The organism is Aquabacterium parvum (assembly GCF_001447195.1).
GTDB classification, from domain to species: Bacteria; Pseudomonadota; Gammaproteobacteria; order Burkholderiales; family Burkholderiaceae_C; genus Aquabacterium; species Aquabacterium parvum.
This window is the reverse complement of record NZ_LFRI01000324.1, coordinates 1-57421: the sequence shown is the minus strand read 5'-3', so window position 1 is coordinate 57421 and position 57421 is coordinate 1. Positions and strand designations below refer to the sequence as shown.

General features: G+C 67.3%; 49 protein-coding genes (1 of these 49 cut by a window edge). 25 read left to right on the top strand and 24 right to left on the bottom strand.

Features of this window, described 5'->3' with window-relative positions; translation table 11 throughout:
• The 10 genes from ABG80_RS11115 to ABG80_RS11070 all read left to right on the top strand — a co-directional run.
• A protein-coding gene (locus ABG80_RS11115) for a (2Fe-2S)-binding protein (RefSeq protein WP_058087727.1) crosses the window boundary here: on the top strand, window positions 1-258 show its 3' portion. Its footprint begins 201 nt before the window's first position; 258 of the gene's 459 nt are visible here — the last part of the coding sequence; its start codon lies beyond the left edge, outside the window; it ends in the stop codon at window positions 256-258.
• 11 nt (window positions 259-269) lie between these two features.
• Window positions 270-2531 (top strand): xanthine dehydrogenase family protein molybdopterin-binding subunit, encoded by a 2262-nt coding sequence (locus tag ABG80_RS11110; RefSeq protein WP_058087726.1) that lies wholly within the window; start codon window positions 270-272, stop codon window positions 2529-2531.
• 9 nt (window positions 2532-2540) lie between these two features.
• Window positions 2541-3515: an XdhC family protein gene (locus ABG80_RS11105; RefSeq protein WP_058087725.1), complete on the top strand. Its 975-nt coding sequence runs from the start codon at window positions 2541-2543 to the stop codon at window positions 3513-3515.
• 59 nt (window positions 3516-3574) lie between these two features.
• Window positions 3575-3784, top strand: coding sequence for an oxidoreductase-like domain-containing protein (locus ABG80_RS11100; protein WP_058087724.1), 210 nt, complete (start codon window positions 3575-3577; stop codon window positions 3782-3784).
• A gap of 398 nt (window positions 3785-4182) precedes the next feature.
• Window positions 4183-4365, top strand: a complete 183-nt coding sequence (locus ABG80_RS11095; RefSeq protein WP_058087723.1) for a hypothetical protein — start codon at window positions 4183-4185, stop codon at window positions 4363-4365.
• Window positions 4366-4479: 114 nt separating this feature from the next.
• Window positions 4480-4794, top strand: a complete 315-nt coding sequence (locus ABG80_RS11090) for an RNA recognition motif domain-containing protein (RefSeq protein ID WP_058087722.1) — start codon at window positions 4480-4482, stop codon at window positions 4792-4794.
• A gap of 23 nt (window positions 4795-4817) precedes the next feature.
• Window positions 4818-5531, top strand: a complete 714-nt coding sequence (locus ABG80_RS11085; RefSeq protein ID WP_058087721.1) for a class I SAM-dependent methyltransferase — start codon at window positions 4818-4820, stop codon at window positions 5529-5531.
• Window positions 5532-5585: 54 nt separating this feature from the next.
• Window positions 5586-6200 (top strand): TetR/AcrR family transcriptional regulator, encoded by a 615-nt coding sequence (locus ABG80_RS11080; RefSeq protein WP_058087720.1) that lies wholly within the window; start codon window positions 5586-5588, stop codon window positions 6198-6200.
• Window positions 6201-6264: 64 nt separating this feature from the next.
• The gene (locus ABG80_RS11075) at window positions 6265-7404 is read left to right on the top strand and encodes a thiolase family protein (protein WP_058087719.1); all 1140 of its coding nucleotides are present in this window, start codon (window positions 6265-6267) and stop codon (window positions 7402-7404) included.
• Window positions 7405-7465: 61 nt separating this feature from the next.
• The gene (locus ABG80_RS11070; protein WP_058087718.1) at window positions 7466-8899 is read left to right on the top strand and encodes an MFS transporter; all 1434 of its coding nucleotides are present in this window, start codon (window positions 7466-7468) and stop codon (window positions 8897-8899) included.
• A 51-nt stretch (window positions 8900-8950) separates the two neighbouring features.
• Here the strand turns inward: ABG80_RS11070 and ABG80_RS11065 are convergent, their stop codons facing one another.
• From ABG80_RS11065 to ABG80_RS11040, 6 genes are all read right to left on the bottom strand, one after another.
• Window positions 8951-10531, bottom strand: coding sequence for a sialidase family protein (locus tag ABG80_RS11065; protein WP_152987591.1), 1581 nt, complete (start codon window positions 10529-10531; stop codon window positions 8951-8953).
• Between the two features lie 121 nt (window positions 10532-10652).
• Window positions 10653-12086: a DEAD/DEAH box helicase gene (locus ABG80_RS11060; RefSeq protein WP_083506019.1), complete on the bottom strand. Its 1434-nt coding sequence runs from the start codon at window positions 12084-12086 to the stop codon at window positions 10653-10655.
• Window positions 12087-12118: 32 nt separating this feature from the next.
• The gene (gene dbpA, locus ABG80_RS11055; protein ID WP_083506018.1) at window positions 12119-13570 is read right to left on the bottom strand and encodes an ATP-dependent RNA helicase DbpA; all 1452 of its coding nucleotides are present in this window, start codon (window positions 13568-13570) and stop codon (window positions 12119-12121) included.
• 46 nt (window positions 13571-13616) lie between these two features.
• A complete protein-coding gene (locus tag ABG80_RS11050; RefSeq protein WP_058087740.1) occupies window positions 13617-14495 on the bottom strand; it encodes a transglutaminase-like domain-containing protein in 879 nt (292 codons plus the stop codon).
• Between the two features lie 93 nt (window positions 14496-14588).
• Window positions 14589-14870: a DUF427 domain-containing protein gene (locus ABG80_RS11045; RefSeq protein ID WP_058087716.1), complete on the bottom strand. Its 282-nt coding sequence runs from the start codon at window positions 14868-14870 to the stop codon at window positions 14589-14591.
• Window positions 14871-14933: 63 nt separating this feature from the next.
• A complete protein-coding gene (locus ABG80_RS11040) occupies window positions 14934-15596 on the bottom strand; it encodes a DsbA family oxidoreductase (protein ID WP_058087715.1) in 663 nt (220 codons plus the stop codon).
• A gap of 88 nt (window positions 15597-15684) precedes the next feature.
• On the opposite strand from ABG80_RS11040, the gene ABG80_RS11035 reads away from it, so the two are divergent.
• The gene (locus tag ABG80_RS11035; protein ID WP_058087714.1) at window positions 15685-16170 is read left to right on the top strand and encodes an LEA type 2 family protein; all 486 of its coding nucleotides are present in this window, start codon (window positions 15685-15687) and stop codon (window positions 16168-16170) included.
• A gap of 30 nt (window positions 16171-16200) precedes the next feature.
• On the opposite strand, the gene ABG80_RS11030 is transcribed toward ABG80_RS11035, so the two are convergent.
• From ABG80_RS11030 to ABG80_RS11010, 5 genes are all read right to left on the bottom strand, one after another.
• Window positions 16201-17991, bottom strand: a complete 1791-nt coding sequence (locus ABG80_RS11030; protein ID WP_152987590.1) for a diguanylate cyclase — start codon at window positions 17989-17991, stop codon at window positions 16201-16203.
• Window positions 17992-18054: 63 nt separating this feature from the next.
• The gene (locus ABG80_RS11025) at window positions 18055-19044 is read right to left on the bottom strand and encodes an AraC family transcriptional regulator (RefSeq protein WP_058087712.1); all 990 of its coding nucleotides are present in this window, start codon (window positions 19042-19044) and stop codon (window positions 18055-18057) included.
• Between the two features lie 115 nt (window positions 19045-19159).
• Complete coding sequence (locus ABG80_RS11020; RefSeq protein WP_058087739.1) at window positions 19160-19345, bottom strand: hypothetical protein; 186 nt, start codon at window positions 19343-19345, stop codon at window positions 19160-19162.
• Between the two features lie 149 nt (window positions 19346-19494).
• Window positions 19495-20700, bottom strand: coding sequence for a methyltransferase (locus ABG80_RS11015; protein ID WP_058087711.1), 1206 nt, complete (start codon window positions 20698-20700; stop codon window positions 19495-19497).
• 42 nt (window positions 20701-20742) lie between these two features.
• Window positions 20743-22914, bottom strand: coding sequence for an Ig-like domain-containing protein (locus ABG80_RS11010; RefSeq protein WP_152987589.1), 2172 nt, complete (start codon window positions 22912-22914; stop codon window positions 20743-20745).
• A 131-nt stretch (window positions 22915-23045) separates the two neighbouring features.
• Here ABG80_RS11010 and ABG80_RS11005 point away from each other — a divergent pair, with 131 nt between their 5' ends.
• The 9 genes from ABG80_RS11005 (at window position 23046) to ABG80_RS10965 (ending at window position 36791) form a co-directional block, all read left to right on the top strand.
• Window positions 23046-24401, top strand: a complete 1356-nt coding sequence (locus ABG80_RS11005; RefSeq protein WP_083506017.1) for a coiled-coil domain-containing protein — start codon at window positions 23046-23048, stop codon at window positions 24399-24401.
• Complete coding sequence (locus ABG80_RS11000; RefSeq protein WP_058087709.1) at window positions 24398-25126, top strand: hypothetical protein; 729 nt, start codon at window positions 24398-24400, stop codon at window positions 25124-25126. The genes ABG80_RS11005 and ABG80_RS11000 overlap by 4 nt, the downstream gene beginning before the upstream one ends.
• Window positions 25127-25131: 5 nt before the next feature.
• Entirely contained in the window at window positions 25132-27948 is a 2817-nt protein-coding gene (locus ABG80_RS10995; protein ID WP_058087708.1) for an ATP-binding protein, read from the top strand.
• Between the two features lie 59 nt (window positions 27949-28007).
• On the top strand, window positions 28008-29444 hold the full coding sequence (locus ABG80_RS10990; protein ID WP_058087738.1) for a sensor histidine kinase: 1437 nt from the start codon (window positions 28008-28010) through the stop codon (window positions 29442-29444).
• Complete coding sequence (locus tag ABG80_RS10985) at window positions 29431-30057, top strand: hypothetical protein (RefSeq protein WP_058087707.1); 627 nt, start codon at window positions 29431-29433, stop codon at window positions 30055-30057. The genes ABG80_RS10990 and ABG80_RS10985 overlap by 14 nt, the downstream gene beginning before the upstream one ends.
• Window positions 30054-31439: a sigma 54-interacting transcriptional regulator gene (locus tag ABG80_RS10980; protein WP_058087706.1), complete on the top strand. Its 1386-nt coding sequence runs from the start codon at window positions 30054-30056 to the stop codon at window positions 31437-31439. Before ABG80_RS10985 ends, ABG80_RS10980 begins: the two co-directional genes overlap by 4 nt.
• A gap of 315 nt (window positions 31440-31754) precedes the next feature.
• Entirely contained in the window at window positions 31755-33374 is a 1620-nt protein-coding gene (locus ABG80_RS10975) for a glucan biosynthesis protein G (RefSeq protein WP_083506016.1), read from the top strand.
• Window positions 33344-35347, top strand: a complete 2004-nt coding sequence (mdoH, locus tag ABG80_RS10970; RefSeq protein WP_200964304.1) for a glucans biosynthesis glucosyltransferase MdoH — start codon at window positions 33344-33346, stop codon at window positions 35345-35347. The genes ABG80_RS10975 and mdoH overlap by 31 nt, the downstream gene beginning before the upstream one ends.
• Window positions 35348-35528: 181 nt before the next feature.
• On the top strand, window positions 35529-36791 hold the full coding sequence (locus ABG80_RS10965) for a pectin acetylesterase-family hydrolase (protein ID WP_058087705.1): 1263 nt from the start codon (window positions 35529-35531) through the stop codon (window positions 36789-36791).
• A gap of 164 nt (window positions 36792-36955) precedes the next feature.
• On the opposite strand, the gene ABG80_RS10960 is transcribed toward ABG80_RS10965, so the two are convergent.
• Both ABG80_RS10960 and ABG80_RS10955 read right to left on the bottom strand, forming a co-directional pair.
• Window positions 36956-37483 carry an FxDxF family PEP-CTERM protein gene (locus ABG80_RS10960; protein WP_058087704.1) on the bottom strand — a complete coding sequence of 176 codons (528 nt, stop codon included), beginning with the start codon at window positions 37481-37483 and terminating at the stop codon, window positions 36956-36958.
• A 229-nt stretch (window positions 37484-37712) separates the two neighbouring features.
• Window positions 37713-39572, bottom strand: coding sequence for a phosphoenolpyruvate carboxykinase (GTP) (locus ABG80_RS10955; RefSeq protein ID WP_058087703.1), 1860 nt, complete (start codon window positions 39570-39572; stop codon window positions 37713-37715).
• Between the two features lie 289 nt (window positions 39573-39861).
• Here ABG80_RS10955 and ABG80_RS10950 point away from each other — a divergent pair, with 289 nt between their 5' ends.
• From ABG80_RS10950 to ABG80_RS10935, 4 genes are read left to right on the top strand one after another with little or no spacing between them, the layout of a single operon-like run.
• On the top strand, window positions 39862-40761 hold the full coding sequence (locus ABG80_RS10950; RefSeq protein ID WP_160322527.1) for a hypothetical protein: 900 nt from the start codon (window positions 39862-39864) through the stop codon (window positions 40759-40761).
• A gap of 3 nt (window positions 40762-40764) precedes the next feature.
• Window positions 40765-41499: a molybdate ABC transporter permease subunit gene (locus ABG80_RS10945; protein WP_058087701.1), complete on the top strand. Its 735-nt coding sequence runs from the start codon at window positions 40765-40767 to the stop codon at window positions 41497-41499.
• Window positions 41496-42683 (top strand): ATP-binding cassette domain-containing protein, encoded by a 1188-nt coding sequence (locus ABG80_RS10940; protein ID WP_058087700.1) that lies wholly within the window; start codon window positions 41496-41498, stop codon window positions 42681-42683. Before ABG80_RS10945 ends, ABG80_RS10940 begins: the two co-directional genes overlap by 4 nt.
• Before the next feature lie 44 nt (window positions 42684-42727).
• Window positions 42728-43357, top strand: coding sequence for an MOSC domain-containing protein (locus ABG80_RS10935; RefSeq protein ID WP_058087699.1), 630 nt, complete (start codon window positions 42728-42730; stop codon window positions 43355-43357).
• A gap of 21 nt (window positions 43358-43378) precedes the next feature.
• Here ABG80_RS10935 and ABG80_RS10930 read toward each other — a convergent pair whose 3' ends face one another.
• The 3 genes from ABG80_RS10930 to ABG80_RS10920 all read right to left on the bottom strand — a co-directional run bounded on the left by ABG80_RS10930 (window position 43379) and on the right by ABG80_RS10920 (window position 45791).
• Window positions 43379-43711: a hypothetical protein gene (locus ABG80_RS10930; RefSeq protein WP_058087698.1), complete on the bottom strand. Its 333-nt coding sequence runs from the start codon at window positions 43709-43711 to the stop codon at window positions 43379-43381.
• A gap of 32 nt (window positions 43712-43743) precedes the next feature.
• The gene (locus ABG80_RS10925; RefSeq protein WP_058087697.1) at window positions 43744-44697 is read right to left on the bottom strand and encodes a 5'-nucleotidase; all 954 of its coding nucleotides are present in this window, start codon (window positions 44695-44697) and stop codon (window positions 43744-43746) included.
• A 62-nt stretch (window positions 44698-44759) separates the two neighbouring features.
• Entirely contained in the window at window positions 44760-45791 is a 1032-nt protein-coding gene (locus ABG80_RS10920; protein WP_083506014.1) for an AAA family ATPase, read from the bottom strand.
• 197 nt (window positions 45792-45988) lie between these two features.
• Between ABG80_RS10920 and ABG80_RS10915 the strand changes: the two genes are divergently transcribed.
• Window positions 45989-48385, top strand: coding sequence for an ATP-binding response regulator (locus tag ABG80_RS10915; protein WP_058087696.1), 2397 nt, complete (start codon window positions 45989-45991; stop codon window positions 48383-48385).
• A 24-nt stretch (window positions 48386-48409) separates the two neighbouring features.
• On the opposite strand, the gene ABG80_RS10910 is transcribed toward ABG80_RS10915, so the two are convergent.
• The 8 genes from ABG80_RS10910 to ABG80_RS10870 all read right to left on the bottom strand — a co-directional run bounded on the left by ABG80_RS10910 (window position 48410) and on the right by ABG80_RS10870 (window position 57321).
• Window positions 48410-49099: a LuxR C-terminal-related transcriptional regulator gene (locus ABG80_RS10910; protein ID WP_058087695.1), complete on the bottom strand. Its 690-nt coding sequence runs from the start codon at window positions 49097-49099 to the stop codon at window positions 48410-48412.
• A 219-nt stretch (window positions 49100-49318) separates the two neighbouring features.
• Complete coding sequence (locus tag ABG80_RS10905; RefSeq protein ID WP_058087694.1) at window positions 49319-49750, bottom strand: hypothetical protein; 432 nt, start codon at window positions 49748-49750, stop codon at window positions 49319-49321.
• Between the two features lie 7 nt (window positions 49751-49757).
• Window positions 49758-51050, bottom strand: a complete 1293-nt coding sequence (locus ABG80_RS21970) for a hypothetical protein (RefSeq protein ID WP_160322526.1) — start codon at window positions 51048-51050, stop codon at window positions 49758-49760.
• A 44-nt stretch (window positions 51051-51094) separates the two neighbouring features.
• Window positions 51095-52951 carry a phospholipase D-like domain-containing protein gene (locus ABG80_RS23965; protein WP_058087692.1) on the bottom strand — a complete coding sequence of 619 codons (1857 nt, stop codon included), beginning with the start codon at window positions 52949-52951 and terminating at the stop codon, window positions 51095-51097.
• 138 nt (window positions 52952-53089) lie between these two features.
• Complete coding sequence (locus ABG80_RS23500) at window positions 53090-54352, bottom strand: hypothetical protein (protein WP_152987587.1); 1263 nt, start codon at window positions 54350-54352, stop codon at window positions 53090-53092.
• Window positions 54353-54420: 68 nt separating this feature from the next.
• The gene (locus ABG80_RS23960; RefSeq protein WP_058087690.1) at window positions 54421-55608 is read right to left on the bottom strand and encodes a phospholipase D-like domain-containing protein; all 1188 of its coding nucleotides are present in this window, start codon (window positions 55606-55608) and stop codon (window positions 54421-54423) included.
• A 46-nt stretch (window positions 55609-55654) separates the two neighbouring features.
• A complete protein-coding gene (locus tag ABG80_RS21965; protein WP_152987586.1) occupies window positions 55655-57010 on the bottom strand; it encodes a hypothetical protein in 1356 nt (451 codons plus the stop codon).
• A complete protein-coding gene (locus ABG80_RS10870) occupies window positions 57007-57321 on the bottom strand; it encodes a hypothetical protein (RefSeq protein ID WP_235513826.1) in 315 nt (104 codons plus the stop codon). The genes ABG80_RS21965 and ABG80_RS10870 overlap by 4 nt, the downstream gene beginning before the upstream one ends.
• Between the last annotated feature and the right edge of the window lie 100 nt (window positions 57322-57421).

Genomic DNA, 57421 nt, shown 5'->3' with positions numbered 1-57421 from the left:
CGCAAGGTGGTGACCATCGAAGCGATGGAGGACCAGCGCGTGGGCCGCGCGGTGCAGGAGGCCTGGAAGAAGCTGGACGTGGTCCAGTGCGGCTACTGCCAGTCGGGCCAGGTCATGAGTGCCGTCGCGCTGCTGTCGAAGAACCGCAAGCCGAGCGACGCCGACATCGATGCCGCCATGGCGGGCAATGCCTGCCGCTGCGCCACTTACGTGCGCATCCGAGCCGCCATCCACGAAGCGGCCAAAGCCCTGGCCTGAGGAGAAAGACCATGCGCTTCATCAACCGCTTTGCCCAAAGCCTCGCTCACACCACGCCAGTGCGCATCGAAAACGACAGCCGCCGCCGCTTCCTGCAAGGCGGTGCTGGTCTGACGCTGGCGCTTTACCTGCCCGGTGCCTTGCCCGTCGCGCAAGCCGCGTCCACGGCGGCCCCCGGCATGACCGCAAGCGGCGCCACCCCGAGCGCACCCGCCTTCGAGCCCAACGCCTTCGTGCGCATCGGCACCGATGGCGTGGTCACCGTCGTCTCCAAGCACATCGAGATGGGCCAGGGCACCTACACCGGCATCGCCACGCTGGTGGCCGAAGAGCTGGACGCCGCCTGGCCGATGGTGAAGGTCGAAGGCGCGCCGGCCGATCCGAGCCGCTACAACAACCTGCTGTTCGGGCCCATGCAGGGCACGGGCGGCAGCACCGCCATGGCCAATTCCTGGCTGCAGATGAGGCAGGCCGGTGCCACGGCTCGCGCCATGCTGGTGGCCGCCGCCGCACAAAGCTGGGGCGTACCAGCGGCCGAGGTGCGGGTGTCTGAAGGCGTGGTCTCGCACCCGGGCAGCGGCCGCAAGGCTGGCTTCGGTGAGCTGGCCGAGGCGGCATCCAAGCAAGCCGTGCCCACGGAGGTCAAGCTCAAGGAACCCAAAGACTTCAAGCTGATCGGCAAGCGCGCGGCGCGCAAGGACTCGGCAGAGAAGGTCAATGGCCGTGCCCGCTTCACGCAGGACGTGCACCTGCCCGGCATGCTGACCGCCGTGGTCGCCCACCCGCCGCGCTTTGGCTCGAAGGTCAAATCGTTTGACGCTTCCAAGGCCCTGGCCGTCAAGGGCGTGGTCGAAGTCGTTCAGATCCCCAATGGCGTGGCCGTGCTGGCCAAGGACACCTGGTCGGCCAAGAAGGGCCGCGATGCGCTCACCGTCGACTGGGACGACTCGAACGCCTTCCGCCTGGGCAGCGACGAGATCTTCGCCAGGTACCACGAGCTGGCCAAGCAGCCCGGCGCGGTGGCGCGCAGCGAAGGCGACGTCAACGCAGCTTTCAGCCAGGCCCAGCGCACCCTGCGTGCGAGCTACGACTTTCCCTTCCTGGCGCACGCCTCCATGGAGCCGCTGAACTGCGTGGTCAAGCTCGGCCAGGGCACGTGCGAGATCTGGAACGGCGAGCAGTTCCAGAGCATCGACCAGGCGATGGTGGCGCAGCAGTTGGGCATCAAGCCCGAGCAGGTCACCATCCACATGCTGTACGCGGGCGGCAGCTTCGGGCGTCGCGCCAGCAAGGACGCCGACTATGTGCGCGAGGCCGTCAGCATCGCGCAGGCCATCCAGGGCCGCGCGCCCGTGAAGATGGTGTGGCTGCGCGAAGACGACATGAAAGGCGGCTACTACCGCCCGGCCTTCCACCACACGATCGAGGCCGCGCTGGACGCGCAGAACCGGGTCACCGGCTGGCGCCATCGCCTGGTGGGGCAGTCCATCGTGAGCGGCACGGCTTTCAACGGCATGATCAAGGACGGGATCGATCCGGTGTCGGTCGAGGGCGCGTCCAACCTGCCCTACGGCTTCCCGGCCCTGCACGTGGACCTGCACACGCCCACCGACATCGCAGTGCCTTCGCACTGGTGGCGCTCTGTGGGCTCGACCCACACGGCCCACTCCACCGAGACCTTCATCGACGAGCTGGCCGCCGCCGCCGGGCAAGACCCTGTCGCCTACCGCCTGGCCCTGCTGGGCAAGCACCCGCGCCACGCGGCTGTGCTCAAGCTCGCCGCCGAGAAGGCAGGCTGGGGCACGCCGTTGAAGAAGGGCCCCAAGGGTGTGCGGCGAGGCCGAGGCGTGGCCGTGCACGAATCCTTCGGCTCGTACGTGGCCGAAGTGGCCGAGGTGTCGGTCAAGGCCGATGGCTCGCTGCGCGTGGACCGCGTGGTGTGCGCGGTGGACTGCGGCACCGTCGTCAACCCCGACATCGTGAGGGCGCAGGTGGAGGGCGGCGTGGGCTTCGCGTTGACGGCCGCCCTGTACGGCGGCATCACACTCAAGGACGGCCTGGTAGAGCAGTCGAACTTCCACGACCAGCCGCTGCTGCGCATCAACGAAATGCCGCGCGTGGAGGTGCACATCGTGCCCTCGAGCGAGAAGCCCACAGGCATTGGCGAGCCCGGCGTGCCGCCGCTGGCACCGGCTGTGGCCAACGCCATCGCGCAAGCGACCGGCAAGCGCGTGCGCAACCTGCCCATCCGTCCCGACACCCTGAAGGCCTGAGCCCCCGACATGGACAGCGTTGACCTGCAAGTGCTGGCCACGGCCCGGACATGGGCCGCCGCCGGCCACCGCCTGGCCTGGGTGACCGTGGTGCGCACCTGGGGCTCGGCCCCCCGCCCCCCGGGCTCGTGGCTGGTGGTTCGCGACGACGGCTTGATCGAAGGTTCGGTCTCGGGTGGCTGCATCGAAGACGACCTGGTGGCGCGCATGCGCGAGGGCCGGATGCTGGGCGAACGCCCCTTTACCCTGAGCTATGGCGTCACCCAGGAAGAGTCCGCGCGCATCGGCCTGCCCTGCGGCGGCACGCTGGAGCTGGTGGTCGAGCCCGACCCCAGCGCGTCGCTGCTGCAGGCGCTCAGCGAGCGCCTGGGCCGGCGTCAGCTCACGCTCAAGCACGTGGACCTGGCGCTGGGCACCACGACGCTGTCTGACGCCCCACGCGGCGCCACCATGCATTGGGATGGCGAACAGCTGCGCACCGTGCATGGCCCGCAATGGCGCCTGCTGGTCATCGGTGCGGGCCAGATATCACGCTACCTGGCCCAGATGGCCCTGGCGTTGGACTACGAGGTCATCGTGTGCGACCCCCGTGAAGAGCACAGCGCCGGCTGGGACGTGGCCGGCACGAAGCTGGTTCACACCATGCCCGATGACACCTTGCTGGCGATGCAGCCCGATGCGCGTTGCGCCGTGGTGGCACTGACGCACGACCCCAAGCTCGACGACATGGTGTTGCTCGAAGCCCTGAAGTCCCCGGCTTTCTACGTGGGGGCGGTGGGGTCTCGGCTGAACAACGAACGCCGCAAGGAACGCCTGGTCACTCACTTCGAGCTCGCGCCCGAGGAGATCGGACGGCTGCACGGACCCGTTGGCCTGAACATCGGCAGCCACACGCCGCCCGAAATCGCGGTGTCCATCGTGGCCGAGATGGTGGCGGTGCGCAACGGCATGCTCAGCGCGGTGCGCACTCAACTCGACGCCTGAGCCCGGCCCTCGGCGCACGGTGGGCCAAGCATGCACGCCTCCTGCGAGACAATGTGCGCATGACGCCCGAGAACGCCGATTCGAACCACGACCCGATGCCCGAGCCCCCCGAGCCGCCAGACATCAATGCGTGCTGCGGCAGTGGCTGCGACCCTTGCATCTTCGACGCGCACGACATGGCGATGGACGCCTACCGCCAGGCGCTGCGTGCCTGGCAGGCGCGGCAGATGGGCAACGGAGCACGCCCCAGCGCCCCACTTTCGAGCTGATTGAAAATAAACCAGCAAGTTTTTCACTTCGCTGCTACAGTCCGCGCACTCGCTGCCGTTTCGCTTACCTCCGCAGCCGTTTGTCGCCATGCGCACCCCGCCAGGGTTGCGCCTCGCTCCTCAGCAGGGCTGACCCCATCGCGCGGTCACCTGCCTCCCCAGGCAAGCTTCGTCTGGTTCACCGATCCCGCTCGCCCGTGCTCCACGGGTGCTTCACGCAAGCCGGATCCTGATCTGCCCCCGTTGACCCGGCATCGCTGTCGGCCACGTTGTTCGTGGTCATCGGCTCGCATGCCTTGCTTGTGCCTTGCGAAGCCGCTTCGCACAGCCTGACCTGATTTCACTTGAACGACCTCTCATTGCTCCGACGCCAGGTTGGCAGGTTCCTCCTGTCACCTGTGACCCGTCAAACCGATTGCGGCCAATACGCCGCCTCCTTGTCCATCCGCAGCGGCCAGGGCTCGGCCACCCATGACAGGGTGTTCCGCTTCATCCCGCTGTTCTCCACGCCTTTGGCCGCTCAGCAGTACGCGCTGGCACAAGGCATGGGCTACCTCCGTCAAACCTCGCTGCCCGCCTGAATTCAGGCAGGCCGCGCTGACATCCACAACGCCCAGCCAGGGCAAGCAACGAATGGCCTGAAACTGCCGCAGCAGGCCAACTCGAATCAACGCGGTGTTCACTGAAAGTCTCAAATGGAAAGCAAACTCTACGTCGGCAACCTGCCTTACTCGATGCGCGACGACGACCTGCAACAGCACTTCGCCGAGTTCGGCCAGGTCTCTTCGGCCAAGGTCATGATGGACCGCGACACCGGCCGTTCCAAAGGTTTCGGCTTTGTGGAAATGGGCTCGGGCAACGAAGCCCAAGCCGCCATCCGCGGCATGAACGGCCAGTCGTTTGACGGTCGCGCCCTGGTGGTCAACGAAGCCCGTCCTCGCGAAGAGCGCTCGGGCGGCTTCGGCGGTGGTGGCCAAGCTGGCTACCGCGGCGGTCGCAGCAGCTACTGATCGCCACCCGGATCGTTCTGAGGATGTCTTCGTCCAACTCACCGGGCTACCAGACTCAACAGTCGTGCGTGGTCATCCGGGGTGGCCATGACCTCCAGATCCGATCCCTGCTCGATCGACAGCAATACGCCGACCCACACGGGGAGGCGGCTGCTTCGGGCTTCTCAGCTGCCAACTGGCCGCTGTTTGGCGTGCTGTGGCCTTCGAGCCTGCAGCTGGCCGCGCACATGCTGACGCGGCCCTTGACACCAGGCGAGCGCATCCTCGAAGTGGGGTGCGGCCTCGGCCTGGCCAGCCTGGTCTGCCATCGACGGGGCGACGACGTCACCGCGTCCGACGCGCACCCGCTGGCCCTGAGCTTCCTGGCTGAAAACGTTCAGCTCAACGACCTGATGCCCCTGCCCTACCGGCACGGCGATTGGGCCGCCCCCACCCACGACAACGTGCACGACCGGCATCCCGTGGTGAATGGCCGTTTCGACGTGATCATGGGCAGCGACGTGCTCTACGAGCGCGACGAAGCCGGCAACCTGGCGCGTTTCATCGAGCGGCACGCGTGGCCCACGGCTGAAGTCATCATCGTCGACCCCAACCGGGGCAACCGATCCGCTTTCAGTCGGCGCATGCGCGAACAGGGCTTCGAACTGAACGAGAGCACCCTGAGCACACCTGAGGCCGATGGCCTGCCGTATCGGGGACGGCTGCTGCGGTATTCGCGCGGCTGCACAAGCACCTGACCACGGCACCCACTGATTTGACATGACCCAATACCTACCTTACAGTAGGTAGCCATGAGCAACGTCCACGCCACCCGTTCTGACCGCCGCCCCGACACGCGCAGCGAGATCGTTCGCACGGCCAGGCGCCTGCTGTTGTCGCACTCCTACCTGGGCCTGAACTTCCAGGAACTCGCCGACCGCATCGGCATCCGCAAGGCCAGCCTGTACCACCACTTCCCGTCGAAGCTGGCGGTGGGCCAGGCGGTGATCGACGACAGCGCTCAGCGCTTTCAGCGCTGGTCCGACACCATCGACCACCTGCCTGCGGCGCAACAGCTGCAAGCCTATGTGCAAATGCTGCGCGGCGCCTTGGCCGAGGGGGGCATGGTCTGCCCGATCGGGGCCACCGCAGGCGAGTGGGAGGGGCTCGAGCCTGAATTGCAGGACACCGTCAAGCGCTTTCACTTGCAGCAACTGGCCTGGCTGGAAGCGCGTGCCGCGCGGCTGCCCAAGCCTTCGTCGCCACAGTCGGTCTGCGGTGCCGTTTCGCCACGGCAGTGGGCCGCCCACTTCAACGCCACCTGCCAGGGCGCGCTGCTGAACGCGCGGCTGCACGGCGACCTGGCGCTCTATGACCTGTCCGTCGCGCCCCTGTTGAACCAGTTCGCGTCTTCGCCGCAAGCGTGACGCACCCGCCCGGCCTCGCGCCGGGATTTCTCCGCCCCACAACCTACCAACCAGAAGGTAGATCATGAAAGCCGTCATCGTCGCCTACGCCCGCACCCCCTTCCACTTCGCCCGCAAGGGCGCGCTGGCAGCCACCCGCCCCGAAGACCTGCTGGCCACCGCCATCCGTGGCGTGCTGGCCAAGGCACCTGTGCCACACGAGGCCATCGAGGACGTGATCGCGGGCTGCGCCTACCCCGAAGGACCGCAGGGCAACAACATCGCCCGCATCGCGGCCTCCATGGCAGGCCTGCCCAATTCGGTCAGCGCCATGACGGTCAACCGCTTCTGCGGCTCGTCGATGACGGCAGTGCACCTGGCTGCCGCGCAGATCGAAGCCGGCATTGGCGAAGCCTACGTGTGCGCCGGCGTCGAGTCGATGACGATGGTGCCGCAGGGCGGACTCACCTTCGACCCGCACCCGGGTTTGGTGCAAGCCGGCACCGACCTGTACATGCCCATGGGCCAGACGGCAGAAAACGTGGCAGAGCGCTGGGCTGTCAGCCGCAGCGACCAGGAAATGCTGGCGCTGGCCTCGCACCAAAAGGCCGCTGCGGCCCGCGCCAACGGCTTGCTGCGCGATGAGCTCGTGTCGGTCACCACGCCCACAGGTGAGGTGGTCAGCGAAGACGGCTGCATCCGCCCGCAGACCACGCTGGAGGCGCTGGCGTCCCTCAAGCCGGCCTTCCGCCACGATGGCGTGGTGACGGCCGGCACCTCGTCGCCGCTCACCGATGGGGCCGCGGCGGTGATGGTCGTGCACGAGGACTTCGCTCGGCGCCACGGGCTCAAGCCGCTGGCGCGCATCGTGTCGTGCGCGTCGGCCGGCGTCGACCCCGACGTGATGGGCATCGGGCCGGTGCCAGCCACGCGCAAGGCCCTGGCTCGGGCGGGCCTGACAGCGGCCGACCTCGACGTGGTCGAGATCAACGAGGCCTTCTCGTCTCAGGCGCTGGCTTGCATCCGCGAGCTGGGTCTGCGCCCCGAGGCCGTCAACCTCGATGGTGGCGGCCTGGCCATCGGGCACCCGCTGGGCGCCACGGGTGCACGCATCACCGGCAAGGCCGCGGCCCTGCTGCAACGCACGAAGGGCCGCTACGCGCTGGCCACGCAGTGCATTGGTGGCGGCCAGGGCGTGGCCACGTTGCTCGAGAACCTGGGCTGACGCGCTAAGCCGCCCTACGTCAAACCTCCCGCAGCCCGAACAAGCACCAGGAACGCGAACCATGGCCACTTCTATGACACCCGCCACGACCGTGCCCGCCGCATCGCCACACGGTGAACACGTGGGCCCGCCCACCCACGCAGCCTCGCCCTGGCCCGTGTTTTTCACGGCCTGCATCGCGGTGTTCCTGGTGTCCGTCGACGCGACCGTTTTGTTCGCTGCCTTCGCGGCGCTGCGCCTGAGCTTCGCGGGCACCTCGGCCGCCGACCTGTCGTGGGTGCTCAACGCCTACACCGTGCTCTACGCCGCCTTGCTGGTGCCCGCCGGTCGCCTGGCGGACACGCACGGCCGCCGTCGCATGTTCATCGCCGGCACAGGCCTGTTCATGCTGGCCTCGCTCGCCTGTGGCCTGGCCTCCGACGTGACCATGCTGGTGGCTGCTCGCTCGGTGCAGGCCGTGGGCGCCGCCGTGCTCACGCCCGCCTCGCTGTCCATCGTGCTGGGGGCGTTTCCGGCGTCGCGTCGCGCCGTTGCGGTGAGCCTTTGGGGCGCCGTGGGTGGGCTGGCCGCTGCGCTGGGGCCGAGCCTCGGGTCGCTGTTGGTCGACACATTGGGTTGGCGCTGGGCCTTCTTCATCAACGTGCCGCCCGCGCTGTGGGCCATCTGGCGCGCGAGACGCCGCCTGCCAGTCGATGCCGTCACCTCAGGCGCGGGGCAGATCGACTTCCTTGGGGTGGCGTTGCTGGTGCTGGGCATGGGCGGGCTCACTGCGGGCGTGGTGGCCACCGAAAGCCACACCTGGCACCAGCCTCAAGTCTGGCTGGCTGCGCTCACCGGAGCTGCATCCTTGCTGGCCTTCGTGCGGTGGGCACGCCGACATCCGGCCCCCGCCCTCGACCTGAGCTTGTTCGCCAACCGCACGTACAGCGCGGTGAACCTGGCCACGCTGGTCTTCGGCATCGCTTTCTCGATGATGTTCTTCGGCTTCTTCTTTTTCATGACCGGCATCTGGCACTACAGCCTGCCGCAAGCCGGATTGGCCATCACGCCGGGGCCTTTGATGGTCATCCCGGTGGCGATGCTGGCGGGACGCATCGCCGCGAGCGCAGGGCATCGACCTTTGCTGGTGACCGGTTGCCTGCTGGTGGCATCGGGCGGTGTCTGGCAAGCCACCGTGCCGGGGTTGCAGCCTCACTACCTGCTGCACTGGCTACCCGGCCAACTGCTCACAGGCGTGGGCGTGGGCCTGGCCTTGCCATCGTTGTCAGGGGCGGCCGTGGCGAGCCTGGGCCCGGCACACTTCGGGGCAGGCAGCGCGGTGAACCAGGCCATGCGGCAGTTCGGCAGCGTGGTCGGCGTGGCGCTCACCGTCGTGCTGCTGGGCGACCCGAGTTTGCAACTGGCCTCGTTCCAGCGCCTGTCATGGGTGTACTCGGGTCTGGCCTGCCTGACGGCGTTGCTGTGCTTGCCGGTGCGAACAAAGCCGAAGGCGTGAGGGCGCGTGCATCGGATTGGCGGCACAAGGCCCAATCACCGCCAAGATCAATCACCGAACCTGCGCGGAGAACACCTCGGAACCAGAGGGCTCGTACTCCACCCGCCAGAACGCCTCCCAGCCCCTTTCGGCGCTGTGCTTCACATGGCGGTTGTCCGGCAAGACCATGCCATTGCGCAGCCCCCACGGGAAATGTCGATGGCGCTTGTTGGCCTGAAGCAGGTGCTCCGTCCATGACAACCCCTCCGTCCTGGCCAGGTAAGTGTCGAAGACACCGTCTCGCTCCACAAAGGCCAGCACGCCGACCTCCGAGACCGTCTCACTGGCCTGCACGGCCAGCCCCACCACCCGCTTGCCAGCCAAGGTCGCCATGGTCACCGGGCTCCAGGAGGCGCCGTCAGAGGTGCTGGTCACGAACAAGCGTGGATCGGCATCGGCGACCCGTCCAGAACCATCCAAGGTCCCGAGCAGCACGGCTCGCCCATCGGGGGTCAACTTCAGGAACAGGTCTTCAATGAAAGTGATGTCGTTGTAAGCCGCACCTGCGCGATACAGGTACAGGACTTGCCGCGCGCTGCTCCATTGTCCGGCGGGCGAGCGCAGGGCCGCGAAAATCTGTCTGTTGTCGCCCCAGGCCAAGGCGACGTGCCCTGCCTGGTTGGTGTCCACCAGGATTTGCCAATGGGTCGCTGACGGCAGGTCCGACTCCACGACGTGGACCGAAGGGGACCAAGCATTTCCGTCGAACTCGCTGACGGCGATGGCGCGTGCGTAATGTGAGAAGCGCGACTGCAATCGAGCCACGGCGAGCAACTTGCCATTGGGCAATTTGGCAGCCATGGCCTCTCCAGTTGGAACCCAATCCGGATCGTTGGCGAAGGAACGCGTGTCCAGAGCAACCCCTCGCTCAGCGTCGAACGACATCAGCCGAAGGTGCTCACCCGATTCCGGTGTCGTCACAGACTTCAAAGCACTGCCGTTTCCGGCTTCGTCCCAGAAGTCGATGGAGAGGTGCGCGATGCCACCTGCGGTGGCCGACTGCCACTGCCCCGCGGTCAGCACCCACGTCCCGGTCTGCGGATTTGTCGCGGCCACTCGAAGCAAGCCCGAAGGCGACAAAGCGATGTTGTTGAAGACGGTCGAGGCGCTCACGGGAGCGATTTGTTCACCAGAATCTGTCCCTGGGCCGATCACGCGGGCCACTGTGGGAGCGCTACCTGCCAGCGTGTTGTCTTCGTGCTCCCAGGTCGCTGCCACATGGTCACCCGCAAAGAACAGCCGGATCATGTCCGGCTGCCACGCGGAAGACGTCATCCAGGTTCTTGCAGGCAACCAACCCTGCGTGCCAAGTTCGCGAGAAACGATGGACGCGGACCGTGCCGCCCCCTGGGCCAGCCACAAGCGCTGTCCATGCTGTTGGAAAGTGGACGACGTGGAGGGTGACTGGATCGCCAGGATGAACGCATCGGTGGCCAACGATCTGACCGAGACGGATGCCGACTGTGGCTGCGGTTGCGGCGCAGGGACGTCGGAGCTCGGTGGCGCCGGATCACCACCACCGCCTCCACCACAGGCCGAAAGACACACACAAAATGCCAGCAGGGCGCTCCGCGCCCAGGTCACGTTGAACATCCTATTGCTCCCTTGCCGCTCTGCTTGAACACCTGGCGGCTGGCGCGAATGCTAACGGTGGCGCTTGGTCCTTCTTCCCCCTTGGTTGGGTGTTTTCGCGAAGTGGATTCTTGCGAGGGGCTCAGCTGTCGGACCCGCTGGCCGCCGCTTCCCGCAACTTGTCCTTCTTGCTCTTGCGCTTGCCCTTGATGCCGCCGGTGCCATGTGGATCGGTCAGCGGGTTGCGGTTCTCGGGCTCGGTCTGCTTCATCTCGAAGCCCGGCACCTGCTCACGCGCCACGCGCAGACCCTGGCGCTTTTCGATCAGACGGAAGTGCGCCTCGTTGTCGGCGTTGACAAAGCTCACGGCCACGCCACTGTGACCCGCGCGGGCGGTGCGGCCGATGCGGTGGATGTGGTCATCCGGTGAGCGGGGCAGGTCATGGTTGACCACGGCTGGCAGCGCGTCCACGTGCAAGCCGCGCGCAGCGAGGTCGGTGGCCACCACCACCTGCAGCTCGCCAGCCTTGAACGCGCGCAGCACCTCGCGGCGCGCGCCCTGGCTGGCATCGGCGTGGAAGGCCGCGGCTTGGATGCCGTGCTTTTGCAGTTTGTGGGCCACCACATCGCAGGCGTGGCGCGTGGCCACGAACACCAGCACCTGGCGCCAGCCCTCCTGCTTGATCAGGTGGCGCAGCAGCGGTGTGCGCTGGGCCGCGTCGACCTGGATGGCGCGCTGCTGGATGTCGGGCACGGACACCACCTCGGCACGCAGGTCGATGCGCACGGGCTCGTGCAGCAGTTGCTCGGCCAGGGCCTGCACGCCGGGCGCGAAGGTGGCCGAGCACAGCAGGTGCTGTCGCCGCTGGGGCAGCAGGGCCAGCACGCGCTTGAGCTCTTCTTCGAAGCCCTTGTCGAGCAGGCGGTCGGCCTCGTCGAGCACCAGGGTCTGCACGCCGTCCAGGCTCAGGGCGTTGTGCCCGATGAGGTCAAGCAAGCGACCCGGCGTGGCCACGACGATGTCGGCACCACCGCGCAAGGCCAGCATCTGCGTGTTGATGGACACGCCCCCGAACACGCAGCCCCAGCGCAGCGGCGCCTGCAGGTGCTCGGACATGTCGCGCAGGGTTTCGCCGACCTGCAGGGCCAGCTCGCGCGTGGGCACGAGCACCAAGGCTTGCGTGGGGCGTCGCTCGGGCTTGGGCGCATGCAAAGCGGCCTGCCGAGGTGCGCGCCCGGACGAGTCGCGGGCACCTCGCGCGCCTGGCCCGGCACCGGGCATGTCGGCGCGCTCCTGGCGCTGAAACGCCGCTTCGACCTGCTGCAGCAGGGGCAGCGCATAGGCGAGGGTCTTGCCCGAACCCGTCTGCGCCAGGGCCAGCACGTCGCGGCCAGCCAAGGCCGCCGGGATGGCGTCAGCCTGCACAGGGGTGGGCTCGTCCAGCTCGGCGTCGGACAGGCTTTGCAACAGCGAGGGCGACAGGCCCAGCGCGGCGAAAGTGGTGGCAGGCGTGGCCGAAGCTTCGATGGCCTGGGCCGAATCGGCCGCATCAGGCGCGTCAAGCGCTTCGGGCATTTGTGTAGCGTGGGGGTTGTTCTCGGCCTCGTTCACAGCGCCCTCACCTTCACGGACTTGCCCTTGACCTTGCCGCCTTGCAGGCCCCGCAAGGCCTTGTCGGCGATATCGCGATCCACCGCCACGTAGGTCGAAAACTCGTTGACGTTGATCTTGCCGATCTTGGCGCCCTCGAAGCCCAGGTCTTTGGTGAGCGCGCCCAGCACGTCACCGGGGCGGATCTTTTCTTTGCGGCCACCGAGGATCTGCAGCGTCACGCGCGGCGGACGCAGCGGCTCGCGTTCGGTCGAGGGCGTGAGCTCGCTCAAGGGGTGCCATTCGCTGGCGCGGCCCTGCATCTGGTCGATGCGACCCACGCGGCCCATCTCGTCCATGCTGGCCAGGCTGAAGGCCCAGCCCGACTCGCCCGCGCGGCCGGTGCGGCCCACGCGGTGGGTGTGCACTTCGACGTCGGGCGTGATGTCGACGTTGATGACGGCTTCGAGCTGCGCGATGTCCAGGCCGCGCGCCGCCACGTCGGTGGCCACGAGCACGCTGCAGCTGCCGTTGGCAAAGCGCACCAGCACCTGGTCGCGATCACGCTGGTCGAGGTCGCCATGCAACTCGAGCGCGACGATGCCCTGCGCCTGCAGCACCTCCACCAGGTCGCGGCACTGCTGCTTGGTGTTGCAGAACGCGATGGTGCTGGCCGGGCGGAAGTGGTCGAGCAGCAGGCCCACGGCGTGCAGGCGCTCGGCCTCTTTGACTTCGTAGAAGCGCTGGCGGATGCGCGAGGTGTCGTGGCGCTCGGCCAGCTTGACCTCTTGCGGATCGCGCATGAAGCGGCGCGCCAGCTTGTCCACGCCTTCGGGGTAGGTGGCCGAGAACAGCAGCGTCTGGCGTTGCTTGGGCGCCTGCGCCACCACCTGCGCGATGTCATCGGCAAAGCCCATGTCCAGCATGCGATCGGCCTCGTCGAGCACCAGGGTCTGCAGGGCTTCGAGGTTCAGCGTTTCACGCGCCAGGTGGTCGAGCACCCGGCCCGGCGTGCCCACGATGATGTGCGCGCCATGTTCCAGGCTGGCGAGCTGCGGGCGGATGGGGCTGCCTCCGCACAGGGTCACGACCTTGATGTTGTCCTCGGCGCGGGCCAGGCGGCGGATCTCGGTGGTGACCTGGTCGGCGAGTTCTCGCGTGGGACAGAGGACCAGCGCCTGCACGGCAAAGCGCCGCGGGTTCAGCGAGGTCAGCAAGGGCAGACCGAACGCCACGGTCTTGCCGCTGCCGGTCTTGGCCTGGGCGATGAGGTCCTTGCCGGCCAGGGCCAGCGGCAAGCTGGCGGCCTGGATGGGCGTCATCGACAGGTAGCCCAGGGTCTGCAGGTTCGCCTGCATGGCCTCGGACAGAGGCAGTTGCGAGAAGGAGGGGCCGCTGACGGCGGCGGGCGTGGCCAAGTTGGCGGACGCCGAGGTCGCCGGGTTGGCCGGCGAAGATGGATGGTTCATGCCGGATTATCCGGGATCCGGCCCGAAATGGGGTGCCCGGCGCGATTCAACCCCAGTGAACGGGGGCGTCGGTGGAGATGGCCTCGCTGCGGTGGCGTGGCATTTCGCTCAGGCCTTGCGCATCCTGCAATGCCCGCACCTGGATGCGCGGCGGCTGCGACTGCACCGAGCCGAAGATGGTGGCAAAAGCCACGTCGGCGGCGTCACGCCCGGTCCCGAAGCGAACAAAGCCCATGGGGATGGCCGTGCCCGAGGGGTCGAAGATGTACCAGCGCCCGCCCAGGAAGACCTCGACGTAGGCGTGGAAGTCGGTGGGGCCCAGCGCCGGATCCGCACCGAAGTCGATGCCGGTGGCAAAGCGCGCCGGGATGTTCAGCGCGCGGCACAGCGCGATCATCAGGTGGGCGAAGTCGCGGCACACGCCACGCCCCTCGTTGAGCGTGTCGATGGCCGAGGTGGCGCTGGTGGTCGTGTTGCCCTCGAACTTCACCCGGCGGCGCACCCAGTCCTGGATGGCGAGCACGCGGCTGTAGCCCTGCGGCAGGTGCCCGAACTCGGACATCACCAACGGCCCCAACAGGTCACTTTGGCAATAGCGGCTGGGGTAGATGCAGCTCAGCACCTCGGTGGGCAGGCGCGAGACCGGGGTCTCGGCGATGAGCTCGGGCGCGCAAAGGTGGTGATGCAGGTCCACCACCGCCTGGTAGCTGACCTTCAGGGGGCCAGACCAGGCGCTCAAGCGAAGGTAGCGATTGAGGCTGACGGGGTCGGTGAAGACCTGCGGCAACACGGCCTGGCTGATGTCCAGCCGTTCGCTGCGGATCACCTGGCAGCGGGTGTGTGCGCCGTGGATGTTGAAGACGAAATCTGCACCAGGGGGAGCGACCTCATAGATCAGGTCGATGGACAGTTCAATGCGGACCAAGAAAATCTCCAGGGCCACAAACCAAAGCGACCAATCATTCTTGGGCCCATTGTGGCCCATCGGTGGCCCCGGGGCCAGCGCATGGCCCGGGTTTCAGTCGGAGATGTCCACGCCGGGCATGAAAGCCACGCGCCCCTTGATCTCCTGCGCGGCCTCGGTGGGCTCGGGGTAGAACCACACGGCGTCGGGCTTCATCTCGCCGTTGACGAACAGGCTCAGCCACTGGGCCTGGCCCTTCCAGACGCAGCTGCTGCGGTGGTTGCTGAAGGTGGTGTACTCGTCTTTCAGCGCCGCGCGCGGGAAGTAGTGGTTGCCTTCGAGGGTGACGATGTCGTCGCTTTCGGCAACGACGACGCCGTTCCAGGTTGCTTTCATTTAAAGCCTTGCAAAGTGCGTGGTGAGATGGGTGCGAATGCTACGCCGGCTCAGGCCCTGTCGTCAGCCCTCGGCTGCGATCTGCCGCAAGGCCCGCACGTATGCCTCAACGGGTTGGCCGCCCGAAATCAGGTGCCGGTCGTTGACCACGACAGCGGGCACCGAGCGGATGCCCGCCTCGGCGTAGAAGGCCTGCTGCTCGCGCACCGCCTGCGCGAATTCGGCGCTGGCCAGCACCTGCGCTGCACGCGCCACATTGAGCCCCGCTTCGCCCACGGCAGCCAGCAACACGGGGTGTTCGTCCATGGCCTGACGGTGTTCGTGACAGGCCTTGAGCTGGGCCTGCTTGAGCGCGAGTTGGGCACCGGGCTGGCTTGGCGTCAGCTCGCCGGCCCAATGGAGCAGGCGGTGCGCATCGAAGGTGTTGTAGATGCGACCGCGCCCCGCCATGTTGAAGGTGAAGCCCACCTCGGCGCCGCGCTGGCGGATCACCTCACGGATCTGCGATTGCTGCGCGGGCGTGCTGCCGTACTTCTGCGTGAGGTGCTCACCGATGTCCTGCCCGCCCGGCCCCATCTTGGGGTTGAGTTCGAAGGGCTGGAAGTGGATGTCGGCAACGACCTCGTTGCACAACTCGGCCAACGCCAGCTGAAGCGACCACAGGCCCACGGCGCACCAGGGGCAGGAAACATCGGAGACGAAATCGATCTTGAGCGAAGTGGGCATGGGAATCGGCATGGGGATGGGCCAAGACAAAAGGCGGAACACTGCTTTCCTACAATGCCAGAAAACCAAACCCAGCAACGAGGAGCCCATGTCAACGATGAACCGACGCCGATGCGCGCAATGGTTGCTGCTGAGCGCCGCCACCTTGGCCATGTCCGGTTGTGCCAGCCTGCTCGATCGCGAGCCGGTGCGTGTCAACGTGGTGGGCGTCGAGCCCCTGCGAGGCGAGGGCCTGGAGGCGCGCCTGGCGCTCAAGCTGCGCATCGTCAACCCCAACGACGCGGCCATCACCTACGACGGGCTGTCGGTGTCGCTCGATGTGCGAGGCCAGCACTTCGCCAGCGGCGTGAGCAACGAGCGCGGTGAGGTGCCCCGCTTTGGCGAAGCGCTGATCACGGTGCCGGTGTCGGTGTCGGCGCTGTCGCTCGTGCGCCAGGCGCTGGACGTGGCCCGTGGCGGCAGCCCTCGCATCGATTACGTGCTCAAGGGGCGCCTGGCCGGCACGGCGTTGGGCAGCGTCGGGTTCAGCAGCAGTGGCGAGTTGGAACTGCCGGCGCAGTGGGCGCGGCCTTGAGGTTGACTGCGCCACAAACGCCCCAGCCCCTCACCCCACCCGCCCCGCCCACTCGGTCCGGTTGCGACCTTCGTGCTTGGCTCGGTACATGGCCTCGTCGGCACGGGCCATGAGGGCGTCCAGTTGCAGCCCGTGGTGAGCCGAGTCTGCCAGGCCGATGCTGACCGTCAGTCGCAACGAGGGCTGGCCCTTGCCCACGTCGATGGCCTCGGCCTCGATGGCTTCTCGCAGGCGCTCGGCGAAGGCCATGCCGGCCTCCAGCGAGCAGTGGCTGAGCAGCACCACGAACTCCTCGCCCCCCAGCCGCGCCGCGATGTCGCCCTGGCGCATGCCGCGCTGCAGCACACCTGAGACGGCCACCAGCGCCAAGTCACCTGTGGTGTGCCCGAACTGGTCGTTGACCCGCTTGAAGTGGTCCACGTCGAGCAACAACACCACCAGGCCAAAACCGTGCCGGCGGGCGCGCGCCATTTCGGCTTCGGCCGCCTCGAAGAAGGCGCGGCGGTTCTGAAGCCCGGTCAAGAAGTCGGTGGTGGACTGCTCGCGCAGGGTCTCGATGAGCTTGTCGCGCTCGCGCTCCAGATCGGCCCGCGCCAGGCTCTGCTGGCGCAAGGCCTCGATGCCCCCCATGATGGCGGCGATCTCGTCGTTGGAGCGGTGCGCTGGCAACGCCGGGCTCAGGTCGCCCCGGCCCATGGCTTGCAGCGCCTGCGCCGCCAGCGTGAGCGGCTGCACAACGCGCTGACGGATGACCAGCAGCATCACCAGCACCAAAGCCATGAGCAGGGTCGTGAGCCCGGCCAACCAGAGCAGGGACTGGCGTGAGCGTTCGCGCGCCCCGATGCTGTGCTGCTCGGCTTCCGCCAGTTGCGCGTCACGCAGCGCCACGATGGCGTCCATCTCGGGCACGTACAAGGCTGCGAACTCGGCGGGGCTCATGCCATAGCGCCCATGGGTCCGCCCCGCCTCCTGCACCCCGTTGAGCAGTTCGGCCGCGTGGCCAAAGTAGCGCTGCATCATGCGAACGTGCGCGTGGCGAACGGACTCGGACGCGGGGCTCGACTCGACCCGCAGCACCATCAGGTGACGCAGCTCGTCGATGCGTCCCGTGGCCTCATCGATGCGCTCATGCTCCGGCACCGTGAAAGGCAACTGCCGCGTCAAGGCGGGCGTGAACAGGGAGCCCAACAGCCCCGCGCGTTCACGCAACTCGGCTGCCATGCGGGCCCCCCAGACGGCGGGGGCCAGGGCCGGGTCGGCCTGCTGGGCTTCGTCGGCGAACAAGGTCATGGCCGCAGAGAGCCGGGGCACGAGGTCCACCATGGCGCTCACGGCGGCACGGATGTCTTCGCGCGATCGCTCGGTTTGCGGCCGGGCGATGAGTTGATCGACCTGCGCGCGGGCCTGGGCCAGGCTCAGGCGCAAAGCGTTGAGATCGCGCAGGGCCGCCTGGTGGCGCTGCGCCCAGGCTTCGCCAGGCTTGGCTCGGCTCAGCGCCTGCTGGTAGGCGTCGAAAGCCGCATCGGTGTTGGCGCGGGCTTTTTGGAGCTTGTCGCGCAACACCGGGTCGCCGCTTGAGCTGGGGTCGCCCAGCATGCCGTTCATGGGCCCCCGCTCCCGCGAGACCATCTCTGCCGCCACAAGTGTCACGCGCAGCTTTTGAACCGCTTGACGGGCCAGGCGGGCCTGCTCGAACTGTCGCCACTCCAGCCCCACCAGCCGCACCACCCCCACCAGCACGACCAGCACCAGTCCCACTGCGATGAGCCGGAACCAGCCGCGAAGGGTCAAACCAAGGGTAGAGGGCGCAGGAGCGGGCATGGGACAAAGCCTGGACACACACCGGACACTTTAGCCTCAACGGATGTGGACACGGCCACTGGGTCAGCGCTCCCGCCATTCACTGGGCGTGACCCCATGCCAGCGCCTGAAGGCCCGATGGAAGCAACTCGCCGAAGAAAAACCGGTCTCATCGGCGATCTGCTTGATCGGCAGCAGGCCTTCGCGCAGCAGCCGCTCTGACAGCTCCCTCTGGCAGCGCTGCACCACATCGGGCACGCTCAACTCTCGCTTGGCCAACTGGCGACGCATGCTGCGCTCGCTTTGCCCGATCAGGGATGCGAGCTCGGCTGCGTCGGGCACACGAGGCAGGGAGCGGAAGACGGCCTGACGCAGCGCCTGCACCAGGTCCAGGCGCTGATAACGGGTGGCCAGCAACGTTTCGGCCTGCAGGCGCAGGGTGTCGTAGACCACGCGGTCGTGGCCAGGCAAAGGGGCATCCAGCAACGCAGCTCGAAAGCGCAAGGTGCCCTGACTGGCGTCAAACCGGACGCGGCCCCCGAAAAGGGTTTCATAGCGGTGCACGTGAGCTGGCGCCGGATAGGGGAAGGTGCAGTCGAGGAGGTCGCTCTCCTGGCTGCCGGCACGGCGCGACAGCTGCACGCACAGCGACATCAGCCACTCCATGCGGAAGCGAAGACCGTCGGGCGTCACGCCCATGGGTCTGGCCAACAGGCAGGCCTCCTCGCCCGAAATCACCATGTCCAGCTCGGTCTCTTCCACGATGAGTGGCGAGAACATGCGGATGTCCTCGAACGCATGGCGCAGGGTGGGCGCGTGCACGATCAGCAGGGCATGCGGGCCGTAACGGGTCTGGGCCAGGCTGGTGCTGGCGGTGAAGCCATAAGCGGGGTCGCCCGTCACCGTCATGGCCGCGCGCATCAGCCCATCGAACACCGACTCGTCGATCCAGGGACCTTGTCCATCGATGTCGCGCTCATCCAGGCCGGCCAAGGCCATCGCCTCGCGAAAGGGGTGGCCATCGAGGGCCAGGGTGTCGACCAGGGTGCGGAGGTGTATCGGCGAAATCAGCATGTGGATCTGGTGCGCCGACGTGTCACATGGGTCGCTGCGCGGACCGTAGTGTGTCGCGTTCCATGCCGCCCGGATGGCTCACCCCGGGTTTACCTGCCCCCAACTCGGGACATCCCTAGTGGGGAGGGCCGCTGCCGTCGAAGTCGAGCAAGGTGGTGGCCTGCTCCAGCACGGCCCAAAGGTGCGCTGGCATTTGCAGGATGCGCTCAGGCGTGCGGGCCTGACGGACCCAGGCGCCGATCGCCTGGTGCTGGTCCGCGGTCAACAGGTTCAGCGAAAGCATCTCGTCGAGCGTTTGCATGTGGACCTCCATCGCGGACAGGGCTTCCAGACAGCCCTGGTGACCCCAATGTGCCACAGGCGCTTGGCAGGCGTCACGCGAAGTGGGTGGCGTCTGGCACACAGATGCCGCGAATGAGGGGGAGGCGCGGGAAGGCGGTGCGGCCCGGGTCAGCGGCCGATCGATTCAGGCGTTGCCACCAGTCGCCACAGGCTGGTGACCTCGGCCTTGCGCGCCTCGTGCAATGGGTCGCTGGCGTCTTGCGACTTGCGATGGCGGGGGCGGGTGTCGAGTCGCCCCGCCACACTCAGCCCCCCTTCGCGGATCCAGCCTTCGAGCTGCTCGCGCGAGCGCAGGCCCAGCCGCTCGGCGATGTCGGACAGGATGAGCCAGCCCTCGCCACCTGGCAGCAGGCGATCGGCCAGCCCGGCCAGGAAACCACGCAGCATGCGGCTGTCGGGGTCGTACACCGCCTGCTCAACGGCCGAGCTGGGCTGGCCGGGCAGCCAGGGCGGGTTGCAAACGATCAGGGCAGATCGACCGAAGCGCGCCGGGTCAGGGAAGAGATCGGCCTCAACGACCCGAACACGGTCGCTCAGGCCCAAGCGCTGCAGGTTGTCCTGCGCGCAGGCGATGGCCCGGGGGGCCAGCTCGGTGGCGATCACGTTGCCCGCGACGCGGCGCGCCAGCACCGCCGAGAGCACGCCTGTGCCGGTGCCGATGTCCCAGGCGGTGTGCACGGGATCGGTCGCCTGAAACACCGCCGGCAAGGGCGCCTGCGCCACCAGGTCCACGTACTCGCCCCGCACAGGCGAGAACACGCCATGGTGCGGATGGATGAGGTCGCCCAGCGCGGCCACCGGCACGCCCTGCTTGCGCCACTCGTGGGCCCCGATCAGGCCCTGCAGTTCGCGCAGCGACGCCACATAAGGCTCGGTGACCTCGCCATGGGCTTGGAGGCAAGCCTGACGCACATCGGGCGCGCGGCGCAGGGGCACGCTGTGGTCGGCCTCGAAGGGCAGCAGCAGCAGGCCCAGCAAGCGCGCGCGCTCGGCCTGGGCCTTGCGATGCAGGTGGTGGGCCTGGGTCAGGCCCTCAGTCGCTGGTGACCGGGCTTGGGCCGAGGCAGCCGGCTTGCGCTGCTGGCGCCGGTCCACGCGTCGGCCCAGGGCTTGCAGCATCTGGCGAGCCTGATGAAAGTCGCCCTGCCAAAGCAGCGCCGTGCCCTCGCACACCAGCTTGTAGGCGGCATCGGCAGCGAAGGTGTCATCGGCGAGCACCACGCGCTTGGGTGGCGGCACGTCGGCGAGGCTGCGCCAACGGGCGCTGCGCGGCTCGTTGCCATCGGTCCAGTGGAGGCGGGGGGCATCGGTCATCGGGCGGGATGGTACCCGGGACAGAAGCCCCCCTGCCCATGCTCAACGACAGATGCCTAGGAAGCAGGCAAGCACCTTGACCGAAACGCCCGTCGCCGTTGCGTTCACTGGGTTGGCCGAGTCACCGTTGTAATGAGCGGTGATGGTGTAGGTGCCCGCAGTGGTGATGCGCGTGTTCAGTTTGGCGACGCCACCGACCAGGGTCACCAATCCGCCCAGGTTGACACCATTGGCCTTGAACTGCACCGTGCCGGTCGGCTGATAGCCGTTCTTGACGGTGGCCGTCAGGTCAAAGTTCTGCGTCGTTCTGGTTTGGGTGACGCTGCTGCCCACCGTCATGGTGGTGGGCGGCGCCGCGAACAGCACGGGTCGGTTGTTCAACTGCACGGAAGCGCCGATGGCCGTCGTCGTGCCGGTCAGATCGGTCGCATTGGTGCGACCAGCAGGCGGCGTGTAGCTCACCTGGGCTTGCGGGTTCCAGGCCACAACCGATGTGGCCGGGCCACGCTTGAGGGTGTACTCCCAGGTGCCATCAGCGCGAACTGTGCGTCCGATCAGAACGGCTCCTGTGAGCCACTTGCTGACCTGGATGTACGCCGTGCCGGCTTCGGTCGTGCTGTACGCCAACGAGCCCTCCGTGGCCTCGCGGGCCCCCGCAATCGGCCAGCTGCCACCACCGCTGCGCTGGTCCCACGCGTAGTAGTAGTTGGCGTCCAATCCCGCAGCCCATCCAACCAACATGTGCCGGGCCACGAATGAGGCGCCGGCCCGGTCATTGGGCCCACCGCTTTGCGTGCCAACAGGCAGGCTGGAAGCGTTGAGGTAGCCGCCCTCGGTGTTCCAGATCGGTCGGGTGTCCAGGCCAAATCGACGCAGCACCGAGAGGGCGTTGGTCACGAGGTGCTCACGCTCGAACATGTCCTCGACCGAGCGTGCCTGCGCTGCAACCTTGGTCTTGCGCTCGTCGAGGTAATCGCCCACGAAGCCGTCATAGGCGTGCACCGACGTGATGTCCCAATGGGCCTCACCGCCAGGGTAGGCCAACTTCGCGGCCTGCAGGTAGCGATCCAGGAAGGTGTTGTCGCCCAGGTCGAAACTGGGGCTGACAATGACGTTGGTCGGGTCAACTTCCTTGAGAACCGCTCGGGCGCTGGCGACCAGGTTCGCCAGCTTCAGGGGGTCGGCCTTGAACGCGGAGCATTGGTAGGGCTCGTTCCAGATTTCCCAATGACGCACTTTGCCCTTGGCGCGCGTCGCCACAGCTCGCACCCAGTCGCGCCAGACGGCGTCACTCGACGGAGGCGAAGAGGAGGTTCCAGCGTAGAACTGACAAGTGATTGGCGCACCGGACGACCAGGCAGGGCCATTCCCCCCCAAGACCATCAAAGGCGCGGCACCCACGCTGATGGCGCGAGCGACACGGCGGTCGAACTCGGCCCAATTGTTCTGGGTCGGCGAGTCGCGGAAAATGTCAGCCCATTGCACGCCATTGGCGTCCCAGAGGCGCTCGGCGCCCGCTGATCGACCCAAGCCGGTGAGCGACTGCGATTGGTGGGCATGCACACCAAAGTAACTGGCCGGCACCACCTGCATGGAGCGCGAATGCACAGGTTCGGTGGCATCAACTTCGGGGGTCACCTGGGCATCGTCCAGGTAAACCTTGACATTGCCGCGCGTCGACACGAACAAACCGCCCGGTACGTTGGCGTCTGCCACCACGGGAGCAAGGCCTTCGAATTCATAGGAGGCCCAGTTCGTGGTCAGCTTGGCGACAGTGACACCGTAAGCCGTGTACGGGCTGTTCCAGGCGCGCAGTTGAAGCAGCACCTCGGTCGGGGCATCGGCTTTCATCCAGACCACCGTGCGGTAGCGGTTGCCGGGCTTGAGCCAGACCCAAGTGCTGATGACGGCGTCACCGGTCACGCTGTTGGACGCCACCCCCTGCGACTTCCCTGTACCCGAACGTCCGACCTCGGCCGAAAAGGTGACAGTCGTGGCCGATTTGTCACTCATCCAGCAGTTGTTGGGCCCCCAATTGTTGGCCAATTGCCCCTGCAAGGTCGGAGCGGACACGCCAGCGCCGGAGCAGTTCTCGACGTTCTGGAAGCCGATGTCGAAGCTTGGGTTTTCGAGGACGTTGGCGCAAGCGAGACCGCTGAAACCGATCAAAGCTGCGCAGACAAGGCGAGACACAGGCCACGGATGTGGTGTCACGGGGAGCTCCTGATTGAAGTGTGTTGAATGTGTCCCGAGCCATTCAGGCGCCGGACCCAAACCACGGTATCACGCCAACAGGCGCGCCAAAGCCGGATCTGGCACGATCGCGACTCCGGCACAATGCAGCCATGAGTGAGGCCCCGCCCCAAGACCTGCAAGACAGCCCATCTGAAACGATCGGTTTCGACGGATTTTTTCGTGACAACGAAAGCCCCATTCACGCGCCCCTTTCCGCCGCCCTGCAACACCGCCTGCCGCTGATCGACGCTCTGCGCGGCCTGTTCAGCGGACCGCAGGCTCACGTGCAGCTGCGCCTGTGGTGCTTCATGGAGCTGGCCACGCAGCCGCAGGCGCGCCTGTCGCGCGACGAGGTCAACCGCCTCTTTCACATGCTGCTGCCCGAGGCGCTGGAGACCGCGCTCAAGCGCCTGCGTGACATCAACCTGCTGGCCTGGGACGCCACCGCCCAGGACTACCACCTGCCCCCGCTGGCGCAGCAGGTGCACGGCCTGCTGGCGCCGCTGACCGCCCCGCCCGCCCTGGTCGAAGAAGACGAGATGGCTTCGCTGCTGGCCCAGGTGGCCGGCGCGCAGCAGTTGGGCCTGGTCAACGCCAACCAGCTCAAGCACCTGCACGCCCAGCTCGCGCGGCTGCACGACGAGTTCGCCGAAGCGATCGCCAGCGGCTCCGAGTCGCGCCTGCGGGCCGCGCAGCCGCGCTTCGATCGCGCGCTCGACCTCGTCGACCGCGCTGGCCAGGCGCTGACCGCGCTGATCCGCGCCGAGCACGACGACCCGCGACTGGAACGCGAGGCCCGCGCCATCGGCCAGGAGCAGGCTCGCCTGCTGGCCATGGCCAGCCAGTTCACGCGCGCCCTGCAGCAGGCTGACCGCCAGCGCGTGACACTGGGCTCCACCGGCCTGACGACCTCGGACGTGCGCCTGTGGCTGCAGCGCCACCCCGCGCTCGACACCCTGCTGGGCGAAGCGTTGAGCCTGCCCGTGCGCACGGTGCTGGTCAGCCAGCACGACCTCATCGACGTGGCCGAAGGCGAGTTCGAACGCGACCGCCCACCCGCCGGCCTCGCCGATGGCCTGCCGCCGCCCGCCGAAGCCGCCACCGGCTCGCTCGAAACCCTGAGCCTGCCGGCCGAGCTGGGCAACCTGATCGACCGACTGAGCCAATGGCAGACCGCTGGCGACGCACCACGCCAGGTGCACGAAGCCGTGCTGGGCGGCCGCTTTGCCCAGGCTGCCTACCGCATGCAGCTCATGCCCCTGCTGGGCGACCCGCAGGCGCAGACCATGAAGGGCCTCACGGGGGACCTCGCCCGCTCGCCCTGGCGCTGGCAGTTCGAGCCCCGCCAGATCGAGCCGCAGGACGAAGCCGTGGTCCTCATCAGCGAAGGCGTGCTGACGCCGCTGGCTGCCGCACCGGCACCCACCTCTGCGGCAGCCTCTGACACCGAACCGACACCGACATGAGCCAACACCTGGACGACGCCGCCCTGCTGGCGGCCGAGCTGCTTGCCCGCCGCTGGCTGCCCCGCCAGCACCCCAAGGTGCGCCGCGCCCTGGTCGACGCCGACCTGTGGGCCGCCACGCAAGACCGCCTGGCCCAGGTGGGCCTGCGCCTGATCGACAACCTGTATGCCGACCACGTCAGCGTGGCGCTGCTGCGCCCGGCCGAGACCGCCGTGTTCGGCGAGGCGGGGCTGAACAGCCACAACAACATCGACCTGCCGCGCGACGCCGTCTCGCTGCTGGTGCTGCTGTGGGCGCTGATCATCCTGCCCAAGCGCGAGCGCCAGCAGGCCCGCGCCGCCAGCGCCAATGGCGACGACCAGAACGACATGTTCGGCCGCGAGCGCCCGGTGCCCACGGCGGCCAGCGTCAGCCCGCTGGTGCCCTACCGCGCGCTGCTGGCCGACTTCGGCGTGCAGTTGGGCAAGAAGACGCGCCTGGACACCAACCTCAAGCGCCTGGAGAACCACGGCTTCATCGTGCGCAAGGGCGAGGACATCGGTGAAGGGCCGCTGCTCGATCTGCTGCTCGATTACGACGCGCTGGCGCCGCGCATCCTGCAAGGCGCGCTGGCCGACGTGCTGGTGCAGGCCAAGGAGCTGCAGGCCAACCTGCCACTGGCCTTGACGCACCCGGCCGAAGACGAACACGACGACGACATCGCTGACGAAGAAGACGAGGCCTGATCCCCATGTTCCACCTGCAAAGCCTCGAACTGCTGCACTGGGATTACTGCCAGCGCCTGTCCCTGCCGCTCGACGGCGCCATCATCACCGTCGCCGGCCCCAACGGCTCGGGCAAGACCACCCTGCTCGACGCCATGCGCACGCTGCTGGGCCTCGAATGCTCGGGCGGCCGCAATTACAAGACCTACGCCCGCCACGCCAACGCCGACAGCGCCTGGCTGCGCGCCACGGTCGACAACCGCCCGCGCAACCGCCAGTCCTCCAACCGCCCCTTCGCGCGCTGCCTGCTGTACGCGGACGTGGTCACGCTGGCCTGCCGCATCGACCGCAACGGCGGCGACTGGACACGCCGCTACATCATGGTCGAGGGCGACATCTCGATCGAAACGCTGATCGAGCGCGGCGACCGCGAATGGCTGGGCATCGACAACTGGCGCAAACGCCTCGAAGGCGCGGGATTGAGCCGCGCCATCGCCAAAGTGCTGGCCCTCGAACAAGGCCAGACCGACCGCCTGTGCGAATACAGCCCCAAGGAGCTGCTGCGCCTGGTCTTCGACGTCTTCGGTGACCAGGAGGTGCTCGACCGCTACGACGAGGCCCGCACCCACCAGAAGCAACTGCTGCAGGAAGTCGAAGCCGCCGAGCGCGAGCTGTCGCACGGCCGCGCGCAACGCGCCGAGCTCGAAGCCCGTGTCAACAACCACCGCCAGTACGAGCTCAAGTGCCAGGAGCGCGAAACCCTGGCCACCGAGGTCGTGCCCGTGTTGAGCAACCAGGAGACGCGCAAGTCCCTGGCCACCAAGCTGCGCGAACTGCACCGTCAACGCATCCAGTCGGCCGAAGACCGCCGCGCCCACGGCCAGGTCAAGGCCGACCTGCTGCAGCGCCTGCAAGACCAGACCACCGCCGCCGAACGCGTCGAAGCCCTCGAAGCCAAGGTGCGCACCGCCCGCCGCACGCAGGAAGAAGCCCGCGACGCCGAGCGTCCCATCGAGGTCCTGGTCAAGCGCGCCGACGAGCTGCAAGGCCTGGCCGTGGTCGAAGGCGATGCCGGCCAGCTCACGCAGCGCATCGCCGAACTGAGCGAGCACAAGCAAAAGCTGTCCACCCAATGGCAGCGCCTCAAGGACCAGCGCGACGAAGCCCAGCGCGCCATGGACGCCCTCAAGGGCCAGCGCCAGGCCCCGCCTCCGCCCGAGGTCACGCGCTTTCGCCGCACGCTCGACGAAGCCGGCATCAACCACCACCTGATCGCTGACATCATCGAGATCACCGATGAGCGCTGGCGTGCCGCCGCCGAAGGCGTGCTGCGCGGCAGCCGCTGGGTGGTGGTGCTGGCCAACTCGCGCCACGAGGCCCAGGCCATGGCCCTGGCCGAGCGCGAGCGCTACCGCCACTACATCGTCGCCGATGTGGAAGATGCCCCCAAGGATGCTGACAAGCACAGCCTGCTGGCCGTGCTCAAGTTCGCCGCCCCGGCCCCGCGCTGGCTGCTGCGCCAGCTCGAACACATCCGCCGCGTCGACAACACCGAAGCGGGCGTGAAGGTTGGCGGCGAGTGGATCACCCCCGAGGCCTACCACCGCGATGGCCGTGGCGGCCGCTCGGTCTGGGTCGAGCCCAGCCAGCACCAGTTCGGCGCCTCGGCCGTGGCCACGCGCCGCGACTCCATCGAAAACCGCCTGGCCCAGCTCGACGAAGAGATGACGCGCCTCGTGCGCGACCAGGCCTTCTTCGATCGCCAGCTGCAGGACGCCCGCCAGGCCGCGCAAGGCTTCACCGCCGCGGCCGAGCTGGTCGAGCGCGAAGCCGAGTTCGCCGAAGCCCGGCGCCAGTTGCCCGTGCTCAAGCAGGCCCGCATGGACGCCGGTGAGCGCTGGCAGCAATCGGAAGCCGAGCTCAAGCACGCCGTGGTCGAGCAGACCAACGCTCAGCACGCCTACCGACAGGCGCAAGAGAAGCTCGCCCACATCGAACAACGCAGCGCCCAGCACGAACGCGAATGGCAGGCCCGCTTCGACGACCTGCTCGGCCAGGCGCTGATGTCCCGCGAGGTCAAGCACTCGCTGCCCAAGCACTGGCGCAGCCCCGAGCGCATCCGCGAGATGCAGGCGCACTACGGCAACGCCACCCAGGCCCGCCTGCGCGCCGAAGCCGTGGACCGCGAGCTCACCGAGGGCCAGTGGGAAACCGACGCCACTGTGGTCGAGCAGCTCACGCTGATGAACGCCAACGTGCTGCGCCAGGAAGACGAACTGAGCCAGCGCAAGGCCAGCAACGCCGCCGCCGCCATCGCCGTGGACAACGCCCGCGAGCGCTACACCGACGTGCTCAAGGTCACTGTGCGCCGCTATCGCAAGAACGTGATCGAACTCGGCCAGCTCGCCGGCGTGGACGTGCAGTGCGAGCTGCCCCACCTCGGCGACGACGACACCACCCTGCGCCAGGCCGAACTCAAGATCCACTTCAACTTCGACGGCAAGGGCCACATCGGCCTCAACGACGGCGAAGCCTCGGGCGGCCAGCAGGTCATCAAATCCCTCATCCTGCTCGTGGGCCTGATGAAGGACGACGAAACGCCCGGCGGCTTCGTCTTCATCGACGAGCCCTTCGCCCACCTGGACGTGCGCAACATCCAGCTGGTCGGCCACTTCCTGCGCTCCACGCGCGCGCAGTACGTGCTGACCACGCCGATCACGCACAACGTCGAGGTGTTCGAGCCCGCCGACATCACGCTGGTGACGGCCAAGAAGCCCAAGGGCCAGCGCTGGGCGCCGCCGATCGGGGTGCTGCAGCGACGCGTGCCGGCCGAGGCTTATTGAAGCTGCATTGAGCTCGGCATGGCACAGTGAAGGGGTCGCCCCACTCTTGCTGCCCCCACGTGCTCTCGCGCCTGTCCTTCCGCCGTCTTTTGCTGCTGGCCCTCCTGCTCATCGCAGGGCTGCTGGCCGCGGCGTCGTTCAACGGCCTCTACATGCTCGAGCGCCTGCTGGCGCAGAGCCAGGACGAAGCCGACCGCGCCGCCCTCGAGGCCGCTGAAGGCCAGCGCCTGGAAGAGCGCGGCGTGGCGATGGAGCGCGCCGCCCGCCAGTTCCTGGTGCTGGGCGATGCCTCCCTCCTGCAGCGCCACGACCAGGCCAAGGACGAGGCCCAGCGCAGCCTGCACACCCTCGCGCTGCACGGCCTGGACGCGGCCCTGGTGAACCGCTGGAACCAGCAGATGGCCGCCATCGGCAGGCAGTTGGGCTCCTCGACACGCCAGCACGGCCTCAACGGCGAGGACATCGTCGGCTCGTTCCAGTCGCTGCATGAAATCAACGCCGAGGTCAGCCTCGCGATGCGCCAGGCCAGCCAGGCCCGCAACGCAGCTTTGCAGGACGCCATCGACGCAGGCCGCTCGGCGCTGCGTCGCCAGATGCTGGCCGGCATCTCGCTGGCCGTGGGCCTGGCGCTTGCGCTCGCGCTGTGGCTGGCACGGCCGCTCAAGCGGCTCGAGCGCGCCATCGTGCAACTGGGCGAGAACCGCCTGAACGAGCCCGTCGCCGTGCAGGGCCCCAGCGACTTGCGCGCCCTGGGCACCCGACTCGACTGGCTGCGCCTGCGCCTCAAGGAGCTGGACGACGACAAGTCGCGCTTCCTGCGCCACATCTCTCACGAGCTGAAGACCCCGTTGGCCGCGCTGCGCGAAGGCGTCGCGATCCTCGAAGAGGGCGTGACCGGCCCCCTCAACCCAGACCAGCGCGAAGTGGCCCGCATCCTCGGACACAACGTCCAGACCCTGCAGGCACAGATCGAGGACCTGCTGCGCTTCAACGCCGCCGCCTTCGAGGCCCGCAAGCTCGTGCGGCGCCCGACCGACTTGCGGGACCTCATCGAGCAGCAGATCTCCGCACAGCAGCTGCAATGGCAGGCCAAGCGCATCGAGGTGACGGTGCAGGGCGACGCCCCGCCGCCGGCGATCGACGCCGACAAGCTCGGCACGGCCTTGGGCAACCTGCTGTCCAACGCCATCCGCTTCACCCCCAACGGCGGGCACATCCGCTTCGAGCTCGGCCACGCGCCCGGCCAGGTGGTGCTCGACCTCTTCGACGACGGCCCCGGTGTGGCAGCATCCGATGTCGATCGCGTGTTCGAGCCGTTCTACCGGGGGGAAGTCCAGCCGGAAGGCGCCGTGCGCGGCACCGGCATCGGCCTGTCCATCGTGCGCGAGTACATCGATGCGCATGGGGGCCGCGTCAGCCTGCTCCCGCATCCTTCGCCTGCGCCCACCAACCGCGGCGCCCATTTCCGCATCGAATTGCCTCATGCCCCCGTTTGACCGATCCGCCCGAGCGGCGCGACCCGCCCCCGCAGCACGCCTGACGGCACTCGTCGCAGGCCTGCTGTCCGCGCTTTGCGTGGCCTGCACCCCTTGGTCACCGCGCCTCCCCGAGCCGCAACCTGAGCCGCCGCAGGCCGCCTCGGCCCCCCGTGCGGCACCCACACCCGACGTGGCGCAGGCCGCTCGGACCTGGTCCGCCATCCAGGACCGCATCGCGTCCACCCCGCCAGATCAGTGGCCCCTGCACGCCGCGGCGTTGGGCGATGGCCGCGCCACGCCGGAGCAAAGCCTGGAGCTGGCCTTGCTGCTGGGCCTGTTGCAAGCACCTGGCGACACCGCCCGAGCGCTGGACTTGCTGCAGGGTGTGCTCCAGCGAACCGACCCTGAAGCGCTGGCGTGGCGCCACCCGGCCCTGCTCCTCAAGGCCTTGCTGAGCGAACAGCGGCGGCTGCAAGAGCAGGCGGAGCGGCTGAATGCGCAACTGCGCGATCAACAGCGCGACAGCCAGCGCCGCATCGACCAGCTCAACGAAAAGCTCGAGGCCCTCAAGTCGATCGAGCGCAGCCTCAACCAGCGCGCGGCGCCTGCAGCGCCCGCCAGCCGACCATGACGTCCATGACGCCCGCCAACATCCTGCTCGTTGACGACGACCCCGACCTCCTGAGGCTGCTGTCGATGCGCCTGAGCGGCGCGGGCCTGCGTGTCACGGCGGTGGAGACGGCTGAAAAGGCGCTGGCCGCATTGGGTGTCGAACGCCCGCAGGTCGTGGTCAGCGACGTGCAACTGCCCGGCATGGACGGCCTGGCGCTGTTCGACGCCATCCGCTCGCGCCACCCGTCCTTGCCCGTCATCTTGCTGACCGCCCACGGCACCATCCCCGATGCGGTGGGCGCGACCTCTCGCGGCGTGTTCTGCTACCTCACCAAACCCTTCGACGGCAAGGCGCTGCTGGAGGTGGTGCAGCGCGCGCTGCAGGTCAGCGCGCCGGAGCCCGTCCACGCCGACCTGGCCTCGCCCGACTGGCAGGCCGACATCGTCAGCCGCTCCAGCACCATGGCGGAGCTGCTGTCCGAGGCCCGCATGGTGGCCGGCACCGACGCCAGCGTGCTGATCCGGGGCGAAAGCGGCACGGGCAAGGAGGTGCTGGCGCAAGCCATCCACCGCGCCAGCGCGCGGGCCGGTCAACCGTTCGTGGCCGTCAACTGCGGCGCGATCCCTGAAAACCTGCTGGAGTCCGAGCTGTTCGGGCACGTCAAGGGGGCGTTCACCGGCGCGGTCTCCAACCACCGAGGCCTGTTCCAGGCGGCACAAGGCGGCACCCTGTTCCTCGACGAGATCGGGGACATGCCCCCGCCCCTGCAGGTCAAGCTGCTGCGCGTGCTGCAAGAGCGCCAGGTGCGACCGGTGGGCGCCAGCGAAGCCGTGCCGGTGGACGTGCGCATCGTCTCGGCCACCCACCGCGACCTGGACGCCGCGATGGCCTCGGGCCAGTTTCGCGAAGACCTGTATTACCGGCTCAACGTCGTGAGCCTGACCCTGCCGCCCTTGAGCGAACGCCGCGAAGACATCCCCTTGCTGGCGAACCACTTCCTCGCGCGCCTGGCCCTCAAGTACAACAAGCCCTTGAACGGCTTCGCGCCGGAAGCCATGTCGGCCCTGGTCACCGCGCCCTGGCCCGGCAACGTGCGCCAGTTGAACAACGTGGTCGAGCAGGTTTGCGCGCTGGCCACCACGCCCCTGATCCCCCTGGCGCTGGTTCAGCGCGCCTTGCGCACGCCCGGCGTGGCGATCCTGCCGCTGGCCGAGGCGCGGCTGCGCTTCGAGCGCGATTACCTGGTCGGGCTGCTCAAGCTGACCGACGGCAGCGTGGCCGACGCCGCCCGCCTGGCCCAGCGCAACCGCACCGAGTTCTATCGCCTGCTCCAAAAGCACGGACTCACGCCGGATGCCTTCCGCGGCGGCGACCCTGTCGCCGATCAGCGACAAGGGTAAAGGCCTTTCAAATCAAGCACTTGGCTTGACAACAGGCCAGCCGTGTCGCCGTGGCCCGACGCCCGCGACGCGCATCCACCTTCGCCCAGGCCCCTGGCGGCCACCACGGCGCCCGCGACCCCCCGCATGGCGGACACTTGCAATTGCTCACAGCCTCGGCCCGCACCGGCGCAGCAACGCCGGCTTCACGCAAGTGGCTGTCAGCAAACGCATATTTCGACGGCGCGCACGGGCTCACCGCCCACGCCTCATTGACTTGGCACATGTGTTGCCATGCGACTGCGGTCTGCCACCCTCCGTGTCACGCCCCGGTCCATGCACCCGCCCCAACCGTTCGCCCTTGCGCCATGGCTGCGCCGCACCCCGCCACGCCGCCGCACGACAACACGTGGCCTGCTGACGGTCTGGTCAGCGCTGTGCCTGCTGCTGCCCGCCGGCGCCCGCGCGCAAGGCCTGGCGGCCTCCCCTGGCCCGTTTTCGTTTGAACAGGTCGTCGAGCTGGCTCGCCAGCGGGCCGCGCTCCCCACTGACGAACCCGCCGCCGCGCCAGCGCTGCCGCCTGAACTGGCGTCGCTGAACTACGACCAGTACCGCGACATCCGCTTCAAGCCCGAACGGGCGCTGTGGCGCAAGGAGAACCTGCCCTTCGAGTTGATGACCTTTCACCTCGGTTTCTTCCAGACGGTGCCCGTGCGCGTGCACGAGGTGGTGCAAGGCCAGGTGCGCCCCTTGGGCTTCGACCCCAGCCAGTTCGACTACGGCAAGAACCGGTTGAACCCCGCGCAGTGGGGCGACATCGGCCTGGCGGGCTTTCGCGTCCACGCTCGCCTCAACTCACCGACCCACAAGGACGAGCTGATCGTGTTCCTGGGCGCGAGCTACTTCCGCGCCATCGGGGCGGGCCAGCTCTACGGCCTGTCGGCTCGGGGGCTCGCGGTGGACACGGTGGGAGGGCAGGCCGAGGAGTTCCCCCGCTTCACCACGTTCTGGGTCGAGCGCCCCACCGCCGGCGCCGCCTCCGTGGTCATCCACGCCTTGCTCGAGTCTCGCCGCGTGACCGGCGCCTACCGCTTCGAGGTGCGCCCCGGCGACGACACCGTCACCGAGGTGCAGAGCCGGCTCTTCCTGCGCTCAGGCGCCCAGCCACCGATCGCCACCCTGGGCATCGCCCCGCTCACCAGCATGTACATGTTCGGCGAGAACCAGCCCCACCGCACCGACTTCCGCCCCGAGGTGCACGACTCGGACGGGCTGATGGTGCACAGCGGCAGCGGCGAGTGGCTGTGGCGCCCCTTGATCAACCCGGCCCGGCCCTTGACCACCTCGTTCGCCATGCCTTCGCTGCGCGGCTTCGGCCTGATGCAGCGCGACCGCGCCTTCTCCAGCTACGAAGACGTGGAGGCGCGCTACGACCGCCGGCCCAGCGCCTGGGTCGAGCCCATGCACGACTGGGGCCCGGGCAGGGTGGAGCTGGTGCAGCTGCCCACCCCCGACGAAACGAACGACAACATCGTCGCGTACTGGGTGCCCCGCGCGCTGCCGCCGGCCGGCCAGCCGCTCAAGCTCGACTACCGCATCCACTGGCAAGGCCACAAACAGCAGCGCCCGCCTGGCGCCTGGGTGGTGCAAACGCGCGTGGGCCGGGGCTTCGCCGAACTCGCGCCGGGCGAGCACCAGTTCATCGTCGACTTCGCCGGCCCCGCCATCGACGGCCTGGCGGCCAGCGCGCCGCTGCGGGCCCAGGTCAGCGCCGGAGACAACGGCCGCATCGTCGAACAGGCCCTCTATCGCAACGAGGCCGCCCGCAGCTGGCGCCTGGCCTTGCGCGTGCGGCAACTGCGCAGCGACCAACCGGTCGAGCTGCGCGCCTTCCTTCAACACCAACGAGACACGGTCAGCGAGACATGGAGCAACATCCTTCCAGCCCAGCGATGACGCCGGCGCGGCCCAGCCAGCGCGCGCGCACCATGCCGGCCATCCATCGCGGCGCCATGGTGCCGCGCCCGTGGGTCGGGTTCACGCGAGGCCTGCTGCAAGGCCTGTCGGGCGCCTTGCGTCGCGAGCCACCGCGCGCGGCCACGCCCGCACCCGCCCCGTGGGAGCAAGCGGCACGCTGGCGCCGCCGGCTGCTGCTCAGCCTGGTGATGCTGTCCAGCGGGCTGGCCACCTGGGTGCTGTCTTCGGCCCTGCCGACCTACCGCTACCCCGCGCTCCAATGGCTGCAGACGGGCTTGTTCACCCTGCTCTTTGCCTGGGTGTCGGCCGGCTGCGTCACCGCGGTGATGGGCTTTCGGGTGCTGCTGTTCGGTGATCGCCACGCGCTGTCGGCGCGCTCGCTGGACCGCAGCCAACCCATCGATGCCTCCGCGCGCACCGCCCTGGTCATGCCCATCTGCAACGAAGACGTCACCACCGTCTTCGCGGGCCTGCGCGCCACCTGCGAATCGCTGGCCAACACCGTTGCGGCGGGCCTGTTCGACCTCTACGTGCTGTCCGACACCAGCGACCCGGCCCTGCAAGCCCAGGAGCTCACCGCCTGGGCCGCCCTGCGCGACACGCTGGCAGCCCACCCCATGCGCGTGCACTACCGCCACCGCATCGTGCGCACCAAACGCAAGGCCGGCAACGTGGCGGACTTCTGCCGCCGCTGGGGGTGCGACCACCGCTACATGGTCGTGCTCGACGCCGACAGCGTCATGTCCGGCGATGCGCTGGTCACCCTCGTGCGCCTGATGGAGGCGCATCCACAGGCGGGCATCCTGCAGACGCAGCCTCACGCCGTTGGCTTGTCCACCGTCCATGCCCGCACCCAGCAGTTCGCGGCGCGCGTCACGGGACGGCTGTTCGCGGCAGGCATGCAGTACTGGCAACTCGGCGAGGCCCACTACTGGGGTCACAACGCCATCATCCGGGTGGCGCCGTTCATGGCGCATTGCGCCCTGGCGCCGCTGCCAGGTGGGCGCGGCGGCCTCGGTGGCGACATCCTGTCCCATGACTTCGTGGAGGCCGCCCTGATGCGCCGCGCCGGCCATCACGTGTGGCTGGTGTCCGACCTGAGCGGCAGCTACGAGCAGCAGCCGCCTGACCTGCTGACGGAACTGCAGCGCGACCGGCGCTGGTGTCAGGGCAACCTGCAAAACGCCCAGCTCATCGCCGAGCCCGGCTTGCACGCCGTGCACCGCGGCATGCTGGCCACGGGCGCCATGGCCTATCTGTCAGCACCCTTGTGGCTGGCGTACGTGGCCCTGGGGGTCGGCTTGTGGCTCTCAGGCGGCAACGCGCTGTTCGACGAACACGGCGCCCTCACGCTGAAGGTGCTGGGCCTGTGGGTGGGCACCGTGGCCATGCTGTTGCTGCCTCGGGCCCTGGGCGTGGCCGCCGTGCTCTTGCGCGGCGAGCAGCGCCAGCACGGCGGCACCTGGCCTTTGATCGCCAGCAGCGTGCTCGAAGCCGGCCTGTCCGCGGTGCAAGCGCCTTTGCGCATGGTCGCGCACACCTTTTTCGTGCTGATCGCGCTCACGGGTTGGCGCCTGGAATGGCGCTCCCCTCCGCGCGAGGCGCAAGACCTGGGCTGGCGCGAGGCCGCGCGGCCGTTCGCGGTCGCTGGCGCCCTTGCCGCCGCTGCCACGGTGACCCTGCTGCTGCTGCACAGCTCGGCCCTGTGGTGGCTGCTGCCCATGACCGTGCCCTTGATGCTGGCGGCACCCATCACCGTGTGGACCAGCCAATCATCGGCTGGACAGCGGCTCAAGCAGCTGGGCTTGCTGATCGTGCCGGAAGAGGCCTGGACGCCCTCGGTGCTGCGCCGTGCCTGGGCGCACGCCCGCGTGCAGCGCTCGCTGACGGCGAACCCGCCCGACATCGCAAGGCCGGTGCACCCGCGCGATGCGCTCAAGGCAGCAGGTTAACCCCATCGGGTGCGGCGGGAATACCCGCTCCGCACAGCGCGCCAACCGTCGGCCACCCGACAAACGGCGCGGCGTTCACACCGCCTGAACGGCTGTTTCTGCTGGTTAACGCGCAAGCCAAAAAAAACAGCGTTATCGACACTCGTTCTCACAGAACAACCCTCGTGAGAAGGAGAACCCCATGTCCTTGCGCTCCGTCCTGAAGGTGGCCGTCCAGGCCACCGCCGCCAGCCTCGTGTGCGCCGCCGCGCACGCCGGCTACCTCCAGTGGGAAACCGTCGAGCTGCCCGCCTCCAGCGGCGCCACCTGCGGCAACGGCACCCCCTACCGCTTCTTCGTCAACCGCACGCCCTTCACCAGCAAGACGGTGGTGATGTTCGAAGGCGGCGGCGCGTGCTGGGACCAGGGCGCCTGCAAAGGCGGCACCCTGCTGGACGCCGTGAACCCCGACGGCATCCCCACCAACTACATGACCGACTGGAACCGCCAGGCCCACCTCGGCCTGGTCACGCCCTTCACCATGCGCCTGCACCCGCTGCAGTCGGTGCAGACGCAAAGCTGGAACATCGTCTACCTGACCTACTGCACGGGCGACGTGCACACCGGCAACAAGGTCGCCGTGTACGACAACGTCGACCCGGCCAACCCGATGGCATACCACCACCGCGGCATGGTCAACGCCAAGGCCGTGGCGGCCTGGATGGCCAAGAACCTCAAGCAGCCTGAAAAGCTGTTCCTCACGGGCTTCTCGGCCGGTGGCGTGGGCTCGGCGGCCCTGTACCCGGCCTTCCGTGAAGCGCTCAAGCCCAAGCAGATGTCGCTGCTCGCCGACTCGGGCCCGCTGTTCAACGTGCCACGCGACGCCACGCCCGAGCAGGCGCCCTCGGTGCTGCTGCACAACAAGATCCGCACCGTCTGGGGCCTCGATGGCGCCAACGGCCTGGTCACCGAGCTGATCACCAAATACCCGGGCGCCGGCAGCGCCGACAACCTGGGCAGCATCACGGCCGGGCTGGGCAAGATCTTCCCGAACGACCGCATCGGCTACGCCAACTTCCAGGAAGACACCAACTTCTCGGCCTTCTCGTACCAGAAGTTCTACCCCGAGATCGCCAACGCGCCCGACAACGAGACGCGCCTGAAGCTGCTCAACCAGAAGTGGCGCCAGGAGATCACGCCCTGGGTCGCGCAGATGGAGACGCAGCCCAACATCGGCTACTACATCCCCAACAAGCGCGAACTCAACGGCTCTCACTGCCTGACCATCGTGACCTTCGGCGGCACCAGCATCGTCGAGACCGGGCTCAAGGACGTGGGCCGTTTCGTGGACAACCTGATCGACGGCAAAGGCACGCCGATCCGCGCCTTCGAGAAGAACCCGACCAGCCAACGCGTGCTGATCAGCGACTGGTTCGCCGACCTGATCGCGCCGCTGCTGCCTTGAAGCTGCGTTGAGCCAGACCACAGGGGGCGGCCGCGTGCCGCCCTCATGCAAGGCCCCGGCGCCCGCTCACCCAGGCGACACCCTCCCCAACGAAAAAGGGCTCCCGAAGGAGCCCTTTGCTTTTCACCGCGCCTTGGCAGCGCAGCGAGCAGGTCGTCAGCCGATCAGGCAGCGCGGCGACGCGAAGCCACGGCACCGACCACACCCAGGCCAGCCAGCAGCAGAGCGTAGTTGGTGGGTTCGGGGATGGCGGCGGTGACGTTGCCGACGAAGGCGCCGTACTCAGGCACGCCAACACCGCGCACCGTCAGGGTGTGGTCGCCGCTGCTCAGGCCAGCGAAGGAGAAGGCGAAGCCGCCGTTCTGGGCCACGAAAGTGGTGGCGGCCACGCCGTCAACCAGGATGTTTTCCAGGGTGATGGGGGTCAGGGTGAACTCGGTGGTGGTGGCTTCGATCAGTTCGAAGTCGGTGCCAGCCTGGCCGATGAAACCCGTCAGGCCGGAAGCGGCGGACAGGCTGAAGTCGTAGGAGATTTCAAACGGGGTGGCCTCTTCGAAGCGGCTGAAACCGCCGAAGGACACGGCCTCGGTGCCAACGACACCCAGGTTGGAGAAGGGACCAAAGACCGCTGCGTGGGCCGAAACGGAGGCCATCACGAAAGCGGATGCGGCGATGAGGTTGCGGACGAACATGTTGACTCCCTGGGGGGAGCTCCCCCGAACAAATGACCACCCAACACAAATGCTGGGTAAACGTGACAAATTCTCACACCGTCTGGTCGGGTGCCCCACCCCTTGCTTGGGGGAAAAGGGACCTGGCCACGCCGCTTCGGACACAAAAACCCCGCCGAAGCGGGGTGGGTGCCAGATCGGCGCGGGGGCGAACCCCCAGCCGAGGGCCGATCGGGCCCGAACAGCCTCATTAGGCAGCCAGGCGTTGCTCCAGCTTGGCCTTGGTGGCGGGCATGGCGGCGGGCAGGTTGTGCGACAGCTGGGTGAACAGCTCGTCGTGCAGCTTGAGCTCTTGCTGCCAGGAGGCCTTGTCCACGCCGATCACCGACTGGAACTGGTCCTTGGTGAAGTTCAGGCCATTCCAGTTGATGTCTTCGTAGGTGGGGCTCACGCCAAAGGCGTTTTCCACACCGCCAGCCTTGCCTTGCAGGCGGCCCAGCATCCACTCCAGCACGCGCATGTTCTCGCTGTAGCCAGGCCACACGAACTTGCCGTCGGCGCCCTTGCGGAACCAGTTCACGCAGTAGATCTGGGGCAGCTTGGCGCCCGAGGCTTGCAGCTTGGCGCCCAGGTCCAGCCAGTGCTGGAAGTAGTCGCTCATGTTGTAGCCCATGAAGGGCAGCATGGCGAACGGGTCACGGCGCACCACGCCTTGCTGGCCGAAGGCAGCTGCGGTGGTCTCGGAGCCCATGGTGGCGGCCATGTAGACGCCTTCGGTCCAGTCGCGAGCTTCGGTCACCAGGGGCACGGTGGTCGAGCGGCGGCCGCCGAAGATGAAGGCATCGATGGGCACGCCAGCGGGGTTGTCCCACTCGGGGTCGAGCACCGGGTTGTTGGTGGCGGCCACGGTGAAGCGGGCGTTCGGGTGAGCGGCCTTGACGCCCTTTTCCTTGCCGATGGCCGGGGTCCAGTCGTTGCCTTGCCAGTCGATCAGGTGAGCCGGGGCTTCGTCGGTCATCGACTCCCACCACACGTCGCCGTCATCGGTCAGGGCCACGTTTGTGAAGATCACGTCGCGGTCGAGCGACTTCATGCAGTTGAAGTTGGTCAGGGTGTTGGTGCCCGGGGCCACGCCGAAGTAACCGGCTTCGGGGTTGATGGCGTAGAGCTTGCCGTCGGCAGCGGGCTTGATCCAGGCGATGTCGTCACCGATGGTGGTGACCTTCCAGCCGTTGTAGCCCTCGGGCGGGATCAGCATGGAGAAGTTGGTCTTGCCGCAGGCCGAGGGGAAGGCGGCGGCCACGTGGTACTTCTTGCCTTCGGGATTGGTCACGCCCAGCAGCAGCATGTGCTCGGCCAGCCAGCCTTGGTCACGGCCCATGGTGGAAGCGATGCGCAGGGCGAAGCACTTCTTGCCCAGCAGCGCGTTGCCGCCGTAGCCCGAGCCGTAGGACCAGATTTCGCGGGTCTCGGGGTAGTGAACGATGTACTTGGTGTCGGGGTTGCAAGGCCAGGCCACGTCCTTCTGACCAGCGGCCAGGGGGGCACCCACGGTGTGCACGCAAGGCACGAACTCGCCATCGGTGCCGAGCACATCGATCACGCCCTTGCCCATGCGGGTCATCAGCTTCATGTTGACGGCCACGTAGGCGCTGTCGGACAGCTCAACGCCAATGTGGGCGATGTCCGAACCCAGCGGGCCCATCGAGAAGGGCACGACGTACATCGTGCGGCCGGCCATGGCGCCCTTGAACAGGGCGTCGGCACCGGTCTGCAGCTTGGCGCGCATTTCAGCGGGCTCGCACCAGTTGTTGGTGGGGCCGGCATCTTCCTTGCGAGTCGAGCAGATGAAGGTGCGGTCTTCCACGCGGGCCACGTCGGAGGGGTGGGTCCAGGCGAGGTAGGAGTTCGGGCGCAGCTCGGGGTTGAGCTTCTTGAACGAGCCGGCAGCCACGAGCTGGGCGCACAGGCGGTCGTACTCTTCGGTGGTGCCGTCGCACCAGACGACGTCCTTGGGTTGCAGCAGGGCGGCCATCTCGGCCACCCAGGCAATCAGCTTGGTGTTTTTGACGTAGGCAGGTGCATTGACCTGAGCAGCAACGTTCGACATGACAAGGCTCCAGAAAGTAAAAAACAAGGTCTCGACAGCGCTGCGGCAACCTGGTCTGGCCAAGCTGGCCCCCGGTCATGGCAACGCTCTCGACACCCCGTCGGATGGGCCCCGTGAACGCCCAGGGGCGCCCGGCGGGAACCTCGTAGTTTAGACGATCGGACCGATTCGCGCCTGCCCCCTCGTCCGTGGGGCGTCCAGGGATGCCCCCAGGGCGAAGGCGGCAAGGTGTCACGGAAATGCCCTTTTTTTGGATGCTGATACAACTGTGGACAACTGCGGGACAGCCATGACCAAGCCCGCCGCCGGCAGCAGGCACACTTCGGCCTGCGTTTTTTCACCCTCCGCCATGCCCGAGAAGACCGAATTCGCTGTCCGCCGCGCCTTGATGACGCGCACGCTGGGTGCCGCGAGCATTTTTTGCGCCGGGTTTTGCCAGGCCGCCTGGGCGCTGCGCCCCCGGGCCCAGAGCCCTGAGGTCGCGGTGGACCCCCTGCTCGCCGAAACCGGGCTGACCGCTCGCTGGGCGGCGGCGATGCGCCGCGACCTGGGCTGGGCCGCGCAGTGGCACACCACCCCCAGCCGCCTGGTGCTGGATCGGCTGGAGTCGGGTGAAGCCGAAGTCGGGCTCTTCCTGAGCCACCCCCGCGCCGGCCACCTCGAAAAGGAAGGCCTCATCCACGACCGACGCAAGCTGGCGCGCACCGAGGTCTGGCTGGTCGGCCCGGCAGACGACCCCGCCGGCATCCGCGCAGAAAAAGACCCGGCGCGCGCCATCGCCCAGGTGCTGGCGGCCCAGGCCGCCGGGGTGGCGAGCTGGCAGACCGGCTTGCCAGGCGAACCTGCGGCGCACGCCGCTGCGGACAGCCCCTTGGCTCAACTGGCCGCTCAACTGCTGGCCCAGCCGGCCACCGGTCAGCCGCTGACCGCAGCCCTGGCCAACAAACAGCTCAACCCGAGCGCCCCGGCTTACCGGCTGGTGACCCAGGCCGCCTGGCTGCGCCAAGGCCAGGTGCGCGGCACCCGTGTCTGGTTCCAGGGGCACCCGGCTTTGGTGCTGCACGCCGAGGTGGCGCGCTCCTTCCGCGGCAAGCACCCGGGCGGCAAGCTCCTGGTCGACTGGCTGGACCGCCCGCTGGCACGGGGCACGCTGCGTGGCGTGGCCGGCTGGCAGAACGCCAAAGGCTGATCGATGTCGCCCGCCGCCCTGTCCGCGATGTGGATGAGCCTGCAGCTGGCCGCGCTCACCTTGCTCATCGCCACCCCTCTGTCGATCACCCTGGCGTGGTGGATGGCCCGCGTGAAGTGGCGCGGCAAGGTGCTGCTCGACGCCTTCATCCTGCTGCCGCTGGGCCTGCCGCCGGCCGTCATCGGCTTCTGGTTGACGACCGGCCTGGGCGAGCAAGGCGCGTTGGGCCGCTGGCTGCGCCAGGACCTGGGCCTGGCCGTGGCCCTGTACCCCACGGGGGCCGTGCTGGCCGCTTGCATCATGACGGTGCCGATGATGACGCGCATGCTGCGCCCCGTCTTCGAGGCGCACGACCCGATGCTGCTGCCCGTGGCCCGCACCCTGGGCGCCAGCGACTGGCACGCCTGGCGCACCGTTGCATTGCCTTTGACGCTGCCGGCGATCGGCTCGGCGATGGCGCTGGGCTTCGCGGCCGCCTGGGGCGAGTCCGGGGCCGTGCTGGTGCTGGCCGCCGGGCAAGCCAGTGGCACAGCCGGTGCCGAAGACCCGACCGTGCCCCTGGCCTTGTGGCAGGCCCTGGCCTCGCCTGGCCGACCGCAGGCATTGGCCTGGGAGGTGGCGGCGCTGTCCCTGGGTGTGGCCGCCATCGCGATCCTGCTCAGCGAGCTGCTGCGCTGGCAGTGGCAACACCGCTGGCAAGGCAGCGCGCGCATGGACTGGCGAGGGGAGCGCCCATGAGCGGCGACAGCCCTTCGCGCCTGCCGCGCAGCCTGAGCGTCGACCTGCACGTGCGCCAGCCCGGGCTGGAGGTGCAGGCACAGCTGCGCGCCCTGCCGGGTCGCGTCAGTGCCCTGGTCGGGCGGGTCGAGAACGGTCAGCGGGCCATCCTCGAAGGCGTGGCGGGCCTGCGTCCGGTCATCGCCGGGCGCGTGGCCCTGGGTGCCGACGCCTTGTTCGAATCCCGGCGCGGCCTGAACCTGCCGCCACACCAGCGCAGGCTGGGGTGGCTGGACGCCGAGGCCCACCTCTTCCCGCACCTGACGATCGAGCGCAACCTCGCTTACGGGGCCCGGGCGCAGGGCCCGCGCATGAAGGTCGCGCCAGGGCTCGACGTGCCTTCGCTGGTGAAGTGGCTCGACCTCAGCGCCATGATGGACCGCCGCCCCCACGAGCTCAACGCCTCGCAGCGCGTGCGCGCCGCGCTGGGCCGGGCCCTGGCCGCCGACCCGCAGGGCCTGCTCATGGACGACCCACTCGGCCGCGTGCACGACCCGGAGCGCCCCGAGCTGCTGGAGTTGCTCGCGCAGGTCGCGCATCGCTTCCACCTGCCTGTGCTGATGGCCACGCCACGCATGGAAGAGGTCGTGCGCATGGCAGATGACGTGGTCATCCTGCACGACGGGCGCATGGCGGGCGCCGGACCGATTGCCCAGGTGCTGTCCGACGTGTCGCTGTCGACCTTCCTGGAGGGCTTTCACGCCGGCAGCATCCTCGAAGGTGCGGTCACCCGGCACGACATCGAGTGGGTGGTCAGCGAGGTCGACATCTGCGGGCAATGCGTGACGGTGCCGGCCACGCTGCACCCCGTCGGCACCCGCGTGCGCCTGAAGGTGCGCGCCCGCGACGTGAGCCTGCACCGCGAGGTGCCCACCGACAGCAGCAGCACCAACGTGCTGCGCGGGCGCATCACCCAGGTGATGCTGGCCGGGCACAGCGGTACCTATGGCGCCGTGGGCGTGGAGCTTGCACGCGAACTCGACGAGCGGCTGGAGCTCAAGGCCGGGGCGCAGATCTGGGGCCTGGTCACGCGGCAAGCCATCGAGCAGATGAACTGGCAGCCGGGCGAGCCTTGCGTGGTCGGCTTCAACGCGATGTCGGCTCAGGTCACGCCCCTGCCCTGGACCTCGTCGAAGCGGGGCTGAGCAGGGCCTTGGCGCCCGGGGTATCTGGGGTATCGTTTGAGCCCATGAGCACCGTCAACCTTTCCTCCAAGCCCGCCCGCAGGGTGCTGTCCGTCAACGTGGCGCAGGCCAGCCACGTCGACATCCAGGGGCGTCGCATCCTGACGGCCATCGGCAAACAGCCGGTGAGCACCGAAGCCCGGCCCGAGCGCATCGAAGTCAAGGCACTGGGCCTGGTGGGCGACGAGCAGGCCGACCTCAGCGTTCACGGCGGCCTGAGCAAGGCGGTCTACGCCTACCCGATCGAGCACTACGCCTTCTGGCAGACGGTGCGCGCACAAGCCGGTTTGCAGGCCTGGGGCGAGTCGCTGCCTGCAGGCTCGCTGGGCGAGAACCTGACGCTGTCGGGCCTGCTGGAAGAGGACGCCCACATCGGTGACGTGCTGCGCTTTGCGGATTGCGCGCTGGCGATCAGCGAGCCGCGGCGCCCCTGCTTCAAGCTGGAAGCCAAACTGGGCTTCAAGCACGCGATCAAGATGATGGCGCAGTCGGGCTTTTGCGGCTTTTACCTGGCCGTGCGCACGCCTGGCACCATCGCTGCTGGCGAGGGCTACGAGCTGATCCCGGGCCCGCGCGAGGTCAGCATCCGCGAGCTGTTCCGAGCCAAGATGCAGAAAGAGGCGAAGGCCGATTGACCGTTTGGTCCATGGGCCCACTCACTCGTCGTCGCTCCAGTTGGCGACCTGGCGTTTGAGCGCATCGAACCACTTGCGCACGGCGTCGCGGCTGTCGAGCTGCTGACGCACCCACTCGGGACGCTGCAAGGGGCGCTTGACGACGGCCGCAGCCAGGGCTGGCTTGAGCGCCTCGGCGGTCACGGCCGCCACTTGCAGCTCGGCCACCACCACGCCCTTGAGCGCGAAGCGGTGCGGCGTGCTGCCAGGCTGCTCCTGCAGCTTCAGCTCCTTGAGCTGACGGCGCAGTTGCACCAGGGCCTCGTCCGCCTTGAAGGGCGGCAGCGCGAAGAAATCACCCAGTTCGTCGCTCATGTCAGGCTCCTGTTGGGTCCGGGATGTGGCGCTCAGCCCCGCTCGGGGGTGTCGGCGTTCTGCAGGTTGGCGACCCCGGCGGCCACGTGCCCGGCCGGCACATGCGGCGCAGCGTTGTTGACGTGGCCGGTCTGGTCGTCGAAGAAAAAATCGGGCTCGAACTCGCGCAGGAACTCGCCCTTGGGCAGGCCGCCCAGGAACATGGCCTCGTCGACCTCGATGCCCCAGTCCATGAGGGTGCGGATGGCGCGTTCGTGCGCCGGCGCGCCCCGCGCCGTCACCAGCGCGGTGCGGATGCGCATGCGGGAGGCCCCCGGCTGTTCGATGGCGCTGCGCAGGTCGTGCAGGGCCTGCAGCAGCGGCCGAAACGGCCCGTCGGGCAGGGGCTTGCGCGCGCGGCTGACCTCGTGGTCCTGGAAAGCGCCCAAGCCGCCCTGCTGGAAGATGCGCTCGGCCTCGTCGGAGAACAGCACGGCGTCGCCGTCGAAAGCGATGCGCACTTCATCGGGGTGGGCATCGCCCGCGCGGGCCGCATGCGGCAGCACGCGCGCAGCCGGCACGCCAGCGGTCAGGGCCTGGCGCACGTCGGCCTCGTTGGCCGAGAGGAACAGGTGCGCCTGCAGCGGCTTGAGGTAGCGCCAGGGGCTGCGCCCGCGTGTGAACACGCCGCGCTCGATCTCCAGCCCGTGGTGCGACACCGAGCGGAACACGCGCAGGCCCGATGCCGGGTCGTTGCGAGAGAGGATCACCACCTCGACGCGGGCGTCGGCCGGCGTGTCAGCCGACTGGGGCGTGTTGAAGGCCAGCAGCTTGCGCACCAGGGAGAAAGCCACGCCAGGCTTGGCGGGCACCTCGATGCGACCGAGTTGCAGGTCCATGTAGGCGCGGTCACTCGCGCCTTCGAACAGGCGGTTCTCTTCTTCGAAGTCGAAGAGCGCGCGCGAGGAAATGGCCACCACCAGGCGGCCGTCGAGGCTGGCAGGCATGGGCCCGAGTATGGCGCATGCCAGGTCCGGTGGCAGGTCACCGCGTGGCGCCCCCCCGCTGCTCACTGCATGAAGCCGATGGGCGATCGCCTGGGCACGCCATCGGGCAGGTCGCGCGGCTCCAGCGTGAAGCGACCATCGAGCTTGGCGTTGCCAAAGGCCGTCATGAGCGCGCGCCGCATCTCGCGGGGTGCCAGCTTGGCCATCGCCGCCAGCACCTCGTCGGACAGCTCGGCGTCGAAACGCTGGCCCCAGTCGTGGTCGGCGCGGATGCCGCGGTAGAGCTTGGCAGCGATCTTGCGGGCAGCCTCTTCATCCGGCATCTCGATCTCGAAGACGTTGACGCGGTTGAGGATGGGGTCGGGGATGGACCGAATGTCGTTGGCCGTGGCCACCCAGATCACCTGGCTGGCGTCGATGGCCACCTCGGCGAACTCGTCGGTGAAGCTGCCAGCGGTGTCGTGCTCCAGCAGGCTGTAGAGCGAGCCCAGCGGGTCGTAGGCGTGCTCGCCACCGGACTTGTCGATCTCGTCGACCACCATCACGGGGTTGGCGTACTGGCCGTCCACCAAGGTCTCGAAGACCTTGCCGGGGCGCGCGCCCTTCCATTGCGAACTGGCGCCCGAGAGCACCCAGCCAGCGGTCATCGAGCTCATCGATATGAAGCCCATGCCCGTGCCCAGCAGCTGCGCCACCTCGCGTGCGAAGTGGGTTTTGCCCACGCCCGGCGGGCCGAGCAACAGCATGGGCGTGAGTTCAAGTGCGTCGCGGCTGTCGCTGCACAGCGCGAGCTGGCGCTTGAGGTCGTCGAGCACCTCGTGGAAATTGGGCAGCTCGTCGTAGAGGTGGTCCATCGCGGGCAGGCCGGAGGGCTTGACCTGGAAGCGCTCGGGGCCTTTTTCAAGCATGCGCTCGTAGGTGGCGCGAAGGGCTTCGTGGTCGCGGGCAGGCAGCTTGCCCAGCCGCCGCTCGACCTCATCGAGCCGGTAGACATGGCGCATGTGCGCGATCGGGATGCGCCCCGGGTGGCGCGACCCCCACTTGCCTTCCACGGTGTCCCGGGCAACCGGGACAAGATCGGTGCAGCCACTCATGTCAGCCCTCCAGATCAAACCAGACCCTGCGTTCAAGCATTGCAGCAAACGTGCCCGGTGTTGAGCCCCGAAACAAGGGGCGCAGCCCATGTCATATCACTGCATCCGGCTGCGTCACAGCGGGAAGCCCCGCAAAGGGCTCGCTGGCGGGGCGCGAAGTGCGCACAATGGCGCACCGCGCGCCCTTGATCCACCCCATGAAGCCTGTGCTGCCGACACTCCTGCGTTCCCTGACCCAGAGCTGGGTGGGAGGGCTGTGGCTGCTGGCGCTGGCGTTGCTGGCCTTCTTCTGGCTGCAACCGCCACCACCGGCCGACGCCAGCGGCGTGCGCTGGCTGTCGGCCCAGCGCCTGTGGATGCACGACGTCAGCGGCGCGGTGCTGGCCGACCAGCCTGTGGCAGTGAGCCTGCCCGACAGCTGGAAGCCCGCCGGGCTGCAAGCGGCAGGCATCGGCCGCTACCGCCTGAACTTCGAGGTCAACGACGAGGTGGTCCAAAGCGCCAGGAGCTCCCCCTGGTCCCTGCGCATCGACTACCTGAACTATGTGCACAGCATCTGGCTCAATGGCGAGCTGCTGCAGAGCACGCTGCCCCGCCCAGGCTGGCTGGGCCTGCCAGGCCCCTCGCTCATCGACGTGCCGGGCCTCCTGCTCAACGCTGGCCACAACTCGCTGGAAATCGAAATCCAGGCCGTGCAACAAGGCGGCATGTCGCCTGCCGCCCTGGCGCCCAAGGCCGCCTTGCTGCACGACCACGTGATGCTGCGCTTTCTCACGCGCGACGGACTCGTGGTGCTCAACCTGATCTGGATCGCCTTCTCGATGTTCGTGGTGCTGCTGTGGTGGATGCGGCGCCAGGAAGCGGCTGCCGGCCTCTTCGGCCTGCTGGTGCTGGTGGGCGGCCTGCGCAACTGCCGCTACTTCATCACCGAAGACCTCGGCCTGTCGGTCGGTGCAGAGTCGTGGCTTTACTTCCTGGCCCACGTGCTCACGGCGTGCCTGCAGGGCTGGTTCGTGATGGCGCTGGTCGGTCGGCACTTGAACTGGTTCCACCGGGCCTTGTGGGTGGTGGCGCTCGGGTTCCCCGTGCTGGGCCTGCTCGCCCTGCCGTTCGACCCCGACCTGCGCTTCACACGGGGCTACCTGCAAGGCGCGCTGATCCTCACGCTGGCGCCCTCGATCTGGCTGATGGGTCAATGGGTGCTGCGCGAGGGGCTGCGCTCGTCGATGCACACCGGGCTGGCCGTGGGTTGGGCCGCCTTGCTGGTGGCCGGGGTGCACGACTTCATCTTCGGTCGCGTCATCGGCCTGGTCAACTTCAACCACTGGATGGGCTGGATGATCCCGCTGGCCTCGCCCTCATTCGTGCAGATGGTGGTCCAACGCGTGGTCAAAGCCTTCGACGACATCGAGGAGGCGAACCAGCAGCTCGAACACAAGGTGGCCGAACGCACCCGAGAGCTGGCAGCGGCCAACGCCGCCAAGAGCCATTTCCTGGCCTCGGCGAGCCACGACCTGCGTCAGCCGGTGGCGGCCATCGGCCTGATCACCGACCTGCTGCGCGTGCAGGTGACCGACCCGATGGTGCGCAACCTCGCCGACCGGCTGACCCGCGCCGTGCGCTCGATGGAGAGCCTGCTCAAAGGCCTGCTGGACCTGTCTCGGCTGGACTCTGGCACCGTCGAAGTGCAACGCCGACGCGTGCACCTGCAAACGCTGCTCGAGGCCGTTGCCTCGCACGAAGCCGAGGCCGCGCGCCAGAAGAACCTCCAGCTGCGCGTGCGCCGCACTAAGGCCATCGCCTGGACCGACCCGGTGCTGCTCGAGCAGGTGTTGCGCAACCTCGTGGGCAACGCCATCCGTCACACACAGCAAGGCGGGGTGCTGGTGAGCGTGCGCCGCCGTGGCCAAGCGAGCTCGCCTGGCCAGGCGCCGGGGCATTCGTGGGAGGTGCAGGTCTGGGACACCGGCCCCGGCATTCGACCCGAGGACCAGCCTCGCATCTTCGAAGCCTTTGTTCAGCTGGGCAACCCCGGCCGCGAGCGCTCACAGGGCCTGGGCCTTGGGCTGGCGATCGTGCAGAGGGCGGCACAACTGCTGGAACACCCGCTGCGCGTGCAGTCCCGGGTGGGGCGCGGCTCGTGCTTCGCGATCACGCTGCCCGGCACCACACAGGCTGTGGAAACCGCCACCACAACAACACAGAGCCCCATGCCCGATCGGCTCCAAGGCATGCGGGTGCTGGTGATCGAAGACGACGAGGCGCTGGGGGAGAGCCTGGTGCTGTGGCTGCGCAACTGGGGGCTCGATGCCGTGGTGGGCCACAGCCTGGGGTGGGTCCGCGCTCAAGCGCCACAACATTGGGACATGGTGGTGTCAGACCACCGCCTGCCAGATGGCAGCGGCCGAGATGTCATCTCTCACCTGCGCCAGCATCAGCCGAGCTTGCCGGCGCTGATCATCACCGGCGACACCTCGCCGCAACAACTGGCCGAGCTGGCAGCCAGCGGCCTGCCGGTGCTGCACAAGCCGTTCAGGGCACAAGACCTGCGCACGATGCTCGCGCAGGGCATGGGGCGTCAGGGACCGGCTTGACGGACAAGAGCCGAAACGCGGAGATCAGCTCGCCCGCCCCAGCGTGACGCCGGCACGTGCCACGGCCACCACCGCCTGGGTGCGGCTGCTGACCTTGAGCTTGCGAAAGATCGCCGAGAGGTGCGTCTTGACCGTCGATTCGGACAGCGACAGCACGCGGCAGATCTCCTTGTTGGGCTTGCCCTCGACGAGCAGGCGCAGCACATCGAGTTGACGCCCCGACAGCCCCAAGGTGGCGTCCGGGCCCACGGGCTCATCCCGCTGGCCGTCGTCGTCCGTCCTCGCAGGCTCGACCTCGACCACGGCGTCGGTGGGCAGGGGTGGCAGGTAAACGCCACCGGAGAGAACGCGGCGCAACGCTTCCTGCATCACCGTGGCTTCGACCGTCTTGGGGATGAAGCCGGAGGCGCCCTGGTCGATGGCCGCCACGATGGTGCCTGGGCGGTCGTCGGCCGACAGCACCACCACGGGCAGCTGCGGCGCCAGTTCGCGCCATTCGGTGAGCGTGCCCAGTCCTTGGCGATCGGCCAGGCCCAGGTCGAGCAGCACCAGGCCCACATCGGGGTGCGCCTCCAGCATCACCAGGGCTTCGCGCAAGCTGCCAGCTTCGAGCACCTCGGCACCGCCGTGGTCGGCCAGGTCGAGGCGATGCTGGATGAGCAGGCTCAGCCCATCGCGGAACAGGGGGTGGTCGTCGATCAGGAGCAACTTCATGGCTTCGATCGTACGCGATTCAAACTGATACAAATGGATGAATCGCGCCACGCCGAACACACCCAGCTGCGGGGGAGCGGTTTCGCGTCACGTCCCGCATCGTGACGGATACCGCTGGCCGCACAAAACCGAACCGGACAGAAATGCCCAGGCCTGAGGCAAGGCATCACTTCACGAATATCGTGCGACACCAACGGGCTCGGGCAGGCTTCGCAAACGTCAGCGAAACGCTGTGTCAAAGATGGATGCCCCCCAATCGCACACCAAACGCATGACCTGATCGGAGTTGCCCGAAGCACGCCGCCGTGCGTGCATGCGCAGCAGCCCTGCAGAGGTTTGCAGGCTGTACACACTGGGCGCCGTGGCAGTTGGCAAATCCAGCCACCAACGAGCGCGTGCATGCCATTCGCTCAGGTCGTCACGACAATCCAAGGACACTGGCGCGCCATGGTTCAACATCGAGCCGTGACATTCGACATCCAGCCCCGGCAGCCAATCCTGCAGCAACACCGCTCGCCCGTCGAGCAACGCCGAGCACGCCAGCCCCAACATGGCCTGCCGACCCCACTCGGCCGTGTCCATGGCGCCTTCAAGGCGCAGCACGGCACCCTCTTCGATCAGGATGCGAACTTCGTCGGGGCCTTGTTGCATCTGACGCTCAAGGCTTGGCTGCGGTGGATGGCGCAGGCACCCCCGCCACGCTCGCCGCCACCGCATCGGCAGGCCGCAAGCTGGACAGCACCAGTCTGAAGTAGGCCAGGCCCTGATCGAACGGCGGTGGCTGGATGCCCCGGATGCCGGGGCGCGCAGGCTTGAAGGGCACCATCTCGAAGCGCTGCTTGGACGGGTTCCATTGCCTGGTTGGCTTGGGATAGGGCTCCTTGTCCGGCAGCATGGCGGCCATGCGGATGGTCATGGCGGGCATGTCGGGCCGGCCTTGAACGCCCAGCACATCGGCCTGCATTTCGTAGGCGGCGCCCGGGCCACCGCCGTTGGGGTCCAGCCCACCGTCGTGGTGGTACTCGCGCGCCAGCAGGCGGCCAGGCTGGCCGGCAATCGCCACCGGCTCAGGCCCCACTGTTTGCTTGATGCCCATCAGGTTGGCCAACAACAAGATGCCCTCCATGCCCTTGAGCGACTTGATGTCGTCCATGGAGACGTGATTGGGGTCGGGCAGGTCTTTGATGTCCTTGGGGGCGTTGTCGTCGGGCGTCTTCACGCGCACGAAGAACACCAGGCTGGGGTACTTCAGGCTGCGAAGTGGCACCTCGACATCGAATCTGGGCATGGGCTCGCCAGCTTGCTGGCGGAACAGGCCGAAGGGGGTGCACACGCCGGGTTCGGTGGGAAGCTCTTCGGGGGCGCGGGCGCGGTAAAGGTTGGTGCGCAGGTGTTTGTAAAACGCTTGTAGATCAGCGTCGGTGTAGTCTTCTTTTGGCTTCCCGGCAAAACCGAGACCCCAGTCGTTCATCCTCATTCCGCCGTCAAACAGGCGAATGCGTTGATCTTTCAGGTCCAGATAGCCGATGTCGTATGAACCATATGTACGGAAAGCATAGGCATTGGTTTCGCCAACGATGACTTCACGAGCGTATTGCTTGTATCTTTCTCGCTCTTCTGGAGACAGGTTCAGCGTCGGCTCGATGATGTTCCTGAAATTGGCTATGCCTTTAATGGATTGCAGGTTTTTAAAGGTCGCGGGGGCGGTCTCTTGTATCTGGAGATTGGCTACCCAGGGACGCGCTGACGCCGCCCCAAGAAACTTGTGGTCGAACCCATAGCCGCTGTTGTGCTCCATGCCCGAGTCAGCCACCTCAATCTTCTCGGGCAAATCAACCAGAGCGGTGCCGAGGCACACACTGCTCCAACCTGACTGCTTCGCGTATGGGGCCGCTTTGTTGGCGTTGCTTTGGCCGCATGCAGTCATGCTGATCAACATCAGCGTGGTCAATGCCCATCGTGCCGTGGGGCGAAGGTAGGACGGCGCTTTTGTCATCATCCAATTTGCTCCTGCGTGTCGTTGCGCGATGCTTGCGCATGGTAGGTGCCTTCGGCGGGCACCTGTGTGAGCAGGACCTTATTCATGTCCGGGTGGTTGTTTTCGCCTCGAGTCCAGTCAATCGGCAGGGCCGTGAAGAAGCCTTGGATGCCTTGAGGTACTGCTTTGGGTGCAGGCGCCTTCCAAAACGCCTCGGAAAAGGGCATTTGTTTCGCGTACTCTTGAATGCCCAGAGAAGGTGAATCTTTGTCCCTGTTGACCATAGGCCATATCGACGCCTTGATTCTTTCGGGTGCCCCACTCTGTTGACTTCTCGGCACATGCGCAAACGCTTGTTCATACGCTGCCTGATTGGCCGTGGCGATCTGCTGGATGAGCTTGATCGCCTGCGGCGTGGCAGGCTGCTCCATCAGGGCGGCCAGGGCTGAAGCCGGCTTGACCACCGCGTTGCCGTTGCCCGCCAGGGCCAGGTGCTTGCGCCCCAGGTCAACCCGCAACTGGTGCCCAAACGTGCACACCTTGGTGGCGCAGCCGTGCGTCATCGACTCGCGCAGGGCGGTGTCGTTGACGAACACGGCCAGCTCGCTGTCGCGGTCGCCGTTGAGGCTGCGGTCGTTGATGTTGGCGCTGCCGATCACCACCTCGGCGTCGTCCACGATCAGCAGCTTGCTGTGCACGTAGATCTGTTCCGTGCGCAGCTTGCCGCCAACCACCTCACAGTTGCGCAGGTTCAGCAGCGTGAGGTAAGGCGCCCATTCGGCGGCCGTGATCTGCTCGTAAGGACGCAGCCCGGGTTCACCTTCTCGCACCTTTTGCAGCATCGCCTGCCACAACTCACGGCGAATCACCTCCTTGCCCGCCAGCAACTTTTTGGCCGCGATCGCGCAGCGCACGCGGTTGACCAGGCTGTGGCTGCCGTAGACCAGGCTTTGCATGGTCCAGTGGATCTGGCCGATGATGGCCAGGTCATCGAGCCGGCCCTCGGGGTGAACGGGCAAGACCACGAAGGCGTGGAAGGGGAAGTCGTTGCGCACCGCGTGCTCGATGCGTTGGCCCAGCGCCCAGCAAATCTGGTTCTGCGGCAGCTTGTCGCCTTGGGCGTTCTTGCCGATGAGCGTCAAAGCTGACTTGATGCGCGCCCCGCTTTGCGACAGCAGGTGCTTGAGGGCGGCGGATTGCAGGTCTTGGCCTTCCTTGGAGGCCGGGTTGATCGAGGGCACCCCGAACCGACTCTGAAAAAACTGACTCTCGATGTAGACAAAGTGCGTGGCGCCCAAGATGAGCCGCACCATCACGTCGTGGATGTCGTGCTGAACGACCTGCGGGGCGGGCAATTGCGGCATGGCTGCGCGTTCTTGTTGTTGCAGCTTCAGCGATGCGCTGCGCAGCACGCGCACCTTGGCCGAGCCAGGTCCCTTGGCGGTGTAGGCCGGCTCTTGGGGCACCAGGCTGTCAGGCACGCGCACCTTGCTGCGCAAATCGGCGTCACCCGCCAGGTAGCTGTGTTGCAGGCTGTTCCAGCGGCGGATGAAGTTCATGGCCGCGTCATAGACAGCAGGGCCCTCCATGCGCATGTGCACGTCCTGCCAGGGCTGGCGCGGCTGGTCGTCGGCCAGGATGGCGCCGCCTGCAGGTGCGCTTTGCACCTGTGGCTTGAACAGGTCGCCGTGGGCGCGCTGGCCGCGCCAGGCTGCTTCCAGCAGGCTGCGGTAGCTCAGCTTCATGAACTCGCCGATGGCTTGCAGCGGCTGTGTGACATCGGCGGGTGTGAGCTTGCCCGCGCGCACGCGCTGCAAGACCTGCACTTCGGCCAGAAGCCGCGCCTGATCCAGCCGCTCGGGCACCGGGCGCATCAGGGCCTCTACAGGCCGCATCAGCCAGTCGGGCGGCGGCTCCGTGTTTTGTTGGGCGACTCGCGCAGCATGATGCCAAGGTCGCCCGTGTGCAACGGCATCTTGGGCAACATTCATGGCATCACGTAGATGTGCAAGTCAAGGCTGGGGGGGCTTGGCGGTCGTATCTGCGGCAGCCTGCGCAGCCACACCGGCCAGCACCGCATCGGCAGGCCGCACGCTGGCCAGCACTTGGCGGAAGTAAGCCAGGCCCTCTTCAAACGGTGGTGGCTGGATGCCACGGATGCCAGGGCGCGCGGGCTTGAAGGGCACCATCTCGAAACGCTGCTTGGTCGAATTCCACTGCTTGGTGGGCGGGGGGTAGGGTTCTTTGTCAGGCAGCATGGCGGCCATGCGGATGGTCATGGCGGGCATGTCGGGGCGGCCTTGCACACCCACCACATCGGCCTGCATTTCGTAGGCGGCACCGGGGCCGCCGCCGTTGTGGGCCAGCCCGCCATCGTGGTGGTACTCACGGGCCAGCAGGCGGCCTGGTTGGCCAGCAATGGCCACAGGCTCGGGGCCCACGGCCTGCTTGATGCCAGCCAGGTTGGCCAGCAGCAAGATGCCTTCCATGCCCTTGAGCGACTTGAGGTCGTCCAAGGTGACGCTGTTGGGATCGGGCAGGTCTTTGATGTTCTTGGGAGCGCCCTCATGGGGTGTCTGCACGCGCACGAAGAAGACCAGGCTGGGGTGCTTCAGACTGCGAAGTGGTACCTCGACATTGAACCTGGGTATCGGCTGGCCTTCAAGCTGGCGGAAGAGCCCGAAAGGAGTGCATACGCCGGGTTCGGTGGGCAGCTCTTCAGGGGCGCGGGCTCGGTAGAACTTGGTGCGCAGGTGTTGGTAGAAGGCTTGGTGCTCGGTGACGGTGTATACCTCTTTGGGCTTGTCGCCCGGCACCCCGCCATCAAACAGGCGGATGCGCTGGTCAGCCGGATCAAGGTAGCCCAGATCGAACGCACCATACATCCTGAAGGCGTAAGCCTGCGGATCCTTCAAGGGCACTTCGCCCGTGTGCTTTTTGAACTTCTGAAGCTCTGGATCACTCTTGTCAGGCCAATGAATGATTCGACGGTCAATCAGCTTGAACTTTGCGCTGCCTTTGATGGATTGCAGATCTTTGAGGGTAGCTGGAGCGGTTTCTTGATATCCAATGTTGCCGACGCTCTGGTTGCCAGTTGCGGCCCCACGAAACTTTTCGTCAAATCCATAGCCGCTCTGATGGTCCATGCCCGAGTCGGCCACTTCGATCTGCTTGGGCAAATCGACCACTATGGTGCCCAGGCAGACGCTGCTCCAATCGGGTGACTTCACATAGGGCGCGGCCTTGTTTGCATTGCTTTGGCCGCAGGCGGTCATGCTCAACAAGGTCAGCAAAACGAGGGTCCATCGACCTGCGGGCCATAGGCTCAGGGGTGCTTGGGCCGTCATCCTGTTTGCTCCGACGTGTCGTTGTTCAAAGCGTGTGCATAGTGCAGGCTGTCGGTGGGCACTTGGGTAAGCAGGATTTTGTTCATGTCAGGATGGTTGTTCTCGCCCGCAGTCCAGTCGATGGGCAAGGCGGTGAAAAAGCCCTGAATGCCTTGTGGTGCAGCCTTTGGAGCTGCGGTCTTCCAAAAGGCTTCGGAGAATGGCATCTGGTGGGCGTAGGTTTGAATCTTGCTGAGTGCTACTTCAGGCTTCAGAGATCGATCGACCATGGGCCAGATTGAAGCTTCGCAATCTGGATTTCCCACCTGTCTATTCCGCGGCACATGCGCAAACGTCCGCTCATACGCCGCCTGATTGGCCTTGGCAATCTGCTGGATGAGCTTGACTGTCTGCGGCGTGGCAGGCTGCTCCATCAAGCCAGCCAGGGCTGAAGCAGGCTTGACCACCGCATTGTCATTGCCCGCCAGGGCCAGGTGCTTGCGCCACAAGTCGGTGCGCAACTGGTGCCCGAAGGCGCAGACCTTGGTGGGACAGCCATGCGTCATCGAATCGCGCCAGGCCGTGTCGTTGACGAACACGGCCAGCTCGCTGTCGCGGTCGCCATTGAGGCTGCGGTCGTTGATGTTGGCGCTGCCGATCACCACCTCGGCGTCATCCACGATCAGCAGCTTGCTGTGCACGTAGATCTGCTCGGTGCGCAGCTTGCCGCCCACCATCTCGCAATTGCGCAGGTTCAGCAGCGTCAGGTACGGGGCCCATTCTTCGGGCGTGATTTTTTCGTAGGGACGCTCTTTGGGTTTGCCCTCTCGCGCTTTCGCCAGCATGGCCTGCCACAACTCCATGCGGATCACCTTCTTGCCTGCCAGCATCTTCTTGGCCGCAATCGCGCAGCGCACGCGGTTGACCAGGCTGTGGCTGCCGTAGACCAGGCTTTGCATGGTCCAGTGGATCTGGCCGATGATGGCCAGGTCATCGAGCCGGCCCTCGGGGTGAACGGGCAAGACCACGAAGGCATGGAAGGGGAAGTTGCAGCGCACCGCGTGCTCGATGCGCTGGCCCAGCGCCCAGCAGATCTGGTTTTGCGGCAGCTTGTCGCCTTGGGCGTTCTTGCCGATGAGCGTCAAGGCTGACTTGATGCGCGCCCCGCTTTGCGACAGCAGGTGCTTGAGGGCAGCGGATGGCATCGCTTGTTTTGCAAGTGCCGCCTTCCGGATCATCTCGCCTCAGCCCTCAGGGAAGGGGGGCTGCCGCCGGCTTGGCCCCCGTGCCCGGCACAGCCGCCCCCGTCACGCTCGCCGCCACCGCATCGGCAGGCCGCAAGCTGGACAGCACCAGTCGGAAGTAGACCAAGCCCTGATCGAACGGCGGTGGCTGGATGCCCCGGATGCCGGGGCGTGCAGGTTTGAAGGGCACCATCTCGAAGCGCTGCTTGGACGGGTTCCATTGCCTGGTTGGCTTGGGATACGGCTCCTTGTCCGGCAGCATGGCGGCCATGCGGATGGTCATGGCGGGCATGTCGGGACGGCCTTGAACGCCCAGCACATCGGCCTGCATTTCGTAGGCGGCGCCCGGTCCGCCGCCGTTGGGGTCCAACCCACCGTCGTGGTGGTACTCGCGCGCCAGCAGGCGGCCGGGTTGGCCGGCGATTGCCAAAGGCTCAGGCCCCACGGTTTGCTTGATGCCCATCAGGTTGGCCAGCAGCAGCACACCCTCCATGCCCTTGAGCGATTTGATGTCGTCCATGGTCACGTGGTTGGAGTCGGGCAGGTCTTTGATGTCCTTGGGGGCGTTGTCGTCGGGCGTCTTCACGCGCACGAAGAACACCAGGCTGGGGTACTTCAGGCTGCGCAGCGGCACCTCGACATCGAATCTGGGCATCGGCTCGCCAGCTTGCTGGCGGAACAGACCGAAGGGGGTGCACACGCCGGGTTCGGTGGGTAACTCTTCGGGGGCGCGGGCGCGGTAGAGGTTGGTGCGCAGGTGTTGGTAGAAGGCTCGAATGTCGGCGTCGGTGAACGAGCGAAACATCCGCTCGTACTCTTCTTGATCAGTAAATACACGAAGCGCGCCAGAGAATGTCCTCAGCCTTTTATCTGAAGAATCCAAGTAACCAATGTCGTAAATACCATATTGCCGAAATGCGTAAGCATTTGGGTCACCAACATCCACCTCGCGCACATGCGCTTTGCGCTCTTCACGTTGCTCGGGGTCAAGGTTCAATCCGGGCTGAACGACAGACTTAAAATTGGCAGCTATCTTGAAGACACGCAGATTTTCAGCCGTCCCCAGGACGGTTTCTTGATATTCGATATTGCCCACTTTCTGATTGCCGGTTGCTGCGCCCCTAAGCGCTTCACCAAGGCTGTAACCCGTGTCATGCCGCAATGGCGATGCGCCCAAGTGAATTTTGTCGGGCAAGTCCACCAGGATGGTGCCCAGGCACACACTGTTCCAACCTGACTGCTTTGAGTAGGGGACCGCTTTGTTGGCGTTGCTTTGGCCGCATGCAGTCATGCTGATCAACATCAGCACTGCCAATGCCCATCGTGCGTTGGGTCGAAGGTAGGGCGGCGCTTTGGTCATCATCCAATTTGCTCCTGCGTGTCGTTGCGCAGTGCTTGCGCATGGTAGGTGCCTTGGGCGGGCACCTGTGTGAGCAGGACCTTGTTCATGTCCGGGTGGTTGTTTTCGCCGCGAGTCCAGTCGATCGGCAGGGCCGTGAAGAAACCTTGGATGCCTTGAGGTGCTGCTTTGGGTGCAGCAGCTTTCCAAAACGCCTCAGACACGGGCATTTGTTTCGCATACTCTTGAATGCCCAGGGATACGATCCGCCTCGTGCGTGCAGGTGAATGCCAGATCAAGGGACTGTCAGATTTTTTGTGTTTGAGGCTGAACACCGCCTTGGTCAGACGGAGGGTTGAAGAAATCTGTCCTCGTAAAGGATGGCGAATTGGTTCATTGCGGCCTTCCAGTCATGCGCCGCCCGCCCCCAGTCTG

Bases quoted from the DNA above. Each gene is read 5' to 3' on its own strand.
- ABG80_RS11110 (WP_058087726.1), top strand. From the start codon at position 270: ATGCGCTTCATCAACCGCTTTGCCCAAAGCCTCGCTCACACCACGCCA.
- ABG80_RS11105 (WP_058087725.1), top strand. From the start codon at position 2,541: ATGGACAGCGTTGACCTGCAAGTGCTGGCCACGGCCCGGACATGGGCC.
- ABG80_RS11100 (WP_058087724.1), top strand. From the start codon at position 3,575: ATGACGCCCGAGAACGCCGATTCGAACCACGACCCGATGCCCGAGCCC.
- ABG80_RS11090 (WP_058087722.1), top strand. From the start codon at position 4,480: ATGGAAAGCAAACTCTACGTCGGCAACCTGCCTTACTCGATGCGCGAC.
- ABG80_RS11085 (WP_058087721.1), top strand. From the start codon at position 4,818: ATGTCTTCGTCCAACTCACCGGGCTACCAGACTCAACAGTCGTGCGTG.
- ABG80_RS11080 (WP_058087720.1), top strand. From the start codon at position 5,586: ATGAGCAACGTCCACGCCACCCGTTCTGACCGCCGCCCCGACACGCGC.
- ABG80_RS11075 (WP_058087719.1), top strand. From the start codon at position 6,265: ATGAAAGCCGTCATCGTCGCCTACGCCCGCACCCCCTTCCACTTCGCC.
- ABG80_RS11070 (WP_058087718.1), top strand. From the start codon at position 7,466: ATGGCCACTTCTATGACACCCGCCACGACCGTGCCCGCCGCATCGCCA.
- ABG80_RS11065 (WP_152987591.1), bottom strand. From the start codon at position 10,531: ATGTTCAACGTGACCTGGGCGCGGAGCGCCCTGCTGGCATTTTGTGTG.
- ABG80_RS11060 (WP_083506019.1), bottom strand. From the start codon at position 12,086: ATGCCCGAAGCGCTTGACGCGCCTGATGCGGCCGATTCGGCCCAGGCC.
- dbpA (WP_083506018.1), bottom strand. From the start codon at position 13,570: ATGAACCATCCATCTTCGCCGGCCAACCCGGCGACCTCGGCGTCCGCC.
- ABG80_RS11045 (WP_058087716.1), bottom strand. From the start codon at position 14,870: ATGAAAGCAACCTGGAACGGCGTCGTCGTTGCCGAAAGCGACGACATC.
- ABG80_RS11040 (WP_058087715.1), bottom strand. From the start codon at position 15,596: ATGCCCACTTCGCTCAAGATCGATTTCGTCTCCGATGTTTCCTGCCCC.
- ABG80_RS11035 (WP_058087714.1), top strand. From the start codon at position 15,685: ATGTCAACGATGAACCGACGCCGATGCGCGCAATGGTTGCTGCTGAGC.
- ABG80_RS11030 (WP_152987590.1), bottom strand. From the start codon at position 17,991: ATGCCCGCTCCTGCGCCCTCTACCCTTGGTTTGACCCTTCGCGGCTGG.
- ABG80_RS11025 (WP_058087712.1), bottom strand. From the start codon at position 19,044: ATGCTGATTTCGCCGATACACCTCCGCACCCTGGTCGACACCCTGGCC.
- ABG80_RS11020 (WP_058087739.1), bottom strand. From the start codon at position 19,345: ATGCAAACGCTCGACGAGATGCTTTCGCTGAACCTGTTGACCGCGGAC.
- ABG80_RS11015 (WP_058087711.1), bottom strand. From the start codon at position 20,700: ATGACCGATGCCCCCCGCCTCCACTGGACCGATGGCAACGAGCCGCGC.
- ABG80_RS11005 (WP_083506017.1), top strand. From the start codon at position 23,046: ATGAGTGAGGCCCCGCCCCAAGACCTGCAAGACAGCCCATCTGAAACG.
- ABG80_RS11000 (WP_058087709.1), top strand. From the start codon at position 24,398: ATGAGCCAACACCTGGACGACGCCGCCCTGCTGGCGGCCGAGCTGCTT.
- ABG80_RS10995 (WP_058087708.1), top strand. From the start codon at position 25,132: ATGTTCCACCTGCAAAGCCTCGAACTGCTGCACTGGGATTACTGCCAG.
- ABG80_RS10985 (WP_058087707.1), top strand. From the start codon at position 29,431: ATGCCCCCGTTTGACCGATCCGCCCGAGCGGCGCGACCCGCCCCCGCA.
- ABG80_RS10980 (WP_058087706.1), top strand. From the start codon at position 30,054: ATGACGTCCATGACGCCCGCCAACATCCTGCTCGTTGACGACGACCCC.
- ABG80_RS10975 (WP_083506016.1), top strand. From the start codon at position 31,755: ATGCACCCGCCCCAACCGTTCGCCCTTGCGCCATGGCTGCGCCGCACC.
- mdoH (WP_200964304.1), top strand. From the start codon at position 33,344: ATGGAGCAACATCCTTCCAGCCCAGCGATGACGCCGGCGCGGCCCAGC.
- ABG80_RS10965 (WP_058087705.1), top strand. From the start codon at position 35,529: ATGTCCTTGCGCTCCGTCCTGAAGGTGGCCGTCCAGGCCACCGCCGCC.
- ABG80_RS10960 (WP_058087704.1), bottom strand. From the start codon at position 37,483: ATGTTCGTCCGCAACCTCATCGCCGCATCCGCTTTCGTGATGGCCTCC.
- ABG80_RS10955 (WP_058087703.1), bottom strand. From the start codon at position 39,572: ATGTCGAACGTTGCTGCTCAGGTCAATGCACCTGCCTACGTCAAAAAC.
- ABG80_RS10950 (WP_160322527.1), top strand. From the start codon at position 39,862: ATGACCAAGCCCGCCGCCGGCAGCAGGCACACTTCGGCCTGCGTTTTT.
- ABG80_RS10945 (WP_058087701.1), top strand. From the start codon at position 40,765: ATGTCGCCCGCCGCCCTGTCCGCGATGTGGATGAGCCTGCAGCTGGCC.
- ABG80_RS10940 (WP_058087700.1), top strand. From the start codon at position 41,496: ATGAGCGGCGACAGCCCTTCGCGCCTGCCGCGCAGCCTGAGCGTCGAC.
- ABG80_RS10935 (WP_058087699.1), top strand. From the start codon at position 42,728: ATGAGCACCGTCAACCTTTCCTCCAAGCCCGCCCGCAGGGTGCTGTCC.
- ABG80_RS10930 (WP_058087698.1), bottom strand. From the start codon at position 43,711: ATGAGCGACGAACTGGGTGATTTCTTCGCGCTGCCGCCCTTCAAGGCG.
- ABG80_RS10925 (WP_058087697.1), bottom strand. From the start codon at position 44,697: ATGCCTGCCAGCCTCGACGGCCGCCTGGTGGTGGCCATTTCCTCGCGC.
- ABG80_RS10920 (WP_083506014.1), bottom strand. From the start codon at position 45,791: ATGAGTGGCTGCACCGATCTTGTCCCGGTTGCCCGGGACACCGTGGAA.
- ABG80_RS10915 (WP_058087696.1), top strand. From the start codon at position 45,989: ATGAAGCCTGTGCTGCCGACACTCCTGCGTTCCCTGACCCAGAGCTGG.
- ABG80_RS10910 (WP_058087695.1), bottom strand. From the start codon at position 49,099: ATGAAGTTGCTCCTGATCGACGACCACCCCCTGTTCCGCGATGGGCTG.
- ABG80_RS10905 (WP_058087694.1), bottom strand. From the start codon at position 49,750: ATGCAACAAGGCCCCGACGAAGTTCGCATCCTGATCGAAGAGGGTGCC.
- ABG80_RS23965 (WP_058087692.1), bottom strand. From the start codon at position 52,951: ATGCGCCCGGTGCCCGAGCGGCTGGATCAGGCGCGGCTTCTGGCCGAA.
- ABG80_RS23500 (WP_152987587.1), bottom strand. From the start codon at position 54,352: ATGACCGCCTGCGGCCAAAGCAATGCAAACAAGGCCGCGCCCTATGTG.
- ABG80_RS23960 (WP_058087690.1), bottom strand. From the start codon at position 55,608: ATGCCATCCGCTGCCCTCAAGCACCTGCTGTCGCAAAGCGGGGCGCGC.
- ABG80_RS21965 (WP_152987586.1), bottom strand. From the start codon at position 57,010: ATGATGACCAAAGCGCCGCCCTACCTTCGACCCAACGCACGATGGGCA.